This is a genomic window from Arenibacter sp. ARW7G5Y1 (assembly GCF_003201775.1).
GTDB lineage: Bacteria > Bacteroidota > Bacteroidia > Flavobacteriales > Flavobacteriaceae > Arenibacter.
The window spans coordinates 346,030-403,700 of sequence record NZ_QJJZ01000003.1 but is presented as its reverse complement, the minus strand read 5'-3'; the positions used below and the strand labels follow the sequence as shown (position 1 = coordinate 403,700).

At 40.0% G+C, this 57,671-nt stretch carries 38 protein-coding genes and 2 pseudogenes (2 of these 40 only partly in view); 22 read left to right on the top strand and 18 right to left on the bottom strand.

All coding sequences use genetic code 11. The features are described 5' to 3' along the window. Together C7972_RS06865 and C7972_RS06860 are read left to right on the top strand one after the other, a co-directional pair. Window positions 1-1,988, top strand: the end of a protein-coding gene (locus tag C7972_RS06865; protein ID WP_110355471.1) for a gliding motility-associated C-terminal domain-containing protein. Its footprint begins 5,539 nt before the window's first position; only the last 1,988 of its 7,527 coding nucleotides appear in the window; its start codon lies off the left edge, out of view; it ends in the stop codon at window positions 1,986-1,988. A 2-nt stretch (window positions 1,989-1,990) separates the two neighbouring features. Further along, window positions 1,991-2,989 (top strand): PorP/SprF family type IX secretion system membrane protein, encoded by a 999-nt coding sequence (locus C7972_RS06860; RefSeq protein ID WP_110355470.1) that lies wholly within the window; start codon window positions 1,991-1,993, stop codon window positions 2,987-2,989. A gap of 117 nt (window positions 2,990-3,106) precedes the next feature. Here the strand turns inward: C7972_RS06860 and C7972_RS06855 are convergent, their stop codons facing one another. Then, the gene (locus C7972_RS06855) at window positions 3,107-3,325 is read right to left on the bottom strand and encodes a hypothetical protein (RefSeq protein WP_110355469.1); all 219 of its coding nucleotides are present in this window, start codon (window positions 3,323-3,325) and stop codon (window positions 3,107-3,109) included. Between the two features lie 11 nt (window positions 3,326-3,336). Then, on the bottom strand, window positions 3,337-3,825 hold the full coding sequence (locus tag C7972_RS06850; protein WP_110355513.1) for a DinB family protein: 489 nt from the start codon (window positions 3,823-3,825) through the stop codon (window positions 3,337-3,339). Between the two features lie 322 nt (window positions 3,826-4,147). On the opposite strand from C7972_RS06850, the gene C7972_RS06845 reads away from it, so the two are divergent. Beyond that, window positions 4,148-5,104, top strand: a complete 957-nt coding sequence (locus C7972_RS06845) for a YafY family protein (protein WP_110355512.1) — start codon at window positions 4,148-4,150, stop codon at window positions 5,102-5,104. Window positions 5,105-5,259: 155 nt separating this feature from the next. Here C7972_RS06845 and C7972_RS06840 read toward each other — a convergent pair whose 3' ends face one another. Together C7972_RS06840 and C7972_RS06830 are read right to left on the bottom strand one after the other, a co-directional pair. Next, window positions 5,260-17,613, bottom strand: a complete 12,354-nt coding sequence (locus C7972_RS06840; RefSeq protein WP_258364787.1) for a T9SS type B sorting domain-containing protein — start codon at window positions 17,611-17,613, stop codon at window positions 5,260-5,262. Between the two features lie 866 nt (window positions 17,614-18,479). Then, on the bottom strand, window positions 18,480-19,172 hold the full coding sequence (locus C7972_RS06830) for a LytTR family DNA-binding domain-containing protein (protein ID WP_110355468.1): 693 nt from the start codon (window positions 19,170-19,172) through the stop codon (window positions 18,480-18,482). Window positions 19,173-19,620: 448 nt separating this feature from the next. Between C7972_RS06830 and C7972_RS06825 the strand changes: the two genes are divergently transcribed. After that, the gene (locus C7972_RS06825; RefSeq protein WP_110355467.1) at window positions 19,621-21,111 is read left to right on the top strand and encodes a S10 family peptidase; all 1,491 of its coding nucleotides are present in this window, start codon (window positions 19,621-19,623) and stop codon (window positions 21,109-21,111) included. 306 nt (window positions 21,112-21,417) lie between these two features. Here the strand turns inward: C7972_RS06825 and C7972_RS06820 are convergent, their stop codons facing one another. After that, entirely contained in the window at window positions 21,418-21,879 is a 462-nt protein-coding gene (locus tag C7972_RS06820) for an Lrp/AsnC family transcriptional regulator (protein ID WP_110355466.1), read from the bottom strand. A 156-nt stretch (window positions 21,880-22,035) separates the two neighbouring features. Here C7972_RS06820 and metE point away from each other — a divergent pair, with 156 nt between their 5' ends. Together metE and C7972_RS06810 are read left to right on the top strand one after the other, a co-directional pair. Continuing rightward, a complete protein-coding gene (gene metE, locus C7972_RS06815; RefSeq protein WP_110355465.1) occupies window positions 22,036-24,348 on the top strand; it encodes a 5-methyltetrahydropteroyltriglutamate--homocysteine S-methyltransferase in 2,313 nt (770 codons plus the stop codon). A gap of 155 nt (window positions 24,349-24,503) precedes the next feature. Further along, entirely contained in the window at window positions 24,504-24,833 is a 330-nt protein-coding gene (locus tag C7972_RS06810; RefSeq protein WP_110355464.1) for a YegP family protein, read from the top strand. Between the two features lie 123 nt (window positions 24,834-24,956). Here C7972_RS06810 and C7972_RS24385 read toward each other — a convergent pair. Continuing rightward, a pseudogene (locus tag C7972_RS24385) lies at window positions 24,957-25,496 on the bottom strand (PAS domain S-box protein); the annotation flags it as partial. A 100-nt stretch (window positions 25,497-25,596) separates the two neighbouring features. Here C7972_RS24385 and C7972_RS24380 point away from each other — a divergent pair. Beyond that, a complete protein-coding gene (locus C7972_RS24380; protein ID WP_353477459.1) occupies window positions 25,597-25,695 on the top strand; it encodes a type II toxin-antitoxin system prevent-host-death family antitoxin in 99 nt (32 codons plus the stop codon). A 221-nt stretch (window positions 25,696-25,916) separates the two neighbouring features. On the opposite strand, the pseudogene C7972_RS06805 reads toward C7972_RS24380, so the two are convergent. The 4 genes and pseudogenes from C7972_RS06805 to C7972_RS06790 all read right to left on the bottom strand — a co-directional run. Next, a pseudogene (locus tag C7972_RS06805) lies at window positions 25,917-29,147 on the bottom strand (PAS domain S-box protein); the annotation flags it as partial. 185 nt (window positions 29,148-29,332) lie between these two features. Further along, window positions 29,333-29,740, bottom strand: a complete 408-nt coding sequence (locus tag C7972_RS06800; protein ID WP_110355462.1) for a response regulator — start codon at window positions 29,738-29,740, stop codon at window positions 29,333-29,335. 404 nt (window positions 29,741-30,144) lie between these two features. Then, entirely contained in the window at window positions 30,145-30,444 is a 300-nt protein-coding gene (locus tag C7972_RS06795; RefSeq protein ID WP_110355461.1) for a hypothetical protein, read from the bottom strand. A 400-nt stretch (window positions 30,445-30,844) separates the two neighbouring features. Next, window positions 30,845-31,129 carry a fibronectin type III domain-containing protein gene (locus tag C7972_RS06790; protein WP_110355460.1) on the bottom strand — a complete coding sequence of 95 codons (285 nt, stop codon included), beginning with the start codon at window positions 31,127-31,129 and terminating at the stop codon, window positions 30,845-30,847. A 185-nt stretch (window positions 31,130-31,314) separates the two neighbouring features. Here C7972_RS06790 and C7972_RS06785 point away from each other — a divergent pair, with 185 nt between their 5' ends. The 6 genes from C7972_RS06785 (at window position 31,315) to cysI (ending at window position 38,416) form a co-directional block, all read left to right on the top strand. Beyond that, window positions 31,315-32,205, top strand: coding sequence for a pirin family protein (locus tag C7972_RS06785; RefSeq protein WP_110355459.1), 891 nt, complete (start codon window positions 31,315-31,317; stop codon window positions 32,203-32,205). 100 nt (window positions 32,206-32,305) lie between these two features. Beyond that, complete coding sequence (locus C7972_RS06780) at window positions 32,306-32,896, top strand: TMEM175 family protein (protein WP_110355458.1); 591 nt, start codon at window positions 32,306-32,308, stop codon at window positions 32,894-32,896. Window positions 32,897-33,078: 182 nt separating this feature from the next. Continuing rightward, a complete protein-coding gene (locus C7972_RS06775; protein WP_110355457.1) occupies window positions 33,079-33,972 on the top strand; it encodes a LysR family transcriptional regulator in 894 nt (297 codons plus the stop codon). Between the two features lie 227 nt (window positions 33,973-34,199). Next, on the top strand, window positions 34,200-34,835 hold the full coding sequence (locus C7972_RS06770) for a peroxiredoxin (RefSeq protein ID WP_110355456.1): 636 nt from the start codon (window positions 34,200-34,202) through the stop codon (window positions 34,833-34,835). A gap of 18 nt (window positions 34,836-34,853) precedes the next feature. Continuing rightward, window positions 34,854-36,674 carry an assimilatory sulfite reductase (NADPH) flavoprotein subunit gene (locus tag C7972_RS06765; protein WP_110355455.1) on the top strand — a complete coding sequence of 607 codons (1,821 nt, stop codon included), beginning with the start codon at window positions 34,854-34,856 and terminating at the stop codon, window positions 36,672-36,674. Window positions 36,675-36,715: 41 nt separating this feature from the next. Beyond that, on the top strand, window positions 36,716-38,416 hold the full coding sequence (cysI, locus tag C7972_RS06760) for an assimilatory sulfite reductase (NADPH) hemoprotein subunit (protein ID WP_110355454.1): 1,701 nt from the start codon (window positions 36,716-36,718) through the stop codon (window positions 38,414-38,416). Between the two features lie 129 nt (window positions 38,417-38,545). Here cysI and C7972_RS06755 read toward each other — a convergent pair whose 3' ends face one another. From C7972_RS06755 to C7972_RS06745, 3 genes are all read right to left on the bottom strand, one after another. Then, the gene (locus tag C7972_RS06755) at window positions 38,546-38,764 is read right to left on the bottom strand and encodes a hypothetical protein (protein WP_110355453.1); all 219 of its coding nucleotides are present in this window, start codon (window positions 38,762-38,764) and stop codon (window positions 38,546-38,548) included. Between the two features lie 194 nt (window positions 38,765-38,958). Beyond that, window positions 38,959-39,318 (bottom strand): hypothetical protein, encoded by a 360-nt coding sequence (locus C7972_RS06750; RefSeq protein ID WP_258364786.1) that lies wholly within the window; start codon window positions 39,316-39,318, stop codon window positions 38,959-38,961. Between the two features lie 75 nt (window positions 39,319-39,393). Then, window positions 39,394-39,918 carry an RNA polymerase sigma factor gene (locus tag C7972_RS06745; protein ID WP_110355451.1) on the bottom strand — a complete coding sequence of 175 codons (525 nt, stop codon included), beginning with the start codon at window positions 39,916-39,918 and terminating at the stop codon, window positions 39,394-39,396. Between the two features lie 496 nt (window positions 39,919-40,414). On the opposite strand from C7972_RS06745, the gene C7972_RS06740 reads away from it, so the two are divergent. The 3 genes from C7972_RS06740 to C7972_RS06730 are packed head-to-tail and all read left to right on the top strand — an operon-like array spanning window position 40,415 to window position 43,076. Next, the gene (locus tag C7972_RS06740) at window positions 40,415-40,987 is read left to right on the top strand and encodes a Crp/Fnr family transcriptional regulator (protein WP_110355450.1); all 573 of its coding nucleotides are present in this window, start codon (window positions 40,415-40,417) and stop codon (window positions 40,985-40,987) included. A gap of 58 nt (window positions 40,988-41,045) precedes the next feature. Further along, window positions 41,046-42,308, top strand: coding sequence for an NAD(P)/FAD-dependent oxidoreductase (locus tag C7972_RS06735; protein WP_181422836.1), 1,263 nt, complete (start codon window positions 41,046-41,048; stop codon window positions 42,306-42,308). 15 nt (window positions 42,309-42,323) lie between these two features. Next, a complete protein-coding gene (locus C7972_RS06730) occupies window positions 42,324-43,076 on the top strand; it encodes a DJ-1/PfpI family protein (protein WP_110355449.1) in 753 nt (250 codons plus the stop codon). A gap of 77 nt (window positions 43,077-43,153) precedes the next feature. On the opposite strand, the gene C7972_RS06725 is transcribed toward C7972_RS06730, so the two are convergent. Further along, a complete protein-coding gene (locus C7972_RS06725) occupies window positions 43,154-43,555 on the bottom strand; it encodes a response regulator (protein ID WP_110355448.1) in 402 nt (133 codons plus the stop codon). A 343-nt stretch (window positions 43,556-43,898) separates the two neighbouring features. On the opposite strand from C7972_RS06725, the gene C7972_RS06715 reads away from it, so the two are divergent. The 4 genes from C7972_RS06715 to C7972_RS06700 all read left to right on the top strand — a co-directional run bounded on the left by C7972_RS06715 (window position 43,899) and on the right by C7972_RS06700 (window position 48,330). Continuing rightward, window positions 43,899-44,663, top strand: coding sequence for a response regulator transcription factor (locus C7972_RS06715; protein ID WP_110355446.1), 765 nt, complete (start codon window positions 43,899-43,901; stop codon window positions 44,661-44,663). A gap of 70 nt (window positions 44,664-44,733) precedes the next feature. Continuing rightward, the gene (locus tag C7972_RS06710; RefSeq protein WP_110355445.1) at window positions 44,734-45,153 is read left to right on the top strand and encodes a DUF1398 domain-containing protein; all 420 of its coding nucleotides are present in this window, start codon (window positions 44,734-44,736) and stop codon (window positions 45,151-45,153) included. Window positions 45,154-45,533: 380 nt separating this feature from the next. Further along, window positions 45,534-47,867: a TonB-dependent receptor gene (locus C7972_RS06705; RefSeq protein WP_110355444.1), complete on the top strand. Its 2,334-nt coding sequence runs from the start codon at window positions 45,534-45,536 to the stop codon at window positions 47,865-47,867. Between the two features lie 127 nt (window positions 47,868-47,994). Next, window positions 47,995-48,330 carry a hypothetical protein gene (locus C7972_RS06700; RefSeq protein WP_146216280.1) on the top strand — a complete coding sequence of 112 codons (336 nt, stop codon included), beginning with the start codon at window positions 47,995-47,997 and terminating at the stop codon, window positions 48,328-48,330. A 69-nt stretch (window positions 48,331-48,399) separates the two neighbouring features. Here C7972_RS06700 and C7972_RS06695 read toward each other — a convergent pair whose 3' ends face one another. The 3 genes from C7972_RS06695 to nadA are packed head-to-tail and all read right to left on the bottom strand — an operon-like array spanning window position 48,400 to window position 51,318. Further along, complete coding sequence (locus tag C7972_RS06695; protein ID WP_110355442.1) at window positions 48,400-48,771, bottom strand: putative zinc-binding protein; 372 nt, start codon at window positions 48,769-48,771, stop codon at window positions 48,400-48,402. Between the two features lie 29 nt (window positions 48,772-48,800). After that, window positions 48,801-50,390 (bottom strand): L-aspartate oxidase, encoded by a 1,590-nt coding sequence (gene nadB / locus C7972_RS06690; protein WP_110355441.1) that lies wholly within the window; start codon window positions 50,388-50,390, stop codon window positions 48,801-48,803. A gap of 1 nt (window position 50,391) precedes the next feature. After that, entirely contained in the window at window positions 50,392-51,318 is a 927-nt protein-coding gene (gene nadA / locus C7972_RS06685) for a quinolinate synthase NadA (RefSeq protein ID WP_110355440.1), read from the bottom strand. A 683-nt stretch (window positions 51,319-52,001) separates the two neighbouring features. Here nadA and C7972_RS06675 point away from each other — a divergent pair. Then, window positions 52,002-53,270: a chloride channel protein gene (locus tag C7972_RS06675; RefSeq protein ID WP_110355438.1), complete on the top strand. Its 1,269-nt coding sequence runs from the start codon at window positions 52,002-52,004 to the stop codon at window positions 53,268-53,270. Between the two features lie 284 nt (window positions 53,271-53,554). Here the strand turns inward: C7972_RS06675 and C7972_RS06670 are convergent, their stop codons facing one another. After that, window positions 53,555-53,776 (bottom strand): helix-turn-helix domain-containing protein, encoded by a 222-nt coding sequence (locus tag C7972_RS06670; RefSeq protein ID WP_110355437.1) that lies wholly within the window; start codon window positions 53,774-53,776, stop codon window positions 53,555-53,557. 866 nt (window positions 53,777-54,642) lie between these two features. Here C7972_RS06670 and C7972_RS06660 point away from each other — a divergent pair. After that, a protein-coding gene (locus tag C7972_RS06660; protein ID WP_110355435.1) for a SusC/RagA family TonB-linked outer membrane protein crosses the window boundary here: on the top strand, window positions 54,643-57,671 show its 5' portion. The gene runs 1 nt beyond the window's last position; the window shows 3,029 of its 3,030 coding nt (coding positions 1-3,029); it begins with the start codon at window positions 54,643-54,645; its stop codon straddles the right edge of the window (only 2 of its three bases are visible, at window positions 57,670-57,671).

The window sequence follows — 57,671 nt, the reverse complement described above, 5'->3', positions numbered from 1 at the left end:
GAGTTTATGTACTATCCGTAACGGATCAACTTGGTTGTTCAACAACCTATACTGCAAATGTGGCTTCAAAAGCCCAATTGGAAATCAGTAGTGTTCAGGTTATCAATCAGCAATTACAATGTGCCGGTGATGCCAATGCTGAAATTAGCATACAAATAAGTTCTGATCCTAGCAGCCAATTACAAATAAACTGGTATAAAAACGGAACAAGTTATTCTACCAACAACACCAGCCTTACCAATTTGGGTGGTGGCAGCTACGAAGTGGTAATCATAGATACCAACAGTGATGCAAATACACCGTGTACCGTTAGACAAACATTTGTCATTACAGCCCCCACCGTGTTTAGTGCTACAGAGGTAACCGATGGTAATACCCGTTGTGTGGATGCCAGTACCGGACGGGATTTTACCTTTAGGGTCCAAGGAGGAACATCGCCTTTTCAATACTCCGTTGACGGGGGAACACCTGTAATCTTTAGCAATACCCAAACCACCATAAGTGCGCTTTCCAATGACAGCCATGTTATTGAGGTAACCGATACCAACCAATGTGTTGTTCAGACATTTACCATGGATAGTTATGAGGCAATGGATTATACGGGTGCCAAAACTTACACCATTCCACCCTGTGAAACCGATTATGCCTTTAGCCTGAATACCAATTTAATTACTGGAGGAAAACCATTTTTAGACGGAGGTAACAACCCATACTACTTTTATGATTGGCGGGGTCCCGACAATTTTGTAGCCCAGGATATTACCAGTTTTGTTGCGGTGCCAGGTTCCTATTGGTTAACCATAACCGATAGTAATGACTGTTCTTCAGAAGAAATAGAGTTTATCTTTAATACTACCTATACCCCAATAGTTGTAAACAAAACAATAACTCCTGTAAGCTGTGGTGCCAGCGATGATGGGGCCATTTCCATTACAGTAAGCGGTGGTTTAAGACCGTATAACATTAGATGGGAAAAAGAAACGGCCGGTACGGCAAATAACCCAGATCCAGTTTTTACTCCTTACGGTGAAAACATAACCCAATTGAGTGGATTGGAAGAAGGACGGTTGAGACTTACGGTAACAAGCAATATTAATGGCTGCACCAATGCCGATCCTGCCTATTATTACCAGGAAATCATTACCATCAATAAGGCAGAATCCCTTCAACTGATAGACGGACCTTATTTGGACGAGTCACTTTGCTTGGGGAATCCCGGAAGTATTTCGGTATCGGTTTTCAATAGTCAACCTGGTGACCTTAGTTTTTACTATGATGGGGCTCTAGTGCCATCAGTAAAAACAGCTGCCAATACTTATTCCGTTCAAATCGGTAATCCGTCCGATAACGCTACCCTTAATGTAGTTAATGACCAAGGGTGTGGGTTAACCATGCCAATAAGTTCTGGAGTAACAGATCCTTCGTTTACCTATAGCTCGGACGAATATGAAATTACAGGTCTTTTGATGGCCAAGGAGGATATACGGTTCAGCATTACCAGTGAGGCTGGATATGGCAATGCTTCATGGGACTTTGGCGATGGTAGTCCCATAGTAAATGTGGATCCGGAGGTAGATGGTATTATGACCACTCATAAATATAGTTACCCAGGTATTTTTACCACCACACTAACTCTTTTTAACGCAGAAGGTTGTAGTAAAACTGTGGAACAGGACATACAGGTCGGTAACGGCTATGACGTAATGTTCCCTAATGTATTCTCTGCCAATGCGGATGGAATAAACGACTACTTCCAAGGTGAATTTACAGGAATAGCCTCGTTTACCTTTCAAATTTATGATATGTGGGGTTCCTTGGTCTATAGCGTGGCCCATGACTACGAGTCCATGCCCGTAAACTGGGGTTGGAATGGAAATTATAGTTCAGGAAAACCCTATAAAAATACCTCGTTCAGATATCTCTTTGTAGGTACCACTAAAGACAATAACCAAATAACCAAAACCGGCGAAGCCTCAATTTTAAGATAGAGATGAAAAAACTTAATATAATAATCCTCCTACTAATTTTAGTTTCGTTGGGGGCCAAGGCCCAAGAGAAATTTGTGCACAACCTGAGCAAGTTACCGGCATCCTTAAATCCCAGTTTTCATGCTTTTAAGGACAAAACCAGGATAGGGGTATTGGCCGAATTCGCCAGTCAGAGCCAGGGTACGGAGTCACAACATAAATATGCCTTTGGTTCTACCGCATTTGAAGAATACAATTTCCAATTGGGCGTGGACTTGTTCAATAACAACCTGAACAATTCAGGATATAATTACACCTCCGCCGCTTTGAGCTATATGTACAAATTGGTCTTGAAGAACGATTGGATCGTATACCCCGGAATAACTGCAGCGTACAGCAATTACAGGTACGATTTTAACAACCTTACCTTTCAGGATCAAATAAACATATTTACCGGGCAAATTAGTGCCAATACCATTGATCCCATTACCGCTTCTGAGAATATTGGCTATCTGGATATGGGGGCATCGGTATTGATACATAACGATATAAATACACTTTTTGGGCTTTCCCTTAAGCATTTGAACCAGCCACGAATATCTTCCAAACAAAGCGAAAATAATGTAAATTTAAATATGCTTATTTCCGGGCAGTTTGGATATGAAATGGATATCAATAAATATGGACAGGCCAAATTACCGGAGCATTCGTATTTATACTTATTTAATGCAGTGTCTTTACAAGGCCCAAATACCAGATTGGATTTTTATCAGGATGTTACCCTTGGGAACTTTAGTATTGGTATAAATGAACATCTAAGCTATTTGGAAAATGCCTCCTTTTCCGAAATAGGTTTTGCCACCAGCCTTGCCCTGGAAACTTTTGAATTTGGACTTAACTATAGATTGCCCTTCGGTGGTGATGCCAAACAATATATCCCCAATTCACTGGAATTGTTTTTAGTCTTTGATATCTCTAGATTTAAGGAGCGTAGAAGATCTGACTACAGTAGGTTCTATTAACAATTGCCCCAAAATATTACAAAACCCCCAACCTTTATTGGGGGTTTGTTTTTTTAGAGAAAATAAGTTACCACAAAATTCCCTTAACCTCTTTCTGTACAAAGTCACCATAGCTAATCAACACAACTCCTCACAAAAAAATCCATGATTGTTTAAAAGATTCGTTATGGAATTTGCCTTGACCATATGGGTTTCGACCCGGAGGATATTGTCGCAATCCTCCAGATCAAAATTCCAGTAGCCCTTTTTGGTGACCAACCTGTTCAAATCTGGTTTCAAGATCTGGATTTCCCGATTGTGGTTAATTGAGGTCTTAAATACCAATACTTCTTTCATGTTTAATTCAATTAGCGTTCGTAAAAGGCTGGTGGTTCTATACCCAACGAGCGTAGATATACATAGGCCTGTCCCCGATGGTGAATTTCATTGTCTATAAAATAGAAGATGGAAGACCACACCGTACCTTCGTACTGACCAAAAATTTTAATTTTTTGTTGGAATTGTTCCTCCCTGATCTGGGCCCAAAAAGAATTGATTTCATCGGTAGCAATATCCCAGAGTTCCAGTAATCCCTCCTTTTTATTACCGTGCTCCAGGTGTTCGTTGAAAGGAGCTGTTTTACCCGTGGCGATTTCCTTTATACCGGGCCCTGCAATTGCCAACAGCTCCATGACCATATCGGCAAATGTGCGCATACCCCCAATGGTATGGGTGAAAAATGCCTCTTCGGGAAATACTTCCATGGCCCTCCTCGTCAACGCCCTATGTCCTTGCCAATGATCCAGCAATTCTTGTGATGTAATAAGCTGTTGAGTCTTGTTCAATGTAGTGTGCATAGTTCTATTATTTAATTGATTCATATTTCTAGACCAAAATTAAATAGGGGAGGTGACAGCCCTATGTCAGCAGCAAACAAAAAAATAAAAGTGCCCAAGAATTTTATGGTTTTCCAAGGGATATATCTATTCAAATAATATTTCTAGGGCTATTGACAATGGGTTGTCACCAACACAGCTTTAATTTGTATCTAAACTTTAGAGTGTTGGTTTTTGGATAGTCAATATTTATAAATTATAGATTACCATGAAAAGATCAAACCCCAAATTCGGATTATTCAATGATTTGAAATCCTATCTTTGGGAAATATGTAATGTAATTATGGGTATGGAAACAATTAATCGTTTTGACCGTATTGTAGCGATCTTAGTACAGCTACAATCCAAACGTATTGTGAAAGCGCAGGAGTTGGCGGACCGATTTGAAGTGAGTTTACGTACAATATATAGGGATATTAGAACCCTTGAAGCCTCTGGTGTGCCCATTATTAGTGAAGCAGGAGTTGGATATTCCATCATGGAAGGCTATAGGCTTCCTCCGGTTATGTTTACCCGTGAAGAAGTTGGGAGCTTTGTGGCCGCCGAAAAACTAATGCAAAAGTTTGTGGACAAATCGCTTGGCAGCTATCATCAATCCGCCATGTTCAAGCTGAAATCGGTATTGAGGGGCAGTGAAAAGGATTGGATTTCTGCCTTGGAGTCCCAAATATCAGTAGACCCCTCACAACAGTTGTTCAATGATGGCCTGCCCAACGCTCTTGAAATTCTTTTTGAAAGTATAGCCGAAAAAAAACAGGTTTTCTTAAAATATCACTCCCTGAAAAGCGAACATCCTTCAGACCGGCATATTGAACCGGTAGGTTTGTTTCATGAAAACAATTTTTGGTATGTTCTGGGATATTGTCATTATAGACATGATTATAGACAATTTAGAACGGACAGGATGTTGGATATTGCAAGAACCTCGCTTGCCTTTACCGCGGAACATGGAAGTTTGGATGCGCATTTGAGCAAAAATGTTAATATTACAAAAACCAGGGTAAGAATAAGGGTAGATAAAAACATAGCTCGGTTTATTAATGGCAATAGGAAACATTACGGCTTCATATCTGAAAAGGTGAGGGGCAAAAAAGTAGAAATGACATTTATGACATCGGATGTAGAACATGGGTTTCCAAGATGGTATCTCATGTTTGGGGATTATGCCGAGATTATTGAGCCCGAGGTACTAAAGCATCGCGTTAGGGCCATTTTAGAAAAAACGGTTGCCAATCTTTGAGTGTTTTTTATTACATGGGCACCCCTTTAAGATATTTGGTCCCTTCAATTAATTTTCATTGAAGCGAACCGCAGGTTCTATAAGGTTTAACGGTAAGTGCGGCTGACATAAAAAAACCCTTCACTTTGGAAGGGCTTTTATTTTTTGTAAATAATCTATCTGTACAAGGTAAAATGCCCTACAAATTCCCTCTTGTCTTCCTCTCCATTCAATTTAATAATGTACCAATAGTCCCCGCTTGGTAAATCTACCTGGTCATAAAGACCGTTCCAACCTTGTTCATTATCTTGAATGACGTAAATCTGTCTACCGTAGCGATCAAAGATTTTGATAAAGATGTCTGGAAATTGCTCAATATTCCTCGGGATCCAAAAATCATTTTGTCCGTCACCATCGGGGGTAAAGAAATTTGGTATTTCAATATCAATGAATTCCATAAATATAGATCCTGTTGCTTCACAACCATTGGCATCCACGACCCGTACAGAATAGGTATCGGTTCTACGTATATTAAAGACGTTGTCTTCACCATTGTTCTGACCATCAAAATAGTACGTATAGCCTTCTTTTCCTCCAATTCCCAAGGCACTAATTTCATTCAGGTTACTTTGTTCCAAAACGAGTTCCAAAGGTTCAAACCCTTCTACCTCAAAGCTTAGGGTATTGATACATCCGTTAATGTGGGCCAAGGTAATATAATGACTACCAGGTGTCAAATCATTGAAGTTGGCCTCCAACACTAAATCGTTGGGGTCTGTTGAATCCAAGGCATACATAACATCCGCAGCAACAGAATCGTCCTCTAAAATTAGTTCTATATAATTATTGGGAGTATCCCCAGTACATTCATAAATCACTTCTACTGCGGCATTAAGATTGGCTCCGCCTTCAACCGTAATGGCCTCACTACTAACACATCCATTGGCATCCTTGACAAATAGGAGGTAGGTGCCTCCAGACAAATTCCCATAGACCGTTTTTCCTACCGTAAAATCGGCATCATTGTTAGAATTTAATGCTGTGCTGTAAGGGGCGGTTCCCCCAGAAATATTCACTGAAATAGTTCCGTCCGTAGCACCAACACAAACTTCGGGAGTAGTTGTCAGTTCCATTTCCAGTTGGGTAGGCTCCATAATACTAAATTCTATCAACTCGAAACAACCATTGCTATCCTGTACAATGACCCTATAATCGCCAGGAGCCAGTTCATCAAAGGTATTGCTATCATCAAACTGGTTTAAATTAGGGGAAATAGCATATTGATAAATGCCTGTTCCTCCGTCCACATCCAGAACAATGCTACCATTTTCCTCTCCCGCACACTGAACGTCCATAATAGTTGGGACAACCAGCAGGGCATCAGGTTCTGAAATAAGTATCTCTTCCGATGTTTCCTGACAGTCCTCACTCAGAACGCTTACAAAATACGTTCCTTGAGGAAGATTATCGAACAGTCCGGTTGCCTGGTAGGGTCTTATTTCATTCAACAAGCCCGCATCCGAGAATAAACCATATTGATAATTGCCCAGCCCGCCATCAGCTTTGGCTTCGATCAAGGCTGAACTTTCTCCACTACAGTTTATTACAGCAGCTGAGGTATCCAACGTTAGGGACAGGGCTTCTATTGGATTAATGCTTATCTCATTAGAAACAATTGAGGTACAATTAAAACTGTCCCGCACATAATATTGGTACTTCCCATCAACAACATTTTGGAATACCTGGGTATTGGGGCCATTAAGTTGATTCATGGCATTAAAGACCATACCATCCGTACTCCATGTATAAGGGCCGGTACCTCCGGTTGCCGTTAATTCCAGTTCGGCTCCATTGGAACAGCTTAAAATAGCAGTTGTCAACAACATACCATTAGGTTCTTCAGGTGCTACAATTTCTATGGGGGAAGACTCAAATGTACAGCCCATAGCGTCCAAAACACTAATGCTATAATAGCCTGCTCCTAGGTTAATAAAGCTTGGTGACGTTTGGGAGGCAGTAGTTTGCACTAAGGTTGTACCTGCGGCATCCTTATAGGTGTTTAATCTATACCTATAGCTGGAAATTACATTCCTAGGGGTTAAACTAATAGACAGTGTAGCGTCCTTATCCCCGGAACACACTAAACCAGTTGTTGAAATTGTCCCATTAATAGGATCTGGCAACAATAGTTCAAATTCATTCACAAAAGGTTGTATACAACCCAAGGCGTCTTCTACCGTTACAGTATACTGACCGGCTGCCAATCCTTGGAAAAGTTTGGAATTAACATTGTAAGCACTAGTAGACATTCCAGTTGTATTATTAACAATAGTAATGTTATAGGGCGCCGATCCACCAATGGGCTCAATACTAGCAGACCCTTGGTCATTACTACAACCCACCTCTTCCAAATCAATTGGGTTTAGCCCTAGGGCTTCCTCTGGTGTTGTAATACTAAATACTCTATTCTGACTACAATTGGGAAAATCGTCCTGTACCACCTCAACTCTATAGTTTCCTGCCGGTACATTAATGGGTAGGGTAGGTCCAAAATCGGGTGAAGTACCATTTATAATAGCTGCACCATCATCTGCTGTGTCTACAGTACCCTTGGTCTCATAAATATAATAGCTGAAACCACTGGAATAAACGGCATCGTTCATGGTAAGTCGAATTTGACCATTATCACCAAAGCAGATCACATTGGACAACACTTCCACAGACACATCAAAGGTATTTGGTTTCTTTACAATATGGTTAACCGTAATTTCACAACCAGTAACCACATTTTCCACTAAAATAGTATGTGTCCCAGCCTCCAGATTAGGAAACAGATTCGATGCTTGAGGAGTACCCGCTGGCAATAATGTAAACTGGTAATCCCCAGGTTTGGTTGCATAGCTGGATATACTGCCTGTAACATCTATACTAATGTGTTCTCCAGTATTGGCACAACTTATAGGGTCCAGTACATTTGTCGTGGCAGATAATAGTTGATCGTACGGAAGAACGGTAACCGTTGCTTCCCCTTTACAACCTTTGTCGTCAAAAACCCTTACTATAACATCCCCTCCGGCATAATCCGTATAGGTATAACTGCTAGCCGCGCCATTTTGCAACATGGTTCCTGTGGAAGCATCCTCAAACTCGAAACGGACAAAATTGTTGGTCCCGCCGGCAATGCTGGCCATATTGACTACAATGCTAGCATTGTTGGTCGTATTATTGCTTGTACAACCGAACGGATTTACCACTGGCAGGTCAAAAGATATACTGTTGGGTTCACCTACCACAATAGTGCTTATAGTGGTAACACAACCGTTAGGCGATGTTGCGGTTATTTCATACGTATCGGCCGGAAGGTTTTCATACGTATGGGTCAATGGATTATAAATGCCGTTATTTGGCACTAAACTATATATTAATGGGTTGTTCCCGTTATTTACTTCTGAAATGGCTATAGTACCATCTGCCGCATTATTACAACTCACATCTGTTGGGGTTACAGTAAAGTTGGGCTGTACAGGGGCAGGTACCTCCACAGTAAATACCCTGGAACATTCAGGACCGGAAGTATTGTTATCAAATACCGTTATGGTATAGGTGTCCGCTACACTAACCAGTTCCGTTACGGGTGTAGTCAATACCTGTCTCGCAACAACGGTACCCGATGTATTGGTTATCTGATAATCATAGCTACCAGAACCGGACGTTGCCTTGATCAGAATTTGCGCTTCCCCGCCAACACCGCACCCTAGACTTCTTTCCAAGGTGGCCGTAGCTTGCAACACAGGGTAAACATCTACAGAATCGGAAGCAGTACAACCATTGCCATCCTTTATAAATACAGTGTAATTTCCTGGCGTAACATTCGTAAATACGCCAGCATTATCCAAATAAGTAACACCGCCATCAATAGAATATAATATGGTAGCAGAACTACTATTGGCAGATATGGTAAGTGTTGTACTCGTACTACAATTATCCACTGCGGTAGTAAATGTGGGATTTGCCGGTAAGGTCATCGTTATTGAGCCTAAGGGATATGCACAACCATACTGATCACTAATCTCTACAAAGTAATCACCGGAGGGTGAGTTGGCAGGTATTTCTACAGGGTCATCCGTAGTACCTGTAATAATTATATTTGCCGAATCATCTGTCACCGTAAAGTTATAGGTGCCACCACCTCCATTTATGCCATTTATGGCAATTAGTCCCGGGTTGGCACAGGAGATATCCTCTAGTTTGTTTAAAGTTGCCGTTATGGGATCCAATTCTTCCAAAATAAGGTTTTCCGAGGCGGAGATACAAGTATCCGAACCTCCATTCACTTCCGTTACTACAATATAATATTCATCTGCTGGCAAGTCATCAATAGTGATTTTTGAATCATAAGGAATTATGGCTCCAGGTATACCTGAATTAATTCCGTTATCACTAGAACGTACAATAGTGCCACTTAGATTATACAATTCCCATCTCATATCATCCTCGGTTGGAGCTTGGTTATCCGTAAGCGTATAGATTAATTTTCCATTATCCTTTGTTGAGCAGGAAGGCTTGTACGTAACTTCTATACCTATTGGATTGGGTTTTAAGGTTGCCACGTTTTTATCACTTTGCCTAATACATCCACTGGCATCCTTTACGTAGAACACATAAGTTCTACCTGGTATTAATCCAGTAAACACTTCCGGGTCGGACAAGCCCTTAGCCGCTGTCCAACCGTTTTCCGGTGCCAGGGCATTAAAATTGGCAGGATCATCGGTATATGTATATTGGTATGGGGCCGTACCTAAATTACCTTGAACGGAAACTTCCAGTTCATTACAATTTTTAATTACAGTAGAAACCGTAATATTTAAATCATCCAGTGGGTAACTAATAATATACTTATCCAAATCTACCCTACATAGTGTGTTCCCTGAACCATCTACCGTACGTATTGAAGGTTCAACCGCATTTCCAGAGGTCAGAGTATAAGTAGGTGTATCAAAAGTATCCGACGCTTGCCAAGATGCACCACCATCATGACTAAACTGCATGGTTCCATTTAACGTTAAAGGATAATTAATAAATCTAAATCCCGTTGCCGGATTACAATCCCCGGATAATAATGATTCCAAATCGGCGGTAAGCTCATCAGGATTTGATATGGCAATCGGAGTTGTTGGGACCGTACATCCAGAGGCATCCGTAACATTAATGGTATAATTGCCAGCCGCTAAATTATAGAAAGTTTTAGTGGTGTTTGTAATCTTGGCTGTTGTGCCATTGGAAGCGCCTGCATTGTCCAAATCTATAATTTCATAAGTATAAGGGGCAATGCCGGAGGTAACCGTAATTGCAATGTTACCTGATCCATCATGGCAATTAGGATCTGTTGGGGTTGCCGTATACGTTAAGGGTGTTGGTGGGTTCACCGTAACCGTTTCCATATACGCACAATGGGGATCCACTGCTCCGTTATCCCAAACATATACATCATAGGTTCCGGCATCGACCGTTGCCACGGTCAATACATTGGTTCCGTTAAAATCGGTTGCTGTAACCCCTGTCCCGGTGGGTACAAAGGCATATGCCCAATTACCATCGCCACCAGTTGCATTCACGGTAATACTTCCATCGGCACAAGAACTAACATGTACCACATCTACCTTAGCCGTTAAATTTGGCTGCACCTCAATGGTCTTTAATGCCGATATACATCCAAAAGCATCTGTAACCTCAATATCATAACTTCCATTGGACAACCCGGAAAAGGTATGTGTAGAAGCCGTAGTAGGAGTAGGGGATATCCAAGCACCACTATTCAACCTAAACTTGTAATTCCCGTTCCCTGAGGTAACTGAAACGGCTATAGTTGCATTATTTAAACCATCATAACAAGCTGTTGGGGAAAGATCAAAGTCAATATCTTGGTAGCGATCTATGGTTACGGCAGTAGCCGTTACTACTTCGCAACCTTTTGCATCTTTCACACGAACAAAATAATCGCCTTCGGTAACATTTGTAAAGCTAGAATTGGTTTGATATGCCCTGACAACCACCCCTCCCGCTTCTTCCAGCTGATAGGTATAGCCCGGAGAACCTCCTGTGGCCGAAGCCTTTAGAGTTCCACCCGTATTGATACAGGTATAATCTGCAGTCTTACTTAGAGTAGGAACAATTATAGACGGTTCCTTTAATGTTGCGTTAAAATTTGCCGTACAACTTGCATCGCCAACCTTTCTAACCAAAATGTTATAGGTACCGTCCGATAGGGTTGCAGGAGTTGTAATAGGAGAGGTCAAAGAAGTTGTCCAATTTCCGCCGTTATCAACAGAATATTCAAAACCTGTTGCGTTATCGTAATTTAATACTTCAAAACGGATAGCACCATCATTTCCGGCATTACACTGCGGATCTGTAATTCCCAATAAGTTGGCTTTAAATTCCTTGTTGTCCTCAACAACTACTATGATTTCTTTAGTTTTTTCACATAATTCCGGATTTTGGAAGGCTTGTATATCATCAATTACAAGATCATTGCCATAATCACTATTTAGGTTGCTGCGCAGTACAATGTCTACCGTTGTATTCGCTCCCGGGTTAAAGGTTACCGAACGGTTGTGCCAATCATCTGCACTGGTATTTTTTGGGATTTCCGCGGTAGGGATACTATGAATTACAGTCCCGGAGCCATCTACCAATTCCATTAATATTTCAGGGTTATTTCCACTACTACTAGGTTGTAATAAATTGAATGCCCATAAGGACAAGGTTATATCACGATTTGGCAATACCTCAATGCCACGTCTTGCCCAAAGTATGCCTTTATCTCCAGCAGCGGTACTAACATCTATGGCTAAAAATCTACCATTTACAAGTCCACTATGATCATTCGGATTTCTAGAAATGACTGGATTGGTTATAAAATTGGTAACCGAATATTCCCCATTCACAAGAATCCCGGCGGGACCTAGGTTACAGTCTGTAGTACTACCATCTTGCGGTTCATAACAATAACCTGGTCCAATTTCACCAATCTGTGTAGTGGGTCCAGCCCCGAAATTTTCTTCGAAGAGCGTACTTTGGCCTGGCAACAATGTACCTGCGTAGCCTACGCTAATGGTATGCGTACCGTCGGATACACCGGTAAATACATTATTGTCCCCAGGAGTGTTATCCACACCATTTAATTTATAGGAATATGTAAAATCGGTTGTATTGGATGTATTTATGGTGACTGTCCCGGATCCATCACAAGAATAATCCACTGCGCTTGTAAAACTTGGATCCGTTGTAGCCACGGGTACGGATATATCCATATTGAAGGAACATCCCAACGCATCCTTTACAACCAATTGATAATCTCCTGGGGCAAGATTTTTATTGTCTGTACCGCTAAAAGTTGAACCTCCATCAAAACTATAGGTATACGGTAATTTACCGCCATTTGGATTCAATATTTTAACCAAGGCCCCTGCAGGGTTACAGGAAGCATCTTCCACTATAGTGGCAGATGCCGTTAACCTGAAAGGTTGGTCTATTTCATAATTTAAGGTTTCTATACAACCAATTCCACCATTGTTACTGGAATCCATAACCGTTATTGTATATAAACCGGCGGATAGGTTATAAAATGAATTGTTTGTCTGGTAAGTGTTACCATTGTCCAAACTATAGCGGTAGGGAGCAGTACCTCCTGTAACCGTTACGCTCAGCGTAGACGTTGAGGAATCGGCACAAACAATTTCAGAATGCGAAGCCGACAATGACGGGGTACCCAAATCTTCAATTTTGACTATGTTGGAAATGGCAAAACATCCGTTATCGTCAAAGACTATAAACTCATAGTCACCTGCTTCACTACTGGTACGGAATAAAAAACTGGTAGTAGTTTGAAGTGCCGAAGAAGGCACATCGGACGAGTCTGCATAATAATCAACCCCATCTTTACTCCAAATGGCCATTTTGTAATCAGGACTGGGACTACCTCCACTGGGGGTTAATGTAGCCATACCTGCAGTACAACTTATATTTTGAGAAGTAACACCGGTCAATTTTAATTCAGGGGTTTCTCCAACGGTAATTTTTTGTTGATCATAACATCCATCCTGAGTTCGGGTCACTACAATATAATTCTCAGGATTTATATTGTTGAAGGTATGGGTATTATCGTCAATACTGGGTATGGAACTCACCAAAGAGCCCAGCCCACCATTACTGCCATCGTCCAAACGCAGTTCATAAGAATAATTGGGCAAGGCATTTAAGACTTGAACGCCAATGCTACCCAAATCATTACAGTCTGCCGGTGCGGCACTAAGCGTTACAGTAAAGTCGCGTTCCTGTATACCTATATCTTCGGTTTCAAAAATACAACTACCTTCTATTGGGGTATTATCACTGGGGTCCAACGGTGTTATCTGCACCTTATAGGTACCACTGTCGGCAATGTTGAAGTTGGGACCATTTTGATCCGAAAAAGGAATTATAATATTATCCGTAGCGCTATCCACCAATTGAAATCCATAACCGGAAGCTACATTGGTAATTCTAATGTTGCCAGGGGTAGTACATAGTATATCGGAAGCCTTATAGGTAAGATCTATATTATTTTTAAAAACATTGAAATAAAAGCGACTAAAACAACCGTATTGGTAATTGATGACCACTCTGTATTCTCCACTTTCCGTAAGGGTAAAGTTATTTTGCTCTACTATTGTGTTCCATGTACATGTGCCATTTTTATTGGCGCAATCGTCGCCGGTTTCATCACAACTGGTTTCGTCCAATTTTTGCCAAACAATACTTTCGGCATCAGTTATGCCCAATTGGATAGTAGCCTCGTCATTTGCCCCACATAAAAAGATCTTGGGCAGTACACTACCATCTATGGAGCAGGTAACGATTTCCCCCTGCATATCATTATCGGGGTTATTGTCGGCATTCACCTGATTAAAGTAATTTACTATTGGATTGGTCTGTGTGGAGCCAAATCGTTCTACAATGATCCGCTCCTCCCTAGCGGGACAGCTACCTCCTGAGGATTTCCCTACTATGTATTCTCCAACAACCGTCACCAAAAGGGTACTCGGGTCATTGTCCGGATCATTATCGTTCAATACAGTATCACCTGCATCCACCTGTCCATTACCGTTGTTGTCCAACACCCAGTTATAGGAACTAAACCCTTGTCCTGCACGCAAAAGTACGTTTTCCCCACAGAGTTGTACGGTTCTGGCTTCGTTACAATTGGTCAAGGAATTAAAAATGGAATTGCTTGCCACTTCCAACGTACTTGGACATCCAGAAATTGAAGCGGAACCGTTCTCGTCCGTAAAGACCTGTGTATTTGTTGCCCCTTGATAGGTGGAATATGCCTTGTTTTCCAATAATGATGAACAGGCGTCCAGAAACTCGGAACAGTTGGCATCCGTAGTAAAACCAATTCTAATACTGTATTCGGGGTCACCAACTTCAACCAAATTATTAGGTATGGTAAAGGTTAGGACATTATCAATTATATCGTGCGAATAGGTTACCCCCGGGGCATCCGTTATATCTACATTGTCGAAGGTTACATTTTTCGGAAGAACATCCCTAATTGTATAATTTACCGCGTTATCATCACCTGTATTTTGAAACCTGAGCACATATTCAAGAGATTCCCCTAGGCTTATTTCTTCTCCATTGATGTCCGTTCCATTCAAATTTTCGGTGGTATTGCCCAAATAAATTTCGGGAGCCATTGTCTTTGAATATGAGGCAGCGTCCACTGTACCGTCTATTGGGTCTACAACTGGTGTTCCTGCTCCATATTCGCCGCCATCTCCGCCATCGGCATTGTCATCCCTATAATATTCGTTGGCATCACTACAACCATCACCATCACTATCCAAATCTAAATTATCAGGAAATCCATCATTGTCGTTATCACTACATGACTGTACAGAGACGACGTTTATTTGTATATCATCTATAAAATTCCCAACGGATAAACTACCGGTGGCCGTGGAAACAGCCTCAAATACAAACACGGTATTGGTCTGATCGTCAGGTACTGTATACGTTCCGGAGTAATAACCCCATGCAGAAGTACCATCGCTCATGGTCTGTTGTACAGTAGCCGTGGCAAGGTCTGCACCGATCCTCACCTGCATTACATCGACCCCTGCACGCCCCCTATGCCTCAATGACCAATTCATTACGGTACCTGGGGTTAAACATAAATTTTGGTACAATGCAGAGTTTTGTGTAGCATTGAGTTCGGCAAATTGGTTGCCATCAAATGCTGGAACACTAAGAAACCCACTGGACCAAATTTCTATCCGTCCATCGGTTGAGGTAGTAGACCATCCTTCAACACTATTTTCATTTAGTTGTCTATAAGAAGTATTTGGAATTGAGGGGTTTTCAAAACTTTCATTCAGGATAGGCTCAAAACATATGGTAGTAGCACATTCAACTTCATCGTAAATACCATCGTTATCATCATCCAAATCTGTAATATCCCTAACACCATCCTTGTCAAAATCGTTATGCACGGTGATACGTGCCGAGGGGATATCCTCTGTTATATTATTATCAATTTGATCCTGGCTGTTCGTAGCTGTATTGACCAGGTTTATCAAGGGTTCTATCCCTACAATTTCATCGGCTCTAACCTGTAGCTCCAGCACGGCAGTGGCTCCCCCGTTTAAAGTTCCAATGTTCCATGTATTTCCAGACCAAGTACCCGTTGTGGTATAACTGGATACAAAAGTGAGTCCTGTAGGTATATTATCCGTGATTTGAAGATTCGTCAAAGGATCGGAACTGTTATTCCTAACCTCAATCGAGAAGGTTGCAGTTTCTCCTTCCAAAATTTCAGCCTTATCCACTGTTTTGTATAATGCCACATCTTCCTCACAATAGAAAGCCGTAATAGATTGGGAATCATAGGTACAGGGACCTTTGGTTCCCCTACAGTAATAATCTCCCGCTTTGGACGGACTAAAGGTGGATTCATTGGCACCATCCACCAGGACGCCATCCTCGAACCACTGATAAGCATCAAAATTCCCAGTAGCTTCAAGAATATTAGCATTGGGCAGACACCCTTCGCCACCTACAATTTCCAAAGTAACAACAGGAACCGTATCAAAACCTGAAAAATAACCTGCAACACCTCTAGCTCCATTATAGCCAAAAAATCCAATCGCCATGGGTCCGGTAGACTGGACACTAACATTGCCGTTTAAATTGGGGATAAAAAAAGTCTTCCAATCCGATGATCCCGCCACGGGAACAGAAGGAGGTAAAGTAACGATACCATTGTCATCACTGACCACAATATTTGAATCTGGGGTATTGACTGCAGCAACAATGGTTACCCCACCAGTAACCAGTGATCCGGCCATATTCCGGATATCCGGAATATTATCCATAACATCCGGTAATAGACAATTAACAGGGGCCACAAAGTTAAGACCTTGGGTATAAACCGCACTGGCCCCTGCCATACATTGATAGGCGTAGGCATCTTTGGAAGTTTGCACCAACATATTGGCGCCAACGGTGTTTGAGGAATAATAACTGCTGGGCACCTCAAAATATTCCCCATTATTGATGGTGGCAATAGGGGTAGAAGAACCATTTACAAAAATTTGCGTATTGTCGGCTATTCCTATAAGTAGTGGAAATTCCGTTGAACCATCCACATTTCCGTTGCCACGAACAAATACATACTCTTTACCCAATCGGTTTTCCGGTACTGGTTGATCAATACCGGCATCACGGTTGGATGAATTCTCTTCCCTTCCAAAATTCATTGAGCCATTACTGATTACAATGTCCTTATCGGAAACAATCGAAGCTCCGATCCACCCATCACGGTGGGCCGCTGTTGGTGCGGTTCCTATATATGTTTCAAAAACAAAAGATTCATTTTTATCCAAGGTAATTTGATAAGTATCTGCGGTAATCCCCGCCCTGTTATTACCAACCCTGAACTCGCAACCAGGATCGTACCCAAAAAGATTAACAGTAGTATTGTCCTCGGTAGCCATAATTCCCAAGGTATTTGATTTGGACACTTCAGCCCCTAGATTGGGAACACCTCCCCACTTAAACCGTTTTCCCATGGCAACCCTACCTTTGGACGTCAGGGATGTTGCCTGTGCCGAGGAGTAACCTCGGTAATTTACATAAAATTTATTTCCACTGGGGGACTCAAACCTGAGTCCACTATTTGATAAAACTACTCCGGTTTTAGCGTTGTCTACCAAGGTAATGTTATTGTCCCCATCGGCTAAAGTGTATACCGCCGGATTTACATTGGAAATGGAAAATGTGGCAATAGGGGTTGTATTGGTGCCCCTATAGGCATTTACAGTGAATGTGGTTGGTTCTGGTGTAGAAAGGTACACTGCCTGTTCTTTTACAGCCTGATTATTTTTGCCCTGTTTCAAGGGTGGCAGATAGTGAAGATCACTTAACTGACCTTTTACGGATAAAATAAAACCAAAGAAAAAAGTGAATAAAAGTAATTTTCGTATCATTCGGGGTGCAGTTATTTTGGTTCTGTCAATATATACTTGAAATCAAAACAACAACAACCCTAGCTACAAGCCAATAAAATGTTGTGAAACACTTTGAATATGTTGGAAATTATGATAATCATATATATTTGGGTTTACAAGAAAATTGATTTTCATAGGTTCCTCTTTTTTATTTATTCAATTGATAATGAAAAAACGAATAGAATGGAGTGGTGGCAATAAGAGCCGGCCGTATCCAAACCTAGAACAAGGTTGGCATAAAAATATGTTGTTGTAGATAAAACCGGTAGCAGCTTTAAGCCAAATTTCCCTGGTTGTTGAGACCCCTCCTCTAGATTGGATACTTAGGGAAAATGTTTTTGGTATCGTATAAAGCTGATATAGGAACCCAGATATTTGGGCTGTTAAAATGTGGTTGTCCTAATGAAATGTTGACCGTATTTATAAGAAAACTCAAAAGGGGTAATAAAACACCCTAGAAATAAGCCTATAAAACCGGTGGATTTATGGCCTCCCCATAAGGAAACTAAGTGTAGGGGGTAAAAAAGCCAATGTGAAGAAGGGCGTAATTTTAGAAGATATAAGCCTCTAAAAGGAAACGTGGAATAAAACAACCCGTATTTATGGCATTGGTTGGATTTCCAATTTCACAATTGAAAAAAGTGAACAAATCGCACACTTTTATGTGCCTGCGCACGCTTTTGATAAAATAAATTACCATTAGATGTTGGGTAAAACCTTTACTGGATGACTACAAAAAAATAAAATATTTTATTTCCAATCACCGCATAATGTTTTCATAGATGCAATAAGCTTGAATAAAACCTCCGATAACAGACATGGTGATGTTAGGCCGACAATAAACCCTATACGTTATAAAGGGCCTCCATCAATTCATTTTTTTTGTTTCTGCTCAATGGCACCTGTCTTCCTTCCACTTCAATATTTTTACTATTGAACTTTTCAACTTTTTCCAAATTCACAATATAGGATTTATGAATCCTAAGAAATTTTTCCTTCGGTAACTTTTGTTCAAAAGATTTCATTGTAGAAAGAATCACCACATTACCCTCGTTCGTCACCAACTTAATGTAATCGCCAAGAGCTTCTATCCATTTTATGTCGTTCAATACAACCTTGCGCTTTTTTAGGTTGCTTTTCACGAAGATATACTCTTCTTCCTCGTTTGCATTTTGCATTTGTTCAAATCGGGTCAAAGCCCTCTTTATGGAGGCTTCAAAACGATGTTGGGTAATGGGCTTGTACAAATAATCGGTTACATTGTAATCAAATGCCTTTAGGGCATAATCAGGTTTACCGGTAATCAAAATTACTTGTGGTGGATTTTCCAAGGATTCCAATAGATCGAAACCATTGATAATGGGCATTTCCACATCGAGAAAAATAAGATCGATCTCGTTGTTCTTGATACCATTTTTTGCCTCAATGGCATTGCTGTACTCAGCTACCAAAGCAAGGTTTGGATGTTTGTTGACCAATTTGGCTACGGCCATGCGCTGCATAGCCGAATCGTCTACTATTATACTTCTTAATTTCATAATGTGTGTCTCGTGGGATTAAATCATGTTGAAATTACTTAAATGGTCTCCCAATCCCTCAAAAATGATGTGAACTACACCATATGTGTTGTGTAAATGAAGATATGCGTGGTGTAAGGATTTTATGAAGCAGATTTTTCAAAAATTGGTTTTTACATACAGCTGAAATGATAGGGATCTTATGGTAATTCCCTTTTTAATGAGGGATAATGTTCCCCCTCTTTCCCCCATACAGACAAGTAGCTAACTATGACTAGAAGCGCCAACTTATAACATTTCATAAAAAAGAAGTGGTCTTGGGCCTTTATTGAGGTCACTTTTTTATATTTACGGACGGTCATCGATCGGAAAGCTTACTATAAAGAAAACGTAGCCAGCCTTATATAAGCCTTTGGCGTCAACCATGTTCAAAACACTGTTAACCTAAATAGAAAAAGGATATATTAATATGAAAAATGTCACTTTATTAATTGTTGGATTATTGCATTTTACATTAATAGTAAATGCACAGAATAGAGAAATTGCGGTGGACACAACGGTTGTAACCACCCACACAGCCACTATTAATGGCGAAAAAATAGCTTATACAGCAACAACAGGTATGCAGCCAGTTTGGGATGAATCAGGAAAACCTATCGCTACGCTTTTTTATACCTATTATAAAAAAACCACCAATGAAAATACAGCTAATAGACCCCTATTAATTTCGTTCAATGGAGGTCCTGGTTCAGCCTCGGTTTGGATGCATATTGCCTATACTGGACCTAAAGTATTGAATATCGATGACGAAGGATACCCCGTTCAACCCTACGGGGTCCGTGAAAACCCCCATTCCATTTTGGATGTGGCGGACATAGTCTATGTTAACCCTGTAAACACTGGGTATTCCAGAACAATACCAGCCAGCGGGGAAGGAGTGAAAAGAGATAAGTTTTTTGGTATAAATGCAGACATTAACTATTTGGCTGAATGGTTAAACACCTTCATCACCCGAAATGGGCGATGGACTTCACCAAAATATCTAATAGGAGAAAGTTACGGTGGTACAAGAGTAGCTGGCCTGGCTTTGGAATTACAGGAAAAGCAATGGATGTATCTCAACGGGGTAATTATGGTTTCTCCTGCGGATTATAAGGTATTTAAATCTGACAGCCCAATTTCGTCGTCCTTCAATCTGCCCTATTTTACTGCGGCTGCATGGTATCATAAAGCACTCCCCGAAACCCTACAACAAAAGGATCTTTTGGATATATTGCCCGAAGCCGAAGAATTTACTTTAAACACCTTAATGCCCGCATTGGCCAGGGGGGGATCCCTTTCCATAGCAGAAAAACAAAAAATAGCGGCAAAAATGGCCTACTACTCAAGTTTATCGGAAAAATCCATAATGCAGCATAATCTTGATGTCCCAACAAATTTTTTCTGGAAAGAATTGTTACGGGATAAAACCGGCAATACCGTCGGTAGACTGGACTCACGCTATTTAGGGCTGGATAGGGTAGAGGCGGGGACACAGCCCGATTACAATGCGGAACTTACCTCATGGTTGCACTCCTTTACACCTGCCATCAATTTTTACATTCGGGAGCACTTAAAATTTAAAACGGATATTAAATACAATATGTTTGGAGCGGTACACCCCTGGAATGATAAAAACAATAATACCAGAGAAAACCTAAGAAAAGCCATGGCCGTAAACCCATATCTTAATGTGATGTTCCAGACAGGTTATTATGACGGTGCTACCACCTATTTCACTTCTAAATATACCATGTGGCAACTGGATCCAAGTGGTAAAATGAAAGATCGTTTGAGTTTTAAAGGATATAGAAGTGGCCATATGATGTATTTGCGTAAGGCCGATCTAAAAACTGCCAATGATGACATAAGGGAGTTTATCAAAGCAAGTCTACCAAATGGGAAATCGGCTAAATACTAATTTCTTTTTTTAAACATATTATAGGAGGCAGGAATTGGTCCTAACAACATGAACGCTTGGTCTGTTCAAGAACAATTTCATCCCACCAATGTAACCCTGGGCAAGCATGGAAACCTTAACAGGCCGTGCTTGCCATGGGTTTCCCTATGTGGGGAAGAGAAACTGTTACTTAGGTTTAGGGACCTCACTATCCATTACTTACCAATTTAGAAAGCCCTAACACCCACTGAATCAAATACCTTTAATATATTTTTAAAGTACCTTCCAAGGACTTGGACTTGATATCGCCATAATCATATGCCCTCATTAAATTGGGACGGAATGGGTATTTTTTATTTCCCCCATAACAAATGTACTGTGGGCACTGCCAATATTTTTTATTCCCCCTAGTTGGTTCAACACAAAATCCTGATAATGTTTCATATCCTTGACCATTACCTTGAGTAAGAAATCATAATCCCCTGATACATTATAGCATTCCGTAACCTCTTTGATAGCGATTATATCCTTAACAAACTTGTTGCCGATTTCCCGTGTGTGCTGCTTTAGGGTAATATTACAAAATACGGTAAGACCTTTGTCCAATTGCTCGGCATCAAGAACCGCTACATACTTTTTTATATAACCATTTTTCTCCAAACGTTTGATCCTTTCAAAAACTGGGGTAGTGGACAAATTTACCTTGTTGGCCAAATCCTTAGTGGTAAGGTTGGAATTGTTCTGTAATAATTTCAGAATCTGAATATCTATCTTATCCAAATCGGTCATAGAATATTTTTCTTTTAATTAATACACCCACTGTTATTACAGAATAATTTTCTACTATAACAATATATATTAGTGTAAAATTTCAATTATAGATACAAATATAGAATATTAAAACAAAATTATAAACTTTGCAGAGAATTGTGAAAATTAAAAAACATGAAGACAAACCTTTTGGGTTTCCCCAGAATTGGAGCCAACAGAGAATTAAAAAAGTCCTTGGAAAAATACTGGCATGGCAAAATCCATGTAGAAGAACTTAAACTGATCGCTAGGAAAATACGTCAGGAAAACTGGGAAATACAGCAATTGTCTGGCATAGATTTTATTCCTTCCAATGATTTCTCCTTTTACGACCAAGTATTGGATGCCTCCATTACCTATGGTTGCATTCCCGAGAGATATTCAGAAATTAAAAAGGACACATCGGAAATAGATCTTTATTTTGCGATGGCCAAAGGTCTTCAAAAGGATGGTTACGACGTAACGGCCATGGAAATGACCAAGTGGTTCGACACCAATTATCATTACATAGTTCCGGAATTCACTAAGAATCAATCCTTCCAACTAAATTCCATAAAGGCGGTAGACGAATACAAGGAGGCCATGTCCCTCGGAATAAGGACCAAACCCGTACTTATATCACCCTTTACCTTTCTATATCTCGGGAAAGAAAAAGAAGAAGGATTCCACAGGCTGGACCTATTGGAATCTTTATTGCCCGTATTTTATGAATTGTTGGGGCAATTATCTTCGGCAGGAGCTGAGTACATTCAAATGGATGAACCTTGTTTGGCTTTAAACCTTACAGACAATGATCGAAAGAAGGTGAAGGAACTTTATAATAGCATAGCATTAAAATTTCCTCAATTAAAAATAATTCTTACCAATTACTTTGACTGTCTTGGAGACAATTTGGAAACTGCATTGCAACTTCCTGTACATGCACTTCACTTGGATTTAGTTAGATGTCCGCTGCAGTTGGATGATATCTTGGAGTCAGCATTGTACACCGGGCAACAGATACTCTCCTTAGGGGTCGTGGACGGCAGGAATATTTGGCGAAACAACTTTGATGCTTCCCTCAACCTGATTGAAAAGGCCCAACAAGGTGTTGGAAAGGACAAGATTTGGGTTGCCAGTTCCTGCTCCTTTTTGCATACTCCCTACGATCTGGACTTAGAGGATCAGGAGGAGAGCCTTCCTTCATCAATTAAACAGTGGATGGCATTCTCCAAACAAAAGCTTAAGGAACTAGTGGTCTTAAGGCAATTGGCATCAGAGGTTCCCACAGAAGAAGCTGCCATTGAACTAGTTAATAATAGGCGACTTTTTATAGAAAAAAGGACCTCGGAATTAATTCATCATACAAATACCAAACAAAGGGTCCTTTCATTGACCGATGGGGCCAGCCAACGTAAAAACAACTTTAATACTCGCAAAAAGAAGCAAAAACAAGAATTGAACCTTCCATTATTTCCAACAACCACTATTGGGTCATTTCCCCAGACACAAGAGGTAAGAGGTTGGAGAAGCAAACTCAAAAGAAAAGAGATTACCCAACAGGAGTATGATGAATTTATCAAACTAGAAACTCAAAACACGATCCGATTTCAGGAAAATATTGGATTGGACGTCCTGGTTCATGGCGAATTTGAGAGGAATGATATGGTGGAGTATTTCGGGGAGAGGCTTAATGGATTTGCTTTTTCTTGTAACGGATGGGTACAAAGTTACGGAAGTCGCTGTGTAAAGCCCCCTATAATTTACGGGGATGTCCATAGGGATACGCCGATGACTGTAAAATGGACATCTTATGCACAATCCTTAACCAAGAGACCGGTAAAGGGTATGCTCACGGGGCCAGTTACCATTTTACAATGGTCCTTCGTAAGGGACGACCAACCTAGGTCAATGACCTGTAAACAAATTGCTTTGGCCATCAGGGATGAAGTCATGGATCTGGAAAAAGCTGGAATTAAAATTATTCAAATTGATGAACCGGCCATAAGGGAAGGGCTTCCCCTAAGGCAAGAATATTGGAACACCTACTTAAATTGGGCCGTGCAATGTTTTCGCGTAGCTTCAAGTGGAGTAGAGGACAGGACACAGATCCATACCCATATGTGCTATTCAGAATTTAACGATATTATCCGAAACATTTCGGATATGGATGCCGATGTCATTACCATAGAAACCTCAAGATCGGAAATGGAATTATTGGACGCCTTTGTCCAATTCAAATATCCCAACGAAATTGGGCCCGGGGTATACGATATTCATTCTTCCAGAGTACCCAACAAAATGGAAATGGAAGAATTACTGCTCAAAGCAACCCAACTTTTTCCGATAGAAAATTTATGGGTAAATCCGGACTGCGGTTTAAAGACGAGGGAATGGCCCGAGACCGAATTGGCCTTGGCCAATATGGTGGCAGTGGCAAAAAAAATACGGGCAGCATACCATACCTAAATAAAACATCCACTATTTTGAACGCCTTTTGACCGGGATTAAAATACCGCGATAGTAAAAAATGAGTTTTTTTTGCCGATCTCTGGAAGCCTTGTTAAAAAAATTATTTAAATTGTTGGATAATTAAGTAAAGTTCAATTTAACAAACATTTACAATGGGTAAATTTGAAATTAAAAAAGATAAGTCGGACCAATTTAGATTTAACTTAAAAGCCTCCAATGGTCAGGTAATTTTAAGCAGTGAGGCCTACAAGACCAAAGCCTCATGCGAAAATGGGATAGCGTCCGTTAAGGCAAATTCCACGGACGACAATAAATATGAAAGAAAGACTGCCAAGAATGGCAATCCCTACTTTAACTTAAAGGCAACAAATGGTCAGGTTATCGGCTCCAGTGAAATGTATTCCAGTACTTCGGCTATGGAGAATGGAATTGCATCTGTAAAGAACAATGCAACTGAGGCCTCCATTGAAGATCTAAGTTAAGTGTAAAATTCGTATTGTATATCCTATAATAACGGAACCTTGAACGGCGGGCAGCCTAATTTTGGCTGTCCGTTGTCATTTAGGTACAGGGAACCATCCCTATAAAAAGTGAACCTATTACCCTTACTGACATGAAATTACCGATTGGGATTTCGATACGATTTCCCTAATAATGGTATCCAGTTCAATGGCCGAGGAATAAATATGATCCAGCATATGTGTCTTCTCCTTTTCTTCCAACAGGTTTTCATTGAACAAATCAATAATCCCCATCATTCTAGATAAAGGGGCCCTCACCACGTGTGATTGTGTCCAGGCAATTTCCCTTAATTTTTCATTTTGCCTTTCAATGGCGCCTTGAATCTGTCTTTTTTCCGTAATATCCCTTATATATAACGATATTGTATTTTCAGAAGGATAGGCACTAACTTCAAGCCATTTATCCAGGCCAGAAATGTAATCCTCGAAATATACCGTGTTTCCCGCCCTAATGGTTCTGTAATATTTAATATATTCCCGAGGATTGATATTCTTTAAATTGCAGTCCCAAAAATTTTTCCCTATAATACTTCCTTTATCAACTCCCAATACCTCTTTTGCTTTTTCGTTCCAGTAGGTAACCGTCCATTCGTGGTCCAATGAAATAAATGCATCCCCAATACTTTCCAGGATGTCATTTTTATCGCTGTTGGCCTGTTCCATTTTTAATTCGGTAGTTTTCAAGTCATTTATATCTTGAATACTTCCTATTATCCTAGAACATTTGTCAAAGGCAAATTCTGGTTTCCCGATCATTCTTACCCAGCGCTCGTTTCCTTTGGCCGTTATAATTGGAAATTCAAAATCCCATGGTTTACCGTGATATATTGCGTTATTGATATCCTGTAAAATTCTCTCCCTTGTTTCCCCATCTCTACAAAATCCGAGTATACTATCTATGGTAGGGGTATAATTTCGATCCACTTCGTGAATTTTCTTAATCATATCGGACCAGTAAATAGTTGAATTGTTAAAATTCAATTCCCATGGGCCTATATGGGCCAAATCGGTTACCTCTTTCAAAATATTCTTAAGCTCCCTGAACTCCGTAACATCTTTTGCCACGGCAAACACGGCCCCTTCCTCTTCACTGGACCTAGCTGTCCAACTTAAATATTTTGTTTCCCCATTTTTACTGATGTAGCGATTCTCAAAATGTTTATAGGATTTTCCTTCATATAAAAACAATTGTTTGTCCCTGGTTTTATTCCGATCCTCAGGGTGTACAAATTCCATTATTTTTTTGGATAGCAACTCCTCTTCAGAATAGCCCAAAAGCTTGGAGGCCGCCGGATTGATTTTTTTAAAGTATCCATCCTTTCCGGCTTTACATAGAATATCCGGGGCAAAATTAAAAACATGTTCCAATTCTGTTTCAATGTGCTTACGTTTAATCTCAGCTGCCAAATGTCTGGCAACTTCCTTAAACGGTTCACTGCAATACAAATGGGAATCCAATTCATGTCCTGTACCCAAGAGAAGTACCCCTATAAAATTTTCATTGTGAATCAAAGGGATTCCGATAACACATTCCGTTCCGGGAATAGACATGGCTTTTTGACTGTCCGAACCCTTCAGTTTCTTTAAATCCCATACTTCAATACGTTGATTCTCCCCAATAATACCGGCCAATTCTTCTAAGGATTCCAATGCCCCTTCATGTCCAAAAGGGTCTTGGAATTGTTTATCGGCCCTAACAATATTGTATTCGCCGGAAGGTTTTAATTGATTATTCTCGGAGTTGGGCAACCATATTTCTGCAAGCGTGAAGCCTCCAAAATCAACCAAATAATCCAGAACACTTTTTATACTCTGCATTAAATACTTTTCATGACCGAAGATGAGGCTTATATCGATCATCAAGTTATTTAATATTTCCTGATTTTTTTCAACCGTAACATCCCGTTCAATGGATATCCAATGTGTAAACCGCCCTTTTTCGTCCGCAACCGGACTTATTGAAAAGTTGACCCAAAATTCCTCTCCACCTTTTTTATAGTTGATGATAGTTACTTCACAAGACTCCCATCGCTGTATGGCTGTGCTTAACTTTTTCAATTCCTTTTTATCGGTTTTTGGGCCCCTTAGAATTTCCGGGGAAATACCGATCATCTCTTCGGCCGAATATCCGGTCATTTTTGTAAACGCTTCATTCACATACAATATCCTAGGACCCGACTCATCCAATGGCTCCGCTTCTGTGATCAAAACCGCATCCTTGGTATTTGTTACTACCGACTCCAATAATCTTAACTGATGCTCTTCCTTTTTTTGTTGTGTAATGTCTTGGATCGTACCCTCGAATTTGGATGGCTTCCCATCCATTTTCAAATCGGGTTGTCCCAATTGACGAACCCACTTTATAGAATTATCGGGAAGTATTATTCTATAAACATGGTCATACTTTTTATGTTGGGTGAAGGCCTTTTCGTTTGCCTTGGCAAATAGTTCCCTATCATTTGGGTGGATGGTTTCCATAATGGATTTGTGGTTCAGCTTAAAGGATTCCGGTTTTCTTTCCCAAATCCTATAAACTTCTTCGGAACAGTTTAATGACATAGTCTCCAAATCGATTGACCAATAACCCAATTTGGCTATGGCCGTGGCCTTCTTAAGCTTATGCTCGGAATGTCTTAGCCTATTTAAATACTCTTCCTTCTCTGTCACGTCCGTACAAGTGGCCAGGATGCACTGTACCCCGTCTATACTTATATGCTGTCCTACAACTTCCATTTTTGCCAATTCCCCATTTCGCTTTTTGTGGATAAAGATTCCGTAGTTGCGGTTTCCCCTTTGCAATTGAAACTCATCCAGCCCCTTCATTAATGCCCCGATTTCTTCCTTGGGCCTTAAATCCTTAGCGTTCATTTGAAGTAATTCGGCCCTGGAATATCCATAAAATTCCACCATGGCATCGTTTACATCTACAATTTTACAGCTCTCCTGTTCAAGAATATATTTAGGATAGGGACTACTATTGAAAAGTAAACGGTGCTTTTCCTCGGAAGCCTTTATTTCCTTGTTGATCAACACTCTATCCGTAATGTCCCTCGCGTTGATGACGACACCTTGAATCATTGGGTCATCATTCAAATTGACCATCAATATTTCCAACCATTTCCAGCTACCACTTTTATGTTGAAACCGAAATGGCCTGGAAACAAAGGGTTCATTTTTGATAAACTTGGAAAAATAATATTTTACCTTTTTCTTATCGGAATCGTGTACATTACCAAATATATTCTTCCCGATCAACTCGTCCGATGTATATCCCAGCCCAAATTCCCAAGAGGAATTTGAATAGGTATAGTCGCCATTCAAATCAACGATGGAAAGCCAATCATAACCCGCTTGGATTACGGATGTGTATTTTGGGTGTATTAGTTCTATTTGCTCCCAAACTTTTTTTTGTGATGTTATGTTCTGTATATCACCTTCCAATTCACAAACAGAACCGGTTTTCCCATATTTGACAGTAAGCACTTTAATATTAATAAAAACAATATCCCCGGACTTATGGACAAGTCTACATTCCAATTCGTCATCCATCAAATCATTTTCAATCCAGGATTGGAATTTCCTATATACTTTATCTTGATCAAAAAAATACACCACATCAAGCCAATTTGCAAGGGTGTCAAGATGGATTTCGTCCTCGCTATATCCTAGAATATCGAAGAAAACATTACCAAACCATAGATTGCCTGTAATATTGTTAAACCTCCATAGAACGGAGCCATTGGCCTCCAAAAAGTTTCCAATGGAAATATCTTTATTGTCTACAAAGGTCCCTTGATTTTTAATTTTAACCAAAGGGTTTAAGGCTGTACCAAGTAATCCTGCCTGTTTGCCCAGCACCTTGAGTCCAGCTTTTTGTTTCTTGCTTAATTCCTTATTATGGTTATCATAAATACACAAGATACCCAATAGACCTCCATTCCTGTCATGAATGGGGACCACGATCAAAATAGACGGAAATTCTGGGGATATTGTTTCAATTTCAGTCCGAATATACAGATCATTTGGAATATCATCCAAGACGAGCAATTCATTGGACCTAGATTGGATGTGTTCCCAAACTAGTATTTCAACTTTGCAGGCATCACTATCTAAATTGGAATGGGCGGAAAGGTTGTCAGGTAATTTCAGTAATGCTGTACTTGCCGTAGGGGAATCGAAAATAAAGGTAGCCAAATGGCAGATATCCTCGGAAATATTATCCCCTAGTTCCAAGCTTGGATATGATGGAAGAAATTCAACACTGGTACAATACATCAATCTATACTATATATTTCCAAGTCAACTTTAAATTAAGCCTCTTTCTGTTTTTTGGGTTTAATCCCAATAAACCCAGAACTCAACGAAGCTTTAAATAGCTGGTGCATAAGAAAATTAAATGAATTGCAATGGATTAGAAATCCTTTGCCTGAAATTAGTTGGTTCGTTTAAACAACATTGATCTAATTGATAGCGGTCAACCAATTATTTTTGATGTCCCTGAAAGTGCCTATAAACTTTTGAACCTCCAAGGGTTTATTTATAAAGCAACAAGTTTGTCCATTAAATTGGGGAGGGTCATTATCGCCCCCGGAAGTCAAAATAATTACGGGGATATAAAAATTACTCAAGCCCTTCATTTTGGAAATTATATTTTCCCCATTGATCATTACCAGATCTTCATTGGCAATAATCAAATCGGGTACTTCAATACTATTATGTTCTAAAAGGCTTTGGATTTGGAGCACAGCTTCAAATCCGTCTTCCAATGTGTGAATGTTACAAATTTCACCATTTTCCTGTAGGGATTCTTTGATTAAAATGGCATCCATATCACAGTTTTCAATCAACAGCACATTTTTTATTTTCATAAGGTTAAAATTCTATTGGATTTGGGTATTATTCTTTAACAACGAAATCGCCTTTTTATTCTATAATACTCGTAATAGTTTAGGTTAAATTCTGTTAAATTTTTAATTCTTTATGGCATAGCACCATCAAATCACTGGAAGTGTGTATGTTAGTTTCAAATAAGGAGTAAAATTGAGATATTGGAAATCACCGCTCTATAGCCCATATTCTCATAGTTTTTAAGGGAATGCTACGCTAAAGTGGACATTTGTTATTGGGCATCCAAACATAATAACAAAAAGGAAGTAAAAAAGGCTCGATAAAAAAATACAGTGGAAGCCCGGTCATGGCCATATGCCAAAAGAAAACATTGGTTATATTAAGACTATCCATTATTGGATTATGCTAGTTTAATCCAAGTAATTCATAGGTTTTTATTGATAAATCGGACATATTCATTTCGGATTTCCTCGTAAAGCGTCCCCATCCGTTCATGCAATTCCTTGGACATTATAATTTGGAATTCCTTTATCCCTATCTGTAATTTAAAATCCCTATCGATCTTCCCATACAGGAAATCTCCGGTAGATTCCATTCTGTCCAAGGGTTGGGCCGTAAAAAATAATTCCCGGAAATCATTGGTCCTAAAGTAATATTTTACGTTAAAAGAAATTGCTTTGTAGTGTTTGGTATATTCAAAAAAACCGGAATTTTCTTTTTCCACAATTAAATGATTTACTATTGATATATTAAGTAAGCAAATTCAAATAATGCCTTAATTCATTAGATATCAATACTTTTTCGATATGTTTCATTTTAAAAAGACCAATTACAATACCAAGGTCATATTGGGGCAGAATTGGATCACCATCATAAAACAACTGTCTATTGATATCTTATTTAATGATGAAATAAAGATTATATCCACCAACACCAAAAATATTTGGCCCTGTTATAATTCATTTACAAGTGAAACATAATGGCGTCGTGTTAAACCTTGGACTTCAATTTCATTAAGTATAATTTTTATTCAACTTGTATATTCAATATTGAAAATAATATTATCCAGTAAAAAAAAAGGCTGCCATTCCCTGGCAGCCTCTTACTAAAGCACTCTAAAACAATCAACTAGTTGTAATTTCCTTAACGGCAGATGGTTTGGACACATCGGTACCTTTTACGGTATAAACCCTAACATAATACTTGGTTTTAGTGGTCAAGCTACTTACGGCAACAGAAATTCCACTAACTTCCTTCTTGTTATAACCAGAAACAGTAGTGCTAAAATCCGATTTGGTTGAAACCTCAACATCGGGTCGAGTAAGATCTACTCCCAAATACCTATCTTGGGTGTTGCTACTTTTTTTATTATCGAGCTTATAGTTATCATATTCATACTCATGGTTCAATAAATCCCAAATCCCATCAGAATTTATAATGAATGGACCGGCCCATGGAAGGATTTAGGTATTATGGGAAAAAGAGTTTTAAGCAAGAAGCTTTTTTTATAACTTTAGAGGTGGTACAAATAATAAAAAATATATTTTAACTGATTGATATCATCCCTATTGAAGGGAATAACCCAAAAGAGACCATGTCCAATATAAACCTCATTATTGAAGAGCGCGCTGCCGACATCGGCAATTTTATGGTAGGTCGTTTATTGCCATTCCGACAAAAGCGTATGGTAGGACCGTTTATTTTTATTGATCATATGGGGCCTGCACATCTAAAACCCAATGAGAATATGGATGTGGACATGCATCCTCATATTGGCCTATCAACGCTTACCTATTTGTTTGAGGGTTCGGTCTTCCACAGGGATAGTCTGGGCACTGCAGTTGAAATAAAACCAGGGGCGGTAAATTGGATGACCGCAGGGAAGGGAGTTGTCCATACAGAAAGAACCCCTGATTATTTGAGGCCTAAAGCAAAAAAAATACATGGGCTGCAAATATGGGTGGCACTTCCTAAGGAAAATGAACAATGCGAACCGTCTTTTGTACATCTGGATGCCCGTAGCTTGCCTACTTGGGAAAGAGATGGTATTAGCTTTAAATTAATTGCCGGGACCGCTTTTGGCAAAAGCTCTCCAGTGCCGGTTTACAGTCCACTTTATTTTATAGAAGTTAAATCCGAGGAGGCAAAACTTGTTACTATAGGTGAACATCTTTTTGGTGAAAGTGCCTTGTATATTTTGGAAGGGTCCATTACTTCTGAAGGTAACACCTATCAAAACAAACAGATTCTAATAGCCAAGGATAGCAACTTATGCTCTTTCGAAATGGAAGCGAATACAACAGTTTACATATTTGGTGGTGAGGCATTTCCTGAGGAACGATTTATTGAATGGAACTTTGTATCCTCGGATAAAGCTTTGATTGAAAAGGCCAAGTCAGATTGGAGAAACGATAGTTTCCCTAAGGTTCCAAATGAAACCATACGGGTACCATTACCACCTACCAGACCATTTAAGTCAAAATAATTGGGTCTTGGTTATTAAAAGTAATAGGCAAATGCTAATTAAATAGGAGGAAATGGTACTTTAAGTACTTATAATTATAACGACCAAACTAGTAAACTATATGAAAACGGGAAGATTGGAAGCTTTTAGTGACGGGGTTTTGGCCATCGTTATAACCATAATGGTTTTGGAAATGAAGGCGCCGGAAGAAGTAAATTTAAGCGAACTCTTAAAAGTGGCCCCTGTCTTCATTAGTTATTTATTGAGTTTTATTTATGTAGGCATTTATTGGAACAACCATCACCATTTAATGCATGTAACGCAAAAAGTAAACGGCAAGATCCTTTGGGCCAATCTACATTTGTTATTTTGGTTGTCCTTGATACCCTTTACCACCAGTTGGGTAGGAGAGCATCACCATTACAAAGAGTCTTTACCCGTTGCCACCTATGGTTTTATCCTATTAATGTGTGCGGTCGCCTATTTTATTTTAGAAGGGGTATTGATCAAGTATCATGATGACCACTTCGCTTTAAACAGACTGCCCAAAGTGAAATGGAAGGTTTACCTGTCTACAACTTTGTATATCTTGGCATTACCATTGGCATACCTAAACACCTGGCTATCCATTACTTGTTTTGTTATAGTTGCAATTATCTGGCTAATGCCGGAGCGTCGTTTGGAAGAATTTATGGAACAAGGGGAGGCTTAAAGAATCCATTTTGGACCCCCTTTTTTGAAGTATAAAACCTTATTCATTGGTAACTCAGTGGTAATGCTTTGTGATTATTTTTCGTTGCTGTCGCCATCACCCTCTCGTGGCAATCTTATAGGGTTGCAACCAGAATTTTCCCTATTGGGCTTTCCGTTCTAAAAATATGAGTAATATTGTATATGTTCGATTTTCGTCTAAAAGTTTTTTATACTGTTGCTAGAAGGCTTAATTTTACTAAGGCCGCGGAAGAATTGTTGATATCCCAACCTGCAGTAACCAAACATATAAAGGAACTGGAAAGTCAATTTAATCTTGCGCTTTTTGATAGAAGGGGGAATAGGGTCGTGCTTTCACCCGCAGGAGAAGTACTTCTAAAACATACCGAGAACATTCAGGAGATCTACCGGCAAATAGAATTTGACCTAAACGAGTTCAATGAGGCCTTTAAAGGGGTTTTACATGTTGGCTCCAGCACTTCCATTACGCAATACATATTACCTCCGCTCCTAGCCAGGTTCCACAGCATTCACCAAGATGTGAAGGTGGAGCTGCTAAGTGGCAATTCGGAACAAATAGAGCAAGCCCTTCTTAAAAAGAACATAGAACTTGGAGTTGTGGAGGGCAAATCCAAAAGACGTGAAATCCACTACACCCCATTTTTAAAAGATGAGATCGTACTGGTATGCGGCAGTAAAAATCCATTATCCTCAAAAGAAGAGATAAGACCGGAAAACCTTAAAGAGATACCCTTACTCTTAAGAGAACCTGGATCAGGAACCTTGGAAGTGGTTGCCGATGCCTTAAGGCAAAAAGGAATCCGCTTGGCCGACCTTAAAGTGGAAATGCAATTAGGCAGTACCGAAGCCATTAAATCCTATCTACAACACTCGGATTGCATGGCATTCGTTTCCCTACATGCCGTCTTAAAGGAACTTAAAAGTGGTGCATTGAAGATTATAGAAATAAAAAAACTCCCTATCCATAGGCATTTCTACTTTATAACGCCCCAAGGTCCCGAAGGAGGTCTGTCGGCATTATTGATGCAATTTTTAAGTCGAAACCATAATATATAATTATTTGGTTTTGTAAATCAAGTGAATACCAAACCTTTGTATTCGCCTATATTGCCTATTTTTTTATTCAAATATCACGCTTTCCTATTAGAACCCTATAACCTGAGGTTATTGTAAATTAATATATTCAATTGGCAATTGGGAGTAAACCCCTGTAGATTTGTACCGGAAAGACAGCCTTAACTCTGACATGCTGTTTGGAAGTTTAATTTTAAATATATATAAGTATGAGTTTGAGAATTGGAGACGATGCACCAAATTTTAATGCCCAGACCACAGAGGGGGAAATAGATTTTCACCAATGGCTGGGAAACAGTTGGGGAATACTATATTCACATCCGGCAGACTACACCCCTGTATGTACAACGGAACTAGGTAGGACCGCACAGTTAAAGGAAGAATTTGCAAAAAGAAAAACCAAGGTACTTGCGGTAAGTGTTGATGACCTGGATTCGCACAATGGCTGGGTAAAGGACATCAACGAAACCCAAAACTGTAACGTTGATTTCCCCATTATAGCGGATACCGATAAAAATGTATCGACCCTGTATAATATGATCCACCCAAATGCATCTACCTCTGCCACTGTAAGGTCTGTGTATTTTATTAGTCCAGGAAAGAAGGTACAGGCAATTATAACCTACCCTGCCTCTACGGGGAGAAATTTTACCGAAATTCTTCGGGTGGTCGATTCCCTACAACTTACTGCAGATCACAATGTTGCCACTCCGGTGGATTGGGAAGTTGGACAGGACGTAATTATTCCACCAGGAGTTAAACAAGAAGAGGTCGAAGCCAAATATCCAAAAGGTCATCGCGTTATAAAACCTTATTTGAGATATACTCCCCAACCTAACAAATAATTTAAATTATTCAATAGTATGGAACTTAAAAAAGGATTGGATAGGGGGCCGTTCAACGATGAGCAAGCAGGAAAACTTGATATAGCATTGTCAGGACTCGATTCCGGACAACTACAATGGCTTAGTGGGTATTTTGAGGGGATTATCCAAACCTCTTTGAATAAAGCCACCGCGAGTAGTCTATCCATAGGTTCGGAATCAAATGTTGATCATGAACCTAAAGCAGTAAAACTGCATATCCTTTACGGGAGCCATACAGGTAATAGTGAAGCCTTGGCCAAGAACCTCCATGCACGGGCCAAGGACATGGGAATTGATACTGTGATTTCTGATATGGCTTCCTTCAAAACAAGGGAACTCAAGGGCGTAAAAAAGTTGGCAATAATCGTGAGTACCCATGGATTAGGGGAACCCCCGGTACAGGCCGAGGACTTTTACAATTACCTACACAGCAAGAAGGCGCCGAACCTCGCCCACGTACAATTTTCAGTTTTGGGCCTCGGTGACAGCAGTTATGTTGACTTTTGCCAGACCGGGAAGGATTTTGATACTGTACTGGAAAAATTGGGTGCCCAGAAAATTGTTCCTCGCCAAGATTGCGATGTAGACTATACTGAGGAGGCTGAGGCATGGCAAGAGAAGTTTCTAGGTACCATCGTGGAGAGCAATGGCCAAAATTCGACAGTCCAAATTCAAGAGCTTCCGAATAAGGCTATCAACGGATCCCCATATTCCAGAAAAAATCTTTTTGAAGCCACCATTCTGGAGAAGATCAATCTAAATGGAAAAGGGTCTTCCAAAGAAACGATTCACCTGGAACTGGATTTGGAGGGATCTGGAATTAAATATGAGCCTGGCGATGCATTGGGGGTATATGGAGCCAATCCCCCGCAACTTGTAAAGTCGGTTTTGGAGTCCACCAATTTATCAGGGGAGGTAGAGGTGGACACCTTTGACGGCAGCAAATCCTTATATAACGCACTTACATATAACTATGAACTTACCCCACTATCAAAAAACACTCTTTCCGACTATGCCGAATTAACCGGCAATGAGGGGTTAAAGAAAATACTTCTGGACAAAAATGCACTTCGGGAATACCTTTTAGGGCGTGATTTCTTGGATCTAATAAGCGAGGAGCCCTATAAATTAACTTCAGAAGAGTTGATTTCTGTTTTGCGAAAAAATAATGCACGAATGTATTCCATTGCTTCGGCACAGGAAGTGGTAGAGGATGAAGTTCATCTGTTGGTGTCCGTTGTACGCTATAATGCATTTGGGAGAAATAAAGACGGACAATGTTCATCGACCCTTGCAGATAGGCTTGAGATAGGGGACAAGGTAAAAATCTTTGTGGATAAAAACACCCGGTTTAAGCTTCCTAAAAATCCGGAAGCTCCCATAATCATGGTTGGTCCGGGAACTGGGGTGGCACCCTTTAGGGCGTTTATGCAACAAAGGGAAGTATTGGAAAAAAAAGGACCCTCCTGGCTTTTCTTCGGCGATCGCAATTTCACTACGGATTTTCTGTATCAAACAGAATGGCAACAATATTTGAAGGAAGGGGTGTTGACCAAAGCAGATGTTGCCTTTTCCAGAGACCAGGAACAAAAGCACTATGTACAGCATAGAATGTTGGAGAACGGCAAGGAATTGTTTGAGTGGCTGGAGAATGGAGCACATTTCTACGTCTGCGGTGATGCGAAAAAAATGGCCAAGGACGTAGATATTGCCTTAAAGCAAATTATTCAACATCAGGGGGGGGTCACAATTGAAAAGGCAGAGGAATATGTTAAAAATCTTCAAATTGCCAATCGATATCAAGCAGATATTTATTAGGGTAACTCTAGGTGCAACGTAATGTGCCGTAAATTATTTTTATGGAAAAACAGTTGAATGACAAACAATTATCGGAAGATGAACATATCAAGGACAAGAGCGATTTTCTCAGGGGAACCATAAAGGACAGCCTTAAAAATCCTTTGACCGGGGCTTTACTTCCCGATGATGTTAAGCTAATAAAATACCACGGTTCGTATCAGCAATACGATAGGGACACGGAGAGTGAACGAAAGCAGAAGAAATTGGAACCCCTGTTCCAATTTATGGTTAGGGTAAGAGCGGCAGGAGGGGTAACTACCCCTCAACAATGGTTGACCCTGGATGAACTTTCCGACACCTACGGCAATGGTACTATTAAATTAACTACCCGACAGTCATTTCAATTTCACGGGATATTAAAACGAGGTCTGAAACCCACTATACAGGCAGTCAATGATACCTTGCTGAGCACCCTAGCTACCTGTGGAGATGTAAACAGGAACGTTATGTGCAATCCGAACCCTTATCAGTCACCTATTCATGATGAAGTGTACAAACTTGCAGGGGAAATAAGCAATTATTTTCTTCCCAAAACAACTGCGTATCATGAAATTTGGCTAGATAAGGAAAAAGTGGCGGGAACGCCGGATTTCGAACCTTTGTACCATCACACTTACCTTCCGCGGAAATTCAAAATAGCCATAGCCATACCGCCCAATAATGATATTGATGTTTTTGCCAACGACCTTGGTCTCATTGCCATTGAGGAAAACAATAAAGTGATAGGATTCAATATTTGTGTAGGAGGAGGATTGGGAAGTACCTTCGGGGTTCAGGAAACTTATCCAAGACTGGCCGATGTTATTGGTTATGCCCCTAAAGAAAAGGTGTTTGAGGTAGCTAAAACCGTTATTGCCATACAGAGGGATCATGGAAACCGATCTAACCGTAAATTATCGAGATTAAAACATACCATAGACGACAGGGGTTTGGAATGGTTTGTTTCGGAACTTGAAAACAGATTGGGTTGGAACCTCCCAAAACCTAAACCCTATCTATTTAAATCAAATGGAGATGAATATGGATGGCTAAAAGGCATCAACAACAAATGGTTCTATACCTTGTTTGTAGAACATGGGAGGATTAGGGATGAAAGTGATTATCGATTGAAAAGGGCCATCAGGGAAATTGCCAAAATCCACACAGGGGATTTCCGCTTAACAGGAAACCAAAATCTCATTATTGGAAATGTAGAGGAAGATAAAAGGGCAGATATTGAAACTATATTGGAACTGAATGGCGTTAATAACCATCCCAAACTTACAGGACTACGCAAGAGCTCTATGGCCTGTGTAGCCTTGAACACATGTGGATTGGCTTTTGCCGAAGCAGAACGTTACCTCCCTTCCCTAATTGATAAACTGGAAGTAATGATGCAAAATAATGGTCTAGGTAAGGAAGAAATCAACATCAGGATGACAGGATGTCCAAATAACTGTGCGCGATCATCACTGGGAGAAATAGGTTTTGTGGGTAGGGCCATTGGGAGATACAACATGTATTTGGGAGCGAGCCATACCGGTGACCGATTGAATTCCCTATACAAGGAAATGTTATCTGAAGAAGACATTCTAAGGGAACTGGAACCAATTATTGTGGCCTATGCAAAGGACAGGTTAAGGGAGGAGCATTTTGGCGACTTTGTAATTAGAAAAAAAATAGTTGAACCCAACAAGCGACCAATACGGGTACTGAATTAATTACTTTATTTATAAAACCGGGTTGGGATTTTTTTAGACCTGTCATTACTGTATACGTAACAAATTTAGGTAAGCAAACCTAACCCGGCAGATAATTATTAGAGTCTATATGGTCTATTCCAAAAATTCTTAGTCCGACAGTGCTTTAATGTAAAAGCCTTTAACTTTCACCAAATCGATCACTTCTTCTTCCAATAGATTAGAAGTGGCCTCAATTCTTAGAACGTTGTCTATGTCCTCAAGGTCTATGGACCAATTAATAATATCACTATGATGATTTAATACCGGTTTGAGGGATTTTACCTTTTTTTTAGATTTTATATCTGTTTGAAATATGAGCAATTCCATTATAATAAGTTTTATTAGTGAAACTCAATTTTGAGAAGTCAGTAAGACGCACTTAAAATTGCAAGTTGAACTAATCCCGCCATTTTCAGCGGGATCTAGGTTTAATACCTCGACCCTAGGGTCGATTCCTATTATTGGGTTCAGGGCCTGCCTTTGTCGGCAAACAGGCCTGCCCTGAGGTTTAATACCATTTATTATTCCAAATCTGACTTTGGGTCGTTCTGCTGCGGAGGATTGGACTGTCTGTTTAAATAGTCCTTGAAGTGTTTGTTACCTTCCTCTTTCCAAAATTTATCATAGTGTTTCCATTTTGAGAAATCGGTCCCTGATTCCTTTTTACATGCCCTTCCGGAATGTTTGGAGGATTTTTTCTTACCGCTACCACCGCACCCTCCAAGAAGTATCTTTAAAAGAATGAACAGCCCCACAGCCTGCCAATACGTTATTGTGGTCAATCCAAATAGTTCCGGCATTAACCAATTCCATAACCACATTAAAACAAAACCAAATAAAATGGCCAATCCTACGATGGCAATGGTGCCAAAAAAAATCATGCCTATAATTTTAATAGGGGATTTTTTCCTGAATTTATGAGTGAAAAAATTTGTCATGGTTCAATGATTTTAAGTTTATCTAATTATTTTTTGTTCAATTTTTGTATAAAGTATTCCAAGGGCCCTATGTCTTCTGGACATTAGCGTACCTGTAGAAATCCCGGTTTGATTGGATATTTCCTTATAGGAATACCCTTCAAAGTCAACAGCGATGATAATGTCCTTGTACACAGGTTTTAATTGATCTATACATTTTTTTAATAACAGCACCGTTTCCTCCGAGGAATAGCTATTGGCCACTTGGTGCATTACATCTACCAAGTCCACTAGATTGTTATCCATGTCCACGGAATTGGTATTTTTTGTAGTCCGCATTACATCGATAATTCTATTTCTTATTGATTTATAGACAAATCCAGCTACATTATTTATTGGTGCATATCTATCCGCCCCTGAAAATAGTTTTAAAGCAACATCCTGGATAATATCTTCTGCATCCCGATTGGCAGTGTCACTTATTTTTGTGGCCACATACCTCCTGAGAGAATCATATTCCTTTCCGAAAAAATCTTTCAGCTTTGTACTGTTTTCTGATTCCAAATTGTTAAAACCTATTTTAAGGGGTCTTTGTTAAAGAAGACGCAAGTTTTTTAATCTATTGCATTTTAAAGCGGTTTATTTTAAAAAAAATCCAAGTGAAGGGAATCCTATAAAATAAACAACTATTAAAAAGACATAATTTATTTTCAATTATCGTGGATATAAAACCAAGTTTAACTTTGCGTTGTTATTGGTTTCAGTAATAGCTAAAAATTGATAAAATGAAAAAACCAATTCCTTTCTGTGTTTTAAGGGTATTATTCATGGATTACCATATCCATAACCGCAATGTAAATTATTTGGGCAACAAAATATCCCAAGTTAAATATCGGTTTACACAGGATGGTAATCAAAACCGCTTGAGATACCCGGTATTTTAGGTTCCAATCCATAACGGCCCCAACTAAATTTAGGTTTATAGGCTAGTCGGGAAAACTCAATATGAATCAAAGAATACGAAGTAATATTACTAACTTTGGTCGATGTAATAAATAATATGCAAAAATTATTTGAGCATATCAATAGGTATACCGCTATTGACCAAGTAGAGTTTCAGGAAATAGCTATGTTTTTCGAGAAGCAAAAGGTCAAAAAAAAAGAGCTACTTTACCAACCTGGAGGCCAATCCCTTGGTCACTACTTTGTTTTAAGTGGATGTCTTCAACTGTACATAGTAGAGGAGGGGGGAGCAGAACAAACTTTACAATTTGCCATCGAGAATTGGTGGATTACAGATTATTTGGCCTATCATAACAATAGCGATTCCGAGTGCTATATTCAAGCAGTCAAAGCCTCGTCCATACTTCACCTAAGGCGTAGCCAAGAAGAGGAGTTACTGCTGCGATTTCCAAAAATGGAAACCTATTTCAGAAAAATATATCAAACTGCATACGGTGCCTCCCTAAACCGTATAAAATATCTTTTTATTTATTCCAAGGAGGATATCTATTTTAGATTTAGGGAGTCCTTTCCTGATTTTGTAAACAATATCCCCCAATATTTAGTGGCAAGTTTTTTAGGATTGTCTACGGAATATATAAGTAAATTAAAAAGAAAAAATATTTCTTGAACCAGTTCAAGTATTATTAGGGAAGAATCCAAGACCTTTGTATCCTAAATTGGACACAATGAAAAAAACGGTCGTAATTGTAGGGGGAGGTTTTGCAGGCTTGGAATTGATCAAAGGCATTGGAAATTCATCCAAGTACAACACCATTTTGGTGGATGCAAATAATTATAATTTTTTTCCACCATTAATCTATCAGGTCTCCACAGGGTTTATGGAACCTTCCGCCATTAGTTACCCTTTCAGAAAAATATTGAGGAATTTTAAAAATGTGCGCTTTCGGCTCGGAAGCTTAATGGAGGTGGTTCCCGGTGAAAACAAAATATTGTTGAGCAATGGAGAATTGCAATATGACATTTTAGTCATGGCCACGGGTACGGAAAGTAGTTTTTTCGGCAACAAAAATATTGAAAAATATAGTTTGCCCATGAAAACCATAAGTGATGCCCTGACCCTACGAAACACTATACTTACCCGTTTGGACCGGGCTACAAGACATGAGGACCCGGAAGAGCGAAAAAAGTTATTGACATTTGTAATTGCGGGGGCCGGACCAACAGGGGTAGAGCTATCCGGTATTTTGGCCGAAATGAAACCCTCCATTTTAAAGAAAGATTATCCTGAATTGAACGAAAGTGATTTAGGGAAAATTTATCTGATAGATGGGCAAAATACCGTTTTGAGCACCATGTCAAAAAATTCACAAAAATATACACACACTAAGCTAATGGAATTGGGTGTGGAAATAAAACTCAATTGTTTGGTAAAAGATTTCCAGGATGATGTTGTTCTCCTATCGGACGGCAGCAGCATTGAATCCAAAAATTTAATATGGGCAGCGGGGGTAACGGCAAAGGCATTTACTGGATTTTCCTTGGAAAGTTTTGGAAAGGGAAAAAGATTAAAAACAAATAGTTTTAATCTGGTCAATGGATACGATAACATTTATGCCTTGGGGGATAGTGCGTTGGTTCTTGGGGATAAGGACTATCCTGAAGGCCATCCCCAATTGGCCCAACCAGCAATACAACAGGCCAAAAACCTAGCCCATAATTTGGAGGGAGAACCAGGCAAGTGGACGCCTTTCAAATACCAAAACAAAGGTTCATTGGCAATTATTGGCAGGAATAAGGCCGTTTTTGATTTGCCGGAGGAAAAGTATTTCATAAAAGGTTTTATAGCGTGGCTTATTTGGATTTTTGTACATATCATGGGATTGGTGAATTTTAAAAATAGGTTTCGCACCTTGGTAAACTGGATTGGCTACTACATCTATAAAGATCAATACTTTAGAATGATCATAAAACCAAACGAAAAAAAGTAAATTCGTTAAACCCATATGAAAAAGCATTTCAATTTATTATGTATCACTTTGGCCGTTTTTGCTGGTTGTAACATGGACAAATCAAAATCCGGTACCAAAGCAGCTAATTTGGAGCAACCAAAAATTAGCTCGGATACCTTGACGAAACACCTAAAACCGTACAAAACAGAATTGCCAACTGTTGGGCTTTTGATGTTTAACGGCGTGCTACAAAGTGAAGTCATTGCCACCTCCGATGTTTTTGCCAAACCCAGTTCGGACGGAGAGCAGCTGTTTAATGTTGTGACCATTGCTGAAACCAGCAATCCGATCAGAACAGAAGAAGGTATGCAGTTTGTTCCCGATTATACTTTTGAAAACTGTCCCCAACTCACTGCCTTGTTTGTACCAAGTGCCTATGACATGTACGCTCAGGTGCATAACGAAGAAATTGTAGATTTTATAAGGGAGAAAAATAAGGAAACACTATATACCGTAAGCAATTGTGCTGGAGCCCAATTAATAGGAAAATCGGGCATAGCCGACGGATTTAAAATTGTAACCTGGATAGGAGGGGGCAAGCAGTTACAAAAGGATTATCCAAATCTAAAAGTGCAGAACGATAGTTTGATAACATTTGTCGAAGACGGAAAATTTAGTTCCTCCAACGGCAATTTGGCGAGTTATATTACCGCTCTCAACCTATTGGAAAAAATGACCGGACCCCAACATAGGGAGTTTGTAGAAGGTTATCTATATCTTGATCGACTTCAAAATTGGCGCCATTAAATAATGGCGATTAAGTTTCAAGCCTTTAAGGATCATATTTCTTTTGTAAACAACACCAAAGAACAGGAATTGTACCATCAGTTATCTTTACACTCCGTAAAAATTTTATCAACGGCATTTTTACTCAAGGGTTTATGGAAATAGTCTTTTACCAAAGGATGACATTTGGCGCGATTACGGTCCGTTGAATTGGAAAATGCCGAAACTATATATATGTCGATCGGGCCAACGTTCCCGCCAATCTTTTCCAACTCCCCCAGAAAATGCCAGCCATCCAAGACCGGCAAACCAAGGTCCAATAATAATTTGTCGGGAAATCCTATTTGCCCTTCCTTGCAATTTCTTAACTTATCTAAGGCTTCTTCTACCGTATCAAAAGTGGTAATTTTGTAGCTGGGATGCGATTGTCCAATTTTGTAGGTCATGGCAAACTGTGATACCATATCATCGTCGATAATCCACAAGGTTTCTCCTTCCATTTTAATTTACAATACCAATTAAAATTAAATCGACAATTTCCAACCAGACATTATGTACGGTGTTGTAATATCAAATCCCCGATTTTTCAAATCCATCCCAAATAATATCTGCAAGTAATTACTATTTTGCTTTACTTGGGATTTAAATGTATGCCTAGTGAACCTTAACCCAATAGAAATTCGCCAAACGGCCGGAATATCCTGTTTAATAGGTACGCCCATGCCAAAACATTAATTCTCCAAGATTTAAAATTTAAATTATATTAGTGTATAAAATGGGGTTGGAAAAGGGCCAAGATTTAGGGTGGCGAATTTAAAGTAGCAGGTATCAATACACAATGGAATGAGATTTGACAAATATCTTCCCTCGGATCCACTAAAACCCTACATCAAATATTTTGTAGTGTCCGAGAATGCAATGGAAAACCAATATAAAGTTTTTCCGTCCACCGGACTTGTCATGGGATTTCAATACAAAGGGAAACTTACCAACTTAAAAGACTATTCGGAAATAGCACTATCTTCAGCGGGCATAACAGGAATTTCGGATGGCTATAAGATCTTTAAGAATTCGGCCGACACAGGAACTGTATTGGTTTATTTTACAGAAACCGGATATACCCATTTTGCATCACATCCGGCAAACGAACTTTTTAATTTAAGTATTTCCCCGGAGGATGTTTTCTGTAAAAACAGTGTAATTGAAGTAAAGGATAAATTGGGAATTGCCAACACCGACAAAGAACGAATAAAAATAATTGAGCAGTTTTTAGTTTCACAACAACAGGACATAGTAATAGACAAATTAATTATTGAAGCCATTAGGCTCATCTATGAAACCAACGGAACCATCCGAATAAAGGAGTTGCTCAAAAATCTATTTATAAGCCAAAGTGCCTTTGAAAAGCGATTTAGGAAGGTGGTTGGAACGACCGCTAAAAAATTTGCTTCCATTGTGCGTTTCAATGCGGTTATAGACAATCTAAAAGAAACAAAATTGCTTACTGAAGTTTGCTATCAGCGTAATTTTTTCGACCAGGCACACTTCATTAAGGACTTTAAAAAGTTTACGGGGGAAACCCCGGAAAATTTCAAACGCTTGTTGTAGAAAAACGATTTTTTACAATTACAGAGGTTTCTACCCATGTACCTTTGTCCTGTAACTTAATTTAAATCTAGTGAAAACTCAACAGCAACAACTCACATTGGAACAAATCACTAAAGCCCATAGCAAAGTAAAATCGGGGGCAGACTTTCCTAAATACATTCTAGACCTAAAAGAGTTAGGGGTTATCCGTTACGAAACTTTTGTAACGGATGGCCATACCGTCTATGTTGGTAAAAATGATTACAAAATCAAATCACTACCAAAATATAATGCCTTATCCATTGCCAAAACACCCAATAAAGAACAATTTCTCACTTACTTAAAAACCCATCAACAAGGTAACAGCGATTATTCAACTTTTTGCAAAGAAGCAGCTCATTCAGGTGTTTTAAAATGGGTAGTGCGCATGTCCAATATGACCTGTACCTACTTTGACAGCTTGGGCAACAATATTCTCGTAGAGAAAATACCGGGTAAGGACATGTTTTGATATTGCCCAACCCAATATTAAAATTCCCCTACCTTAAACTTACAAGCTGTTTTTTCTGCTCGGTTCAATGGCTTCGGACGTAACAAAAAGCCGAACTGAGGCCCCTTGGCGTAAACGCTTTTATACTACCTCCCTAATATGATCTGGAATAGGGGATAAGTCCACAATGGCAGTAATGCTCACGGTAAGATGCCAATCCCACACCTTTTTCCCCATTAATTTTTAAGTGCATCAACCCAAAAAAACACTTCTTCAGAAAAAAGGATTTCGCCAACATTTTAACACAATTCTTATTTAAAATAATTCTAAATAAACTTGCGTGGTTTATTTCCCCAAGATATATTTGTGCCACTATTTTTAATCAATCTAAATAAAAACAAATGAAAATTAATACATTCTTTATTGCTTTACTCCTTGTTGCAATGAGAACTTTTGGCCAAACTGCAACCATCAAAGGCCAAGTTGTCACCGAGGAAAAAACACCAATATCCAATGCAAATGTCATGATAGCAGATTCGGGAATAGGAACTATGACAAATGCTAAGGGGGAATATCAAATTAAAAATATTGAGGCCGGAAGTTATACCATTACGGCGACCTATATAGGTTTTACGAGCCAATCCTTTAAGGTGGATATAACGGCCAATACTACTAAAACACTACCCGATATTGTGCTGCAGGAAAAACAGGAACAACTAGACGAAGTAATCGTAGAAGGACATATAAACAAATACATTACTAAGGAACCCTCAATATCGCTTAGATTAAAGACCGAAATAGTCAAACTGCCCCAAAATATACAGGTCATCAGTGCTGCCCTATTACAGGATCAACAGGCGACCAGTATTATGGACGGGGTGATCAGAAATGTAAGTGGGGTAACGATGTTGGAACATTGGGGTCATTTTGCCAGGGTCAATATGCGTGGTTTTAGACTACCTGCTTTTAGAAATGGTGTAAATGTTCAAGATTCGTGGGGCCCCTTATCCGAAGACATGGCCTTTGTAGACCGTGTAGAATTTGTAAAAGGGCCGTCAGGTTTTATGATGTCCGCCGGTGAACCAGGTGGGTTTTATAATGTTGTGACCAAAAAACCTTCTGAAGAATTTATAGGAAATGTTTCGGTGAGTGCTGGAAGTTTTGATTTTTATAGGGGAACCTTCGACTTGGGAGGAAAACTTTCGGAAAATGGCAAATTGCTGTACCGATTCAATGCCCTATACCAAAATGGCGACAGCCACAGAGGTAATGAAAAGGCTGAACGTTGGGGAGTTGCTCCTGCCTTAACATACAAATTTTCCAAGCGAACCAGGATTACCACCGAACTTAACCTACAAAACGCACAAAGTTATATTGGTTCCGCATATATATTTGCCCCTGTAGCCGATGGGTATGCAAGCTTGGACCGTAATTTTAAGTTTACCGATACCCATTACCCTGCATCCGAAATTCAGGAGATGTCTTTTTTCACCAACTTAAAACACGATTTTTCCAATAATTGGGGTTTTGAAACCCAATTTGCCTATCTACGTTATAACCAAGAAGGCCAATCGTTCTGGGCATGGTCTGTTACCGATGAAGGAGATGCCGATAGACGGGTTACCCAATGGGATGCACTTTCAGTGGGAAAATACTTCCAGACCTATCTCTATGGCAACTTTAAAACAGGAAGCATATCGCATAACATTTTAGGTGGTTTTGATTATACCCAAAAAAATTACTGGGCCGACTTTTCAAATACTGTGGCCATAGACCAAACACCTTTTAATATCTACGATCCCATATACGGCAACTCAATTCCGTTGAATTTCGACCGATCGGTTCCAATACAACACCGAAACGGGGGAGAACCCTATAATGGCAACACCTTAAGGGCTTATTATCTCCAAGACGAAATAGGTTTATGGAAAGATAGAATTAGAATTACCCTGGCAGGTAGGTACACCGAATTGGTAACCAGGGGCAAAGAGGAACAGGACAACAAATTTTCACCAAGGATAGGTGTAAGTACCGATATTGCACCTTCCTTTACGGCATACGCATTGTACGACCAATCCTTTCTACCGGCCAATGGCGTGGACTTTAACGGGGATACCTTTAATCCCATTGAAGCCAATGATATTGAAGGGGGAATTAAAAAATCGTTTTTTAATGGGATGCTAAAAACCTCCTTAGGAGCCTTCCAGATTACAAAACAAAATGTGCTGGTAACAGATCCCGAACATCCAGATTTTTCCATCCAGTTGGGCGAGGTACAGTCCAAGGGAATTGAATTTGACCTGCAAGGCCAACTTACACCGGAACTAAATCTAGTATTGAACTATGCCAACACCAATGTTGAGATAACAGAGAATACAGATGAAAGCGTCATAGGACAAAGGGTGGCAGGTCATGCCAAACATGTTACCAACGGTTGGTTCAACTATAATTTTGCCAAGACTTCCAAGTTTAAAGGTTTTGGGGCCTCATTGGGCTATCAGTACCAAGTAGATCGTTCCACATGGGCATGGGGTGCGGATAGCCAATCTGACCTTCCAAACTATTTTCGACTGGATGGAGCGCTATCATGGAAAAACAATAAACTGCGAGTACAGGTTAATTTGAACAATATATTGAACGAATACCTCTATGCCGGAGCCAATTATGGATCGTATTTATATTGGCAGGCAGAACCTGGAATCAACGGACGGGCAACCATAACCTATAGCTTTTAAAAAATTGATTAGTTAGTTTAAGTTAGTTGATCAACAGTCCTTGGGTTTATGCCCAGGGGCTGTTTACCATCAAAAAAAAGTTAGATATGAAAAAATCGATTCTTATTACAGCAGTTATATTCATGGCATGATACTAATTTACAGCAATATATATGGAGCGGCATATCACCTGGAAAATTCCCCTAATCCGAATTGTAAAATCCAATTGGTAATAGACAGTATCGGAATTTTTATGAGCAGGGAAGATTTGCAGAACTTATTGGGCATTGTTCAAAAATCACATGAACCTTGTTTTTGTGAGGATTGTGGAGGCAATGCCTGTAATAAGATATGGTGTTCAAATCCGTTGGTCGATATTTGTTTAAAAATGAACGAGCGTACCCTGGACTTGATGGAAGACCTTATTAGGGGCACCCAATTTATGCTGAATTTGGACGACGGTATAGATCAATTTTGTCGATAAGCCCACGGTTTGATACCCTTATCATGGCAGTCACCGGATACAATTGCTAGCAACCATCAAAAAAATTAATTACAAATTAATGGCTCTGTGCACAATTTGTTCGTAGATTTCTCCTGCTTCCTCCAACCTTAATTCTTCGTAATACTTTTTCTTTAGACTAAAATTGGTAAGCACGATATGCTCATCGGGTTCTATGTTAATGTTCTTCAGACACTCCTTGGCGCATTGGAGTGGACAACCGTCAATAACGATTATTGGCCTGCTGGATCTAGCCTTTTTAACGAGCGATCTTACCTTTCCTCCGACCCCTGCTATACAGGACATTTCGGCAATGCCCTCGGCGTTGATTTTTAGGGCGATATCGTTTGCCAATTGTGCAACATTGCTACACCCAGAACAGGAATAAATAAGTGGCAGATTATTTTTCTTTTGATTTTCCATTATCAGTACTTTTAAATTGTGGTTTCCATTTATAATAGATTCTTTGGTAGATTGTCCGTATTGGTCCGCACATTGTCCATATTATAATAACCTCCTTTATTCTCCCTACGTTTCAAGGATTGATGAATAATTAAATACGCCACATTTATCATATTTCTTAATTCACATAGTCTCGTATTTACTTTTACCGTTTTGTACAGTTCCTCCACCTCCAGATAAATTGAATCAAGATGTTGTAGAGCTTTGGTCAATCTACTATTACTACGAACTATACCCACATAATCCCTCATAAGATTCTGCAGCCTCTCAAGATTGTGTTGCACCAGAATATATTCTTTGGGGACAGTCGTTCCTTGGTCGTTCCAATCAGGGATCGAAATCTTATTGGGCGCTACAGAATTCGAAGCCTGATATTCATAAATATTATTGGCATATACCAGTGCTTCCAGCAAAGAGTTGGAAGCCAATCTATTGGCTCCATGCAATCCAGTACAAGAACATTCGCCACATGCAAAAAGGTTGGCTACAGAAGTCTTTCCATGCCTGTCCACTACAATGCCGCCGCAGAGGTAATGGGAGGCGGGTACAACAGGGATCCAATCCTTTCCAATATCCATATGGTTGGCCAAACATTCTTGGTAAATATTTGGAAAATGATTTTTGAATTCGGTGATATCCAAATGGGTGCAATCCAAAAAGACCATTTTGTCTCCTGATTTCTTCATCTCTGCGTCTATACATTGGGATACGATATCCCTGGAAGCCAATTCCGCCCTTTTGTCATAATCCGGCATAAATCTATGGCCACTCTTGCTCCGTAACAAGGCACCGAAGCCCCTTACCGCTTCGGATATTAGAAATGAGCGCCCACCCTTGTTGTTGTACATAGCAGTGGGGTGGAACTGCACAAACTCCATATCCCTAATTTCAGCTTTTGCCCTATAAGCCATTGCTATACCATCTCCTGTTGCAATTAATGGATTTGTGGTATTGCCATATACGCGACCGATACCACCGGATGCCAATAAAATATTATCGGCCCTTATGGTAAATATATCCCCTGTTTTTTGATCCATGACATATGCGCCAAGGCACGTTATATTTTTGGGATCGGAAATAGTAAGGTGATGTTCCGTAATAAGATCCAATGCAAAGTGATAGGGTAAAATGGTAACATTCTGTAATTTATGAACTTGTTGAAGCAATACGCGCTCAACCTCGTATCCAGTAATGTCCTTATGGTGAACAACACGGTTTTCAGAATGTCCACCTTCCAATCCTAAATCCAGTTTACCCGATTTGTTGACATCAAAACTAGCACCCCAGCGCATTAATTCCTTGAGGCGATGTGGACCTTCCTTTATAACCATTTCAACAACTGCCCCATCACATAATCCGTCTCCTGCAACCAAGGTGTCATGAATGTGTTTCCGAAAAGAATCTTCTTCCAAATCCGTTACTACAGCAACACCCCCCTGGGCATATTTTGTGTTGGATTCCTGTTCATCGGCTTTCGTAATAATAGTTACGGATCTATTGGGAAACCTTTGGGCTATTTTCACAGCATACGTCAATCCTGCAACTCCGGAACCTATAACAAGATAATTTGTTGATACCATTTCATTTCGATAATTCCAACATTCTTTGAATCGGTTGCAGTGCCCGTCTCCTTATGTCTTCTTGAACCTCTATATGTGGTGTTTCATTTAAAAGACAATTATAAATTTTTTGCAGGGTATTCACTTTCATATAGGCACATTCACTACAGGCGCAGGTATTATCCTCCTCTGCCGGTGCTGGAATAAGAACGGTAGAAGGGACCTCCAGCTGCATTTTGTGCAATATTCCGGCTTCCGTGGCAACAATAAACTGTTCATTGGAATGGTTTTTAACATAATTGATCATACCGGCAGTGGAACCAATATAGGTGGCCAGATCCAAAATATGCTCCTCGGATTCCGGATGGGCTATTATTTTTGATTCTGGATATTCCTTGTAGAGTGACAATAATTTATCTACGGAAAAAGCTTCGTGTACCACACAGGAACCATCCCACAATAATAAATCCCTTCCCGTTTTTTTAATGATGTAACGTCCCAAATTCTTGTCTGGTGCAAAGATAATAGGCCTGTCTTTAGGAACCGACTCCACTATCTTTAGGGCATTGGAAGAAGTACAAACTATATCGCTCATGGCCTTGATTTCCGCCGAACAATTTATATAAGTAATCACCAAGTGCTCCGGGTGTGCTTTTATGAAAGTTGAAAATGACTCAGGCGGACAAGATTCGGCCAACGAACACCCCGCACCTAAGTCGGGCAACAATACCTTTTTCGTCGGATTTAGGATTTTCGCCGTTTCTGCCATAAAATGTACCCCGGCAAATACGATTATTGAGGCATCTGTTTCAGCAGCCTTTTGTGAAAGCCCCAAACTATCACCAACATAATCTGCGACTTTTTGTATTTCATCCCGTTGGTAATAGTGTGCGAGAATTACCGCATTTTTCCCACGTCTCAATTGGTTTATGCTCTCTATTAATTCCATAAGATTTACAAGTAAATATGAGCGGAAAAAGGTAGGTTTATGGACCAAGATGGAAAATGATAATTATCATTAAATTTTACAATTATCACATAAAACCAGAATGTATTCAATTATGGGCATCCTTAATTATCATACTAGGGTTGTAATGATAAAAGTCGATCCTGTTTGTAACAAAAGATTTAAAGAGTCTTTATTAGTGAAACTCAATTTTGGGAAGTCGGTAAGACGCACTTAAAATTGCAAGTTGAAATAATCCCGCCTTTTTTGGCGGGATCTAGGGTCGATTCCTAATATTGGGTTCAGGGCCTGCCTTTGTCGGCAGACAGGCCTGCCTAAGTCGGCAGACAGGCTTCCCTGAGGTTTAATATCTTTTATTCCACTACGTGGGAATACTGGTAATTATACTATTTTTGCAAAGGCCTCCCCGCAGAATATTTTCTGCCACCTAGTGGTGGATAATGGTTTGGTTCATGTTCTGTAAAATATAATAAATCAGAACTCCTTATTCTTACATGGATGGGCAGCCGAAATGACGATGGACCATATAGAAAATGCGGCTTTAAAAATGTTGAAACAATGAATGTTCCAGAGAAAGGACTGTTGAAAAAAGGGAACAAAAAAAAATTATAACCAAGATCCCAAATTGCCAACATGTGCAATGTCCCATAATATAGACTCATAAAGTGAAATTAAAGAGAAGAAGAAAATTAGTCACCTATTTAAATATTCTTGACCAACCTGTCCGATTTAACCCCTTTGTTTTTAGTCGAACATTTTTATTATGGGCCTTACTTGGGTTAATTGGCGGAATTATTGCTGGAATATATTGGATTGCACTGGAATTCTTAACCCTGAAACTGGCATTATTTGAAGGTTGGCAAGTAATTCCCCTAATGGCAATATGCGGACTTTTGGCAGGTTTGATTATCCACTTTATCGGAGACCCGGGAGAAATTCATTTAATTGTCAACAACATCCGTTTCAACAAAGGAAAACTCGACCCAAAAAACAATCCTTCCATGATACTTTCCTCCTTATTGTGCGTAGCATCGGGAGGAAGTCTCGGACCAGAGGCCCCTTTGGTACAAGTAACAGGTTCAACAGGTACATGGATGGGCAAGTTATTCCGACTCAAGGGAGAAGAGTTGAGGTCTTTAAGTATCGCAGGAATGGCTTCAGGATTTACTGCCCTATTTGGGGCACCGTTGGGCGGTAGCCTGTTTTCCTTGGAAATACTACATCATAAACATGCCGTGGAGTATTACAAAGCAATTATCCCCGCCTTTGTTGCAAGTTGTTTTAGTTATTTGGTATTTGCCTTTATTATTCATCTAGGGCTTGGTCCATTGTGGGATTTATCCGGTTATGAATATTCGGGTATATTTGATTTTGCCTATGCTGTATTATTTGCTATAATTGGGGCCCTATTCGGTTGGGGGTTCATTTTTTGCACTAAATTTTTCAAATCAATTTTTGAAAAAAGGCCACTACCCATATTCATCAAAACACTTATCGGTGGTATTCTACTGGGAATAATTGCCTTTTATTTCCCAATTACCAGATACTTCGGACATCACGAAATTAATGAGTTATTGGAAGGTGATTTTTCACTGTCCCTGTTATTTGCCATATTGATTTTTAAAATCATTGCTATTTCCATAACCGTTACTGCTGGTTGGAGAGGCGGATTCATTATTCCTCTTTTTTTTGTAGGGGCTACCTTAGGTCTTATAATACATCAACTGTTTCCAACAGTCAACCTTACCTTGGCCATTGTTAGTTGTATGGGGGCAATTAATGCCTGTGTTACCAGAACACCCATGAGTACTACAATATTATTGGCCACCTTAACTGGATTTGGACATTTCATTCCCATCCTTTTTGCCTGTTTAACAGGTTATTTTTTAGCCCCAAGAATTCCTTTTATAGGTTCCCAAATGGAAAATGAATAAACAGTATGGAAGTAAGCTTATCCTAAAAGTTATATTTCCAAGTGTAGGATTGAAGAAATAAAAAATCCAAATCCACACAAAATTACTCATTATCACTGAGGAGTATTGGAAAAAGGTATAGATATAATTGAGCCAATTGATTGAAAAATTCAAAAACTTAAGCTAGTATTGGTAACCATTCATTTTAAAGGATTAAAAAAGGAAGCGGTTGGGCCGATACCTGGGCAAGAATGACTAATTGGGATAGTTGAACAATAATTATATTGAAAAGAGCACAGAGAAATTTAATACCCCAATAATTCCAGAAATTCGGAAAGCCTTATATTTCGGGCGTCACATATTTTTTTTAAAGTGACCAAGCTAATTATATAATCTGGGTCCGATTTTATCCTGCGCACGGTTTTTTCATCAATGGCATGGTCCAATGCAAATGACCTTTGCGATTTGGATTCTTCAATCCAATTCTGTGCAATATAAGAACAAATTGATTTGCTTAACTTATCCATTTAAGACAAATAAAAAAGTTCTCGAAGAAAAAAGTGCGGACAAAAATCCGCATATAAATATTTTTCATTATATTTACCTCATTAACATATGTTTGCGATTCTTCTATTTGAATTAGTCTAGAAGCAGTCGCTTGGATTCCCGGTCTAAAAACTGGTAACTTGATGCACGGGATGATAAGCAAGATGCCCATGACCCGGGGCATGGGTTTTCTTATCACAATATGCTTAACCAGTATTTAGTTCCTAAGTGGGGTTTTAAACTCTTATGACCCAACCCACTTTATGCCGAGCGTTGTTATATTTAGAATTTTTGCAAGCAATCACTAAAAGGCTAAAGGAGCTATGAAACACATCTTATGTAACTTAATTGGTAAAAGGGCCGCTGGGCATCTTACCGTTCTTTTGCAGCATACCGTGTATGACATTCTCTTTACCAAAAAGCCCAAGAACCCAATATAGGTTTGCACTGAACTGGTATTATCAGTTCATTTATTATGGGATTTCTGTTGTACCAATTTTTCCGGAACCCGAAAATATTTTTATCCCATAATCCACGATCCACACATTTTTGGCATCCGGCCAAATAACGACAAAGCAACCTAAAGACCTTTAGGTCTGCCCATTTGTCCTATTAGCTATAATTAAAACAGCTTTGGGGCAGGAGGGAAGGCCTACCTATGGCCAGGAAACAGTTACTTTTTTAGGTAAACTATGTCCCTTACCATTATATAAGCATACCATAAACAGTAAATACTTTATGCCCATGACATAGAACTTCAATAAAAAATGCCTCCCAAACCCAGTTGACGCAAACGTTTGGAAGGCCTAGACTACATAAAACTAAGTTTCATCTAATCTTCAAAATTATGAAAAATAATCCTGAATACAGGGATATTCTAAGTCTTTGCTTACTATTTATCTGCTTTTTTATTCCCCCTCCTTACTTTGCCCATTTCCCCCATGAGCATGGTTTTAGATCTTTTTTCAATCTGGATACCCAGCAACAGTACCAGCTTAGTGGTACCGTCACCGATAGTTACGGACCCATGCCAGGGGTACATGTACTTATCAAGGGTACCAATACCGGTACCTTCACCGATCCAAATGGGGGCTATTCCCTTTTGGTAAACAATAAGGATATCCTAGTCTTTTCCTATCTGGGCTACCACAGCAGGGAACTTCCCGTACTGGGCAGGACCACCCTGGACGTAGAGATGCAGTCCGAGGTCACCGAACTGCAGGAAGTAGAGGTCAATGCCGGTTACTATACGGTAAAGGAAAGGGAACGCACCGGGAGCATCAGCAGGGTCACGGCCAAGGAAATAGAACTGCAGCCCATAGTAAGTCCGTTGCAGACATTGGAAGGAAGGATGCCCGGGGTGGAAGTGGAGCAGGGGGTAGGTATTACCGGCCTGGCTCCCGCCATACGCATACGGGGCACCAATAGTCTGAGAAGCGAGGGCAATTATCCCCTTTTTATAGTGGACGGAGTCCCTATTAATTCCACACCCTTGCAAAGTGGAGGGCTGTTTACCAATAATGTGGGCATAGACCCCCTAAGTACCCTGAACCTATCAAATATAGAAAGTATAGAGGTCCTGAAGGATGCGGACGCCACGGCCATTTATGGTTCCCGAGGGGCCAATGGGGTGGTGCTGATCACCACCAAAAAATGGAAAGGAACTAAGGACCATACTTCCCTACATATCAACATGTACTCTGGCCTATCCCATGTTTCCAATAAGGTAAGGCTGTTGAATACCCCGCAATACCTTTCCTTAAGAAGGCAGGCCATTGCAAATGACGGAATGGACCCCGAGGATGCATTTGCTCCTGAACTCACTTTATGGGACCAGGACCGTTATACGGATTGGCAGAACGTATTATTTGGTGGTACGGCATATAATTCGGCCATTAATATGGTCGTTTCAGGAGGGAACGAACAAACTTCCTACATTGCAGGCGGTTCCTATCATGGGCAGGGTTCTGTTTTTCAAGGAAATTTTGACTACAACAAACTGACCGGAAACATCAATGTTGACCATCGCTCCAAGAACAAAAAGTTCCAACTGAATTTTTCTGCCAATTACGGAGTGGATGAAAATAGAATTTTCAACGGCACCAACTTTGTCAATTATGCCCTTACCACACCCCCAAACGCACCTTCCATCTATAATGACGATGGCACTCTCAATTGGGACAATTGGGTGGTGGACAACCCTTTGGCGGTCTTGGAAGAACCCCAGGACATTAAGACCAATAACCTTCTTGCAAGTCTAAACCTTTCCTATGCCCTTATGAGCGGAGTGAAGTTGAAAATGAATTCAGGATATTCCAATCTGGACAATGAAGACCGCATCGAGTATTATAGGGAGCGATATAATCCGAATTTATGGCAATACATAGCACTTCGTACCATCCAGAGCCAGTCCAAAAGACGGTCTTGGATAGTAGAGCCCCAGATCGCGTATAATGGCGCGTATGGCAAATTGGAGGTTGCAGGCCTGTTGGGCGTTACCCTTCAGGATAACATGAACAACTACCGGAAGGTGGAAGGCCGAGGGTACGCCAATAAAATATTAATGGGAAATCTAAGGGCTGCGGACAATGTTAGAATTTTGGGCGATGATCATATTGATTACCGGTACGGGGCACTGTTTGGGCGCCTTGGGCTGAACTGGAACAAAAAGTATTTGCTGAATCTTACGGGCAGAAGGGACGGGTCTTCGCGTTTTGCGCCAGATAAGCGGTTCTCCAATTTTTGGGCCGTGGGAGGGGCCTGGATCTTCTCGGAAGAGAGGGGTGTCCAAGAAAATGTTCCCTTCTTGAGCTTTGGAAAGATCCGGGCAAGTTACGGGACTACGGGAAGTGACCAGATCCCTGATTATGGCTTTATAGATTCCTATGTAGCTACCGATGGAACGGGAGGATTGTACCCAACGCAGCTTTTCAACCCGGATTACTCCTGGGAGGTGAACAAAAAACTGGAAGCTGCCCTACACCTCGGATTATATAGGGACCGTGTCAATTTGATGATAAATTGGTACCGCAACCGTTCCTCCAACCAATTGGTGGGGTACCCATTGCCATCGATTACCGGATTTACCTCCGTACAGGCCAATCTTCCGGCATTGATAGAAAACTCCGGTTGGGAGGTGGAACTGGCCGCTACCCTTATTAATAGCATTAATTTTTCCTGGCAGACTTCCTTGAACTTCACCCTGCCCGATAACAAATTGGTAGAATTCCATAATATTGACCAGACCTCATATGCCCATATGTACAGGGTAGGATATCCACTGGATATAACGCTGCGCTACAGGTATGACGGCATAGACCCCGAAACCGGTTTTTACCAAATCCAGGATATCGATGGGGACGGAAGGTTGGACAACGATGATAGGGTGGTAATCAAAAACATGGGAAGAAAGTACTATGGTGGAATCAATAACCATATTCAATATAAAGGAATTTCCCTGCAGTTCCTATGGGAATATATTGACCAGGTCAACTTCAGCAACATATTCAACAGTACGGCACCTGGAAATTATGGCAACGGGCCTTTGGACTTCCTTAATACTTGGAAAAATCCGGGAGATGCCGAGGATATACAAAAGGCATCACAATCCAGTGCCTCCAGTAATGCCTTTAGCAGGGCCGCCAATAGTTCTTTGGGAGTAGGGGACGCATCCTTTGCAAGATTAAAAAACCTATCCCTGTCCTATCAATTGCCCCGGACCTTAATGGAAAAACTAAATATTAAGGCAATGAACCTGTACGTAAGGGGACAGAACCTCCTTACCATAACGAAATACAAAGGGTTGGATCCCCAGGGCGGAAGAGGGGCGGTACCCCCTTTAAGAACAATAACATGTGGAATCCAATTGAACTTATA

Excerpts from the sequence above, each read along its gene's own strand:
- C7972_RS06860 (WP_110355470.1), top strand. The coding sequence starts at position 1,991 with ATGAAAAAACTTAATATAATAATCCTCCTACTAATTTTAGTTTCGTTG.
- C7972_RS06855 (WP_110355469.1), bottom strand. The coding sequence starts at position 3,325 with ATGAAAGAAGTATTGGTATTTAAGACCTCAATTAACCACAATCGGGAA.
- C7972_RS06850 (WP_110355513.1), bottom strand. The coding sequence starts at position 3,825 with ATGCACACTACATTGAACAAGACTCAACAGCTTATTACATCACAAGAA.
- C7972_RS06845 (WP_110355512.1), top strand. The coding sequence starts at position 4,148 with ATGGGTATGGAAACAATTAATCGTTTTGACCGTATTGTAGCGATCTTA.
- C7972_RS06840 (WP_258364787.1), bottom strand. The coding sequence starts at position 17,613 with ATGATACGAAAATTACTTTTATTCACTTTTTTCTTTGGTTTTATTTTA.
- C7972_RS06830 (WP_110355468.1), bottom strand. The coding sequence starts at position 19,172 with ATGAAATTAAGAAGTATAATAGTAGACGATTCGGCTATGCAGCGCATG.
- C7972_RS06825 (WP_110355467.1), top strand. The coding sequence starts at position 19,621 with ATGAAAAATGTCACTTTATTAATTGTTGGATTATTGCATTTTACATTA.
- C7972_RS06820 (WP_110355466.1), bottom strand. The coding sequence starts at position 21,879 with ATGACCGATTTGGATAAGATAGATATTCAGATTCTGAAATTATTACAG.
- metE (WP_110355465.1), top strand. The coding sequence starts at position 22,036 with ATGAAGACAAACCTTTTGGGTTTCCCCAGAATTGGAGCCAACAGAGAA.
- C7972_RS06810 (WP_110355464.1), top strand. The coding sequence starts at position 24,504 with ATGGGTAAATTTGAAATTAAAAAAGATAAGTCGGACCAATTTAGATTT.
- C7972_RS06800 (WP_110355462.1), bottom strand. The coding sequence starts at position 29,740 with ATGAAAATAAAAAATGTGCTGTTGATTGAAAACTGTGATATGGATGCC.
- C7972_RS06785 (WP_110355459.1), top strand. The coding sequence starts at position 31,315 with ATGTCCAATATAAACCTCATTATTGAAGAGCGCGCTGCCGACATCGGC.
- C7972_RS06780 (WP_110355458.1), top strand. The coding sequence starts at position 32,306 with ATGAAAACGGGAAGATTGGAAGCTTTTAGTGACGGGGTTTTGGCCATC.
- C7972_RS06775 (WP_110355457.1), top strand. The coding sequence starts at position 33,079 with ATGTTCGATTTTCGTCTAAAAGTTTTTTATACTGTTGCTAGAAGGCTT.
- C7972_RS06770 (WP_110355456.1), top strand. The coding sequence starts at position 34,200 with ATGAGTTTGAGAATTGGAGACGATGCACCAAATTTTAATGCCCAGACC.
- C7972_RS06765 (WP_110355455.1), top strand. The coding sequence starts at position 34,854 with ATGGAACTTAAAAAAGGATTGGATAGGGGGCCGTTCAACGATGAGCAA.
- cysI (WP_110355454.1), top strand. The coding sequence starts at position 36,716 with ATGGAAAAACAGTTGAATGACAAACAATTATCGGAAGATGAACATATC.
- C7972_RS06755 (WP_110355453.1), bottom strand. The coding sequence starts at position 38,764 with ATGGAATTGCTCATATTTCAAACAGATATAAAATCTAAAAAAAAGGTA.
- C7972_RS06750 (WP_258364786.1), bottom strand. The coding sequence starts at position 39,318 with ATGATTTTTTTTGGCACCATTGCCATCGTAGGATTGGCCATTTTATTT.
- C7972_RS06740 (WP_110355450.1), top strand. The coding sequence starts at position 40,415 with ATGCAAAAATTATTTGAGCATATCAATAGGTATACCGCTATTGACCAA.
- C7972_RS06735 (WP_181422836.1), top strand. The coding sequence starts at position 41,046 with ATGAAAAAAACGGTCGTAATTGTAGGGGGAGGTTTTGCAGGCTTGGAA.
- C7972_RS06730 (WP_110355449.1), top strand. The coding sequence starts at position 42,324 with ATGAAAAAGCATTTCAATTTATTATGTATCACTTTGGCCGTTTTTGCT.
- C7972_RS06725 (WP_110355448.1), bottom strand. The coding sequence starts at position 43,555 with ATGGAAGGAGAAACCTTGTGGATTATCGACGATGATATGGTATCACAG.
- C7972_RS06715 (WP_110355446.1), top strand. The coding sequence starts at position 43,899 with ATGAGATTTGACAAATATCTTCCCTCGGATCCACTAAAACCCTACATC.
- C7972_RS06705 (WP_110355444.1), top strand. The coding sequence starts at position 45,534 with ATGAAAATTAATACATTCTTTATTGCTTTACTCCTTGTTGCAATGAGA.
- C7972_RS06700 (WP_146216280.1), top strand. The coding sequence starts at position 47,995 with ATGATACTAATTTACAGCAATATATATGGAGCGGCATATCACCTGGAA.
- C7972_RS06695 (WP_110355442.1), bottom strand. The coding sequence starts at position 48,771 with ATGGAAAATCAAAAGAAAAATAATCTGCCACTTATTTATTCCTGTTCT.
- nadB (WP_110355441.1), bottom strand. The coding sequence starts at position 50,390 with ATGGTATCAACAAATTATCTTGTTATAGGTTCCGGAGTTGCAGGATTG.
- nadA (WP_110355440.1), bottom strand. The coding sequence starts at position 51,318 with ATGGAATTAATAGAGAGCATAAACCAATTGAGACGTGGGAAAAATGCG.
- C7972_RS06670 (WP_110355437.1), bottom strand. The coding sequence starts at position 53,776 with ATGGATAAGTTAAGCAAATCAATTTGTTCTTATATTGCACAGAATTGG.